This window comes from Streptomyces sp. NPDC051740 (genome assembly GCF_044453165.1).
In the GTDB taxonomy this organism is placed as follows: domain Bacteria; phylum Actinomycetota; class Actinomycetes; order Streptomycetales; family Streptomycetaceae; genus Streptomyces; species Streptomyces atrovirens.
This window is the reverse complement of record NZ_JBITCL010000026.1, coordinates 54,284-96,932: the sequence shown is the minus strand read 5'-3', so window position 1 is coordinate 96,932 and position 42,649 is coordinate 54,284. Positions and strand designations below refer to the sequence as shown.

The 42,649-nt window shown below is 71.3% G+C and carries 37 protein-coding genes and 1 tRNA gene; 27 read left to right on the top strand and 11 right to left on the bottom strand.

Annotated elements, in window-relative coordinates; all coding sequences use genetic code 11:
• Window positions 1–723: 723 nt before the first annotated feature.
• The 4 genes from ACIA6T_RS31260 to ACIA6T_RS31245 all read right to left on the bottom strand — a co-directional run bounded on the left by ACIA6T_RS31260 (window position 724) and on the right by ACIA6T_RS31245 (window position 3,553).
• Window positions 724–1,629: an oxidoreductase gene (locus ACIA6T_RS31260; protein ID WP_399449876.1), complete on the bottom strand. Its 906-nt coding sequence runs from the start codon at window positions 1,627–1,629 to the stop codon at window positions 724–726.
• 165 nt (window positions 1,630–1,794) lie between these two features.
• Window positions 1,795–2,322, bottom strand: a complete 528-nt coding sequence (locus tag ACIA6T_RS31255) for a transposase family protein (RefSeq protein ID WP_399449875.1) — start codon at window positions 2,320–2,322, stop codon at window positions 1,795–1,797.
• A 149-nt stretch (window positions 2,323–2,471) separates the two neighbouring features.
• Window positions 2,472–2,687 (bottom strand): DUF397 domain-containing protein, encoded by a 216-nt coding sequence (locus ACIA6T_RS31250; protein WP_399449874.1) that lies wholly within the window; start codon window positions 2,685–2,687, stop codon window positions 2,472–2,474.
• A gap of 11 nt (window positions 2,688–2,698) precedes the next feature.
• Entirely contained in the window at window positions 2,699–3,553 is an 855-nt protein-coding gene (locus ACIA6T_RS31245; protein ID WP_399449873.1) for a helix-turn-helix domain-containing protein, read from the bottom strand.
• A gap of 226 nt (window positions 3,554–3,779) precedes the next feature.
• On the opposite strand from ACIA6T_RS31245, the gene ACIA6T_RS31240 reads away from it, so the two are divergent.
• The 10 genes from ACIA6T_RS31240 to ACIA6T_RS31195 all read left to right on the top strand — a co-directional run bounded on the left by ACIA6T_RS31240 (window position 3,780) and on the right by ACIA6T_RS31195 (window position 15,450).
• Window positions 3,780–4,250, top strand: a complete 471-nt coding sequence (locus ACIA6T_RS31240) for an ATP-binding protein (RefSeq protein WP_399449872.1) — start codon at window positions 3,780–3,782, stop codon at window positions 4,248–4,250.
• A gap of 26 nt (window positions 4,251–4,276) precedes the next feature.
• The gene (locus ACIA6T_RS31235) at window positions 4,277–5,185 is read left to right on the top strand and encodes a hypothetical protein (protein ID WP_399449871.1); all 909 of its coding nucleotides are present in this window, start codon (window positions 4,277–4,279) and stop codon (window positions 5,183–5,185) included.
• Window positions 5,186–5,337: 152 nt separating this feature from the next.
• Window positions 5,338–6,696 carry a nitrate/nitrite transporter gene (locus ACIA6T_RS31230; protein ID WP_399449870.1) on the top strand — a complete coding sequence of 453 codons (1,359 nt, stop codon included), beginning with the start codon at window positions 5,338–5,340 and terminating at the stop codon, window positions 6,694–6,696.
• Window positions 6,697–6,846: 150 nt separating this feature from the next.
• Window positions 6,847–8,001: a uroporphyrinogen-III synthase gene (locus ACIA6T_RS31225; protein WP_399449869.1), complete on the top strand. Its 1,155-nt coding sequence runs from the start codon at window positions 6,847–6,849 to the stop codon at window positions 7,999–8,001.
• Between the two features lie 388 nt (window positions 8,002–8,389).
• Window positions 8,390–8,986, top strand: coding sequence for a CGNR zinc finger domain-containing protein (locus tag ACIA6T_RS31220; RefSeq protein WP_399449868.1), 597 nt, complete (start codon window positions 8,390–8,392; stop codon window positions 8,984–8,986).
• Window positions 8,987–9,266: 280 nt separating this feature from the next.
• Window positions 9,267–9,851 carry a sigma-70 family RNA polymerase sigma factor gene (locus ACIA6T_RS31215; RefSeq protein WP_004930798.1) on the top strand — a complete coding sequence of 195 codons (585 nt, stop codon included), beginning with the start codon at window positions 9,267–9,269 and terminating at the stop codon, window positions 9,849–9,851.
• 65 nt (window positions 9,852–9,916) lie between these two features.
• Window positions 9,917–10,678 carry an anti-sigma factor family protein gene (locus ACIA6T_RS31210; protein WP_399449866.1) on the top strand — a complete coding sequence of 254 codons (762 nt, stop codon included), beginning with the start codon at window positions 9,917–9,919 and terminating at the stop codon, window positions 10,676–10,678.
• Window positions 10,679–10,738: 60 nt separating this feature from the next.
• On the top strand, window positions 10,739–13,036 hold the full coding sequence (locus tag ACIA6T_RS31205) for a HelD family protein (RefSeq protein ID WP_399449865.1): 2,298 nt from the start codon (window positions 10,739–10,741) through the stop codon (window positions 13,034–13,036).
• Window positions 13,037–13,414: 378 nt separating this feature from the next.
• Entirely contained in the window at window positions 13,415–14,833 is a 1,419-nt protein-coding gene (locus ACIA6T_RS31200; RefSeq protein WP_399449864.1) for an NAD-dependent malic enzyme, read from the top strand.
• Between the two features lie 335 nt (window positions 14,834–15,168).
• Window positions 15,169–15,450 (top strand): HU family DNA-binding protein, encoded by a 282-nt coding sequence (locus tag ACIA6T_RS31195; RefSeq protein ID WP_004987462.1) that lies wholly within the window; start codon window positions 15,169–15,171, stop codon window positions 15,448–15,450.
• Between the two features lie 153 nt (window positions 15,451–15,603).
• Here the strand turns inward: ACIA6T_RS31195 and murA are convergent, their stop codons facing one another.
• Entirely contained in the window at window positions 15,604–16,950 is a 1,347-nt protein-coding gene (gene murA, locus ACIA6T_RS31190; protein ID WP_399449863.1) for a UDP-N-acetylglucosamine 1-carboxyvinyltransferase, read from the bottom strand.
• A gap of 309 nt (window positions 16,951–17,259) precedes the next feature.
• On the opposite strand from murA, the gene ACIA6T_RS31185 reads away from it, so the two are divergent.
• The 10 genes from ACIA6T_RS31185 to ACIA6T_RS31140 all read left to right on the top strand — a co-directional run bounded on the left by ACIA6T_RS31185 (window position 17,260) and on the right by ACIA6T_RS31140 (window position 30,170).
• The gene (locus ACIA6T_RS31185) at window positions 17,260–17,832 is read left to right on the top strand and encodes a YqgE/AlgH family protein (protein ID WP_399449862.1); all 573 of its coding nucleotides are present in this window, start codon (window positions 17,260–17,262) and stop codon (window positions 17,830–17,832) included.
• 30 nt (window positions 17,833–17,862) lie between these two features.
• Window positions 17,863–18,144: a DUF3039 domain-containing protein gene (locus ACIA6T_RS31180; RefSeq protein ID WP_073931595.1), complete on the top strand. Its 282-nt coding sequence runs from the start codon at window positions 17,863–17,865 to the stop codon at window positions 18,142–18,144.
• Window positions 18,145–18,367: 223 nt separating this feature from the next.
• Window positions 18,368–19,660 (top strand): extracellular solute-binding protein, encoded by a 1,293-nt coding sequence (locus tag ACIA6T_RS31175; protein ID WP_399449861.1) that lies wholly within the window; start codon window positions 18,368–18,370, stop codon window positions 19,658–19,660.
• Window positions 19,657–20,646, top strand: a complete 990-nt coding sequence (locus tag ACIA6T_RS31170; RefSeq protein WP_399449860.1) for a carbohydrate ABC transporter permease — start codon at window positions 19,657–19,659, stop codon at window positions 20,644–20,646. The genes ACIA6T_RS31175 and ACIA6T_RS31170 overlap by 4 nt, the downstream gene beginning before the upstream one ends.
• 29 nt (window positions 20,647–20,675) lie before the next feature.
• On the top strand, window positions 20,676–21,521 hold the full coding sequence (locus ACIA6T_RS31165; RefSeq protein WP_399449858.1) for a carbohydrate ABC transporter permease: 846 nt from the start codon (window positions 20,676–20,678) through the stop codon (window positions 21,519–21,521).
• 1 nt (window position 21,522) lies between these two features.
• Complete coding sequence (locus ACIA6T_RS31160) at window positions 21,523–23,181, top strand: beta-N-acetylhexosaminidase (RefSeq protein WP_399449857.1); 1,659 nt, start codon at window positions 21,523–21,525, stop codon at window positions 23,179–23,181.
• A 322-nt stretch (window positions 23,182–23,503) separates the two neighbouring features.
• Window positions 23,504–24,397 (top strand): FAD binding domain-containing protein, encoded by an 894-nt coding sequence (locus ACIA6T_RS31155; protein WP_399449856.1) that lies wholly within the window; start codon window positions 23,504–23,506, stop codon window positions 24,395–24,397.
• Window positions 24,394–26,451, top strand: coding sequence for a 2Fe-2S iron-sulfur cluster-binding protein (locus tag ACIA6T_RS31150; RefSeq protein ID WP_399449855.1), 2,058 nt, complete (start codon window positions 24,394–24,396; stop codon window positions 26,449–26,451). The genes ACIA6T_RS31155 and ACIA6T_RS31150 overlap by 4 nt, the downstream gene beginning before the upstream one ends.
• A complete protein-coding gene (locus tag ACIA6T_RS31145) occupies window positions 26,448–28,766 on the top strand; it encodes a xanthine dehydrogenase family protein molybdopterin-binding subunit (RefSeq protein ID WP_399449854.1) in 2,319 nt (772 codons plus the stop codon). Before ACIA6T_RS31150 ends, ACIA6T_RS31145 begins: the two co-directional genes overlap by 4 nt.
• Before the next feature lie 228 nt (window positions 28,767–28,994).
• Entirely contained in the window at window positions 28,995–30,170 is a 1,176-nt protein-coding gene (locus ACIA6T_RS31140) for an SUKH-4 family immunity protein (RefSeq protein WP_399449853.1), read from the top strand.
• A 158-nt stretch (window positions 30,171–30,328) separates the two neighbouring features.
• Here ACIA6T_RS31140 and ACIA6T_RS31135 read toward each other — a convergent pair.
• Window positions 30,329–30,403 (bottom strand) — tRNA-Cys (locus ACIA6T_RS31135).
• 222 nt (window positions 30,404–30,625) lie between these two features.
• Between ACIA6T_RS31135 and ACIA6T_RS31130 the strand changes: the two genes are divergently transcribed.
• From ACIA6T_RS31130 to ACIA6T_RS31105, 6 genes are all read left to right on the top strand, one after another.
• Window positions 30,626–32,083, top strand: a complete 1,458-nt coding sequence (locus ACIA6T_RS31130; RefSeq protein ID WP_399449852.1) for an MFS transporter — start codon at window positions 30,626–30,628, stop codon at window positions 32,081–32,083.
• Window positions 32,084–32,119: 36 nt separating this feature from the next.
• On the top strand, window positions 32,120–32,320 hold the full coding sequence (locus ACIA6T_RS31125; RefSeq protein WP_384713122.1) for a CopG family transcriptional regulator: 201 nt from the start codon (window positions 32,120–32,122) through the stop codon (window positions 32,318–32,320).
• Entirely contained in the window at window positions 32,317–32,712 is a 396-nt protein-coding gene (locus tag ACIA6T_RS31120) for a type II toxin-antitoxin system death-on-curing family toxin (protein ID WP_399449851.1), read from the top strand. The genes ACIA6T_RS31125 and ACIA6T_RS31120 overlap by 4 nt, the downstream gene beginning before the upstream one ends.
• Before the next feature lie 113 nt (window positions 32,713–32,825).
• Window positions 32,826–34,625 carry a DEAD/DEAH box helicase gene (locus ACIA6T_RS31115; RefSeq protein WP_399449850.1) on the top strand — a complete coding sequence of 600 codons (1,800 nt, stop codon included), beginning with the start codon at window positions 32,826–32,828 and terminating at the stop codon, window positions 34,623–34,625.
• A 276-nt stretch (window positions 34,626–34,901) separates the two neighbouring features.
• Window positions 34,902–35,543 (top strand): IclR family transcriptional regulator, encoded by a 642-nt coding sequence (locus tag ACIA6T_RS31110; protein ID WP_073931606.1) that lies wholly within the window; start codon window positions 34,902–34,904, stop codon window positions 35,541–35,543.
• Window positions 35,544–35,998: 455 nt separating this feature from the next.
• The gene (locus ACIA6T_RS31105) at window positions 35,999–36,790 is read left to right on the top strand and encodes a S16 family serine protease (protein WP_399449849.1); all 792 of its coding nucleotides are present in this window, start codon (window positions 35,999–36,001) and stop codon (window positions 36,788–36,790) included.
• On the opposite strand, the gene ACIA6T_RS31100 is transcribed toward ACIA6T_RS31105, so the two are convergent.
• The 5 genes from ACIA6T_RS31100 to ACIA6T_RS31080 are packed head-to-tail and all read right to left on the bottom strand — an operon-like array spanning window position 36,787 to window position 41,033.
• Window positions 36,787–37,755 carry a glycine betaine ABC transporter substrate-binding protein gene (locus tag ACIA6T_RS31100; protein WP_399449848.1) on the bottom strand — a complete coding sequence of 323 codons (969 nt, stop codon included), beginning with the start codon at window positions 37,753–37,755 and terminating at the stop codon, window positions 36,787–36,789. The genes ACIA6T_RS31105 and ACIA6T_RS31100 overlap by 4 nt on opposite strands.
• Window positions 37,752–38,636: an ABC transporter permease gene (locus ACIA6T_RS31095; RefSeq protein WP_399449847.1), complete on the bottom strand. Its 885-nt coding sequence runs from the start codon at window positions 38,634–38,636 to the stop codon at window positions 37,752–37,754. Before ACIA6T_RS31095 ends, ACIA6T_RS31100 begins: the two co-directional genes overlap by 4 nt.
• Window positions 38,633–39,892 (bottom strand): ABC transporter ATP-binding protein, encoded by a 1,260-nt coding sequence (locus ACIA6T_RS31090; RefSeq protein ID WP_399449846.1) that lies wholly within the window; start codon window positions 39,890–39,892, stop codon window positions 38,633–38,635. The genes ACIA6T_RS31095 and ACIA6T_RS31090 overlap by 4 nt, the downstream gene beginning before the upstream one ends.
• A complete protein-coding gene (locus ACIA6T_RS31085) occupies window positions 39,885–40,532 on the bottom strand; it encodes an ABC transporter permease (RefSeq protein WP_399449845.1) in 648 nt (215 codons plus the stop codon). Before ACIA6T_RS31085 ends, ACIA6T_RS31090 begins: the two co-directional genes overlap by 8 nt.
• Before the next feature lie 30 nt (window positions 40,533–40,562).
• Complete coding sequence (locus ACIA6T_RS31080; RefSeq protein WP_399449844.1) at window positions 40,563–41,033, bottom strand: Lrp/AsnC family transcriptional regulator; 471 nt, start codon at window positions 41,031–41,033, stop codon at window positions 40,563–40,565.
• A gap of 122 nt (window positions 41,034–41,155) precedes the next feature.
• On the opposite strand from ACIA6T_RS31080, the gene hppD reads away from it, so the two are divergent.
• Window positions 41,156–42,304 carry a 4-hydroxyphenylpyruvate dioxygenase gene (gene hppD, locus ACIA6T_RS31075; RefSeq protein WP_399449843.1) on the top strand — a complete coding sequence of 383 codons (1,149 nt, stop codon included), beginning with the start codon at window positions 41,156–41,158 and terminating at the stop codon, window positions 42,302–42,304.
• Window positions 42,305–42,649: the final 345 nt, after the last annotated feature.

Genomic DNA, 42,649 nt, shown 5'->3' with positions numbered 1-42,649 from the left:
TCAGGGCGCACGAGCGGTCCACCAGGGGCAACCCGGTGGCGAGCCGGGGGCGCACATCGGCCAAGAACGGCTACACCACTTCAAGGGACGCCATCTGCCGTCGGAGCGGGTGCCGTTTTGAAAAGCGGGAGCATTTCGGCCTGCGATGTTCACGGTCCGCTCATCTGAGTGCGCGAGTTGCATTCGCCGCCCGGATGCTCACACTTTTCGGCACGACGAGGAAGCACGAGCCCTCGGGGAGATCGTGTCCCGCAGGGTGATGGCCGGTGGCTGTCGGGTGGTGATTGGAGCGTTTCTCCACCCCTCCGCCCTGGCCCACGGCCTCTGCCTCCCACCTTTCCTCCCTCCCTTTGGAGAAAAGGTCCACTCACCACCCGACGGGCAGCAACTGGCGGGTGTGCCCCACCTGCCGCCGCCATCCCGCCTGACAGACCCCCGCCCCGGCCCACCGGAATGCGCCCACACCACCCACCACTCCCCACCAAACCAACCCGGCGCGAGTGCGCACCACTGAGCCTCTGTCAACTTGAAGTCGCAGGTCAAGGGGCTGGTGTGCCGGTCTTCCGGTGTGCTCACGCTGGTCGTGGGGCGCAGCCTGTGGAGTAGTTCGTCTGCCAGTGGCGTTGAGGCTCTTCAAGCGATCAGGATTGCCTCATTTCCCCACCTGCTTGGTCCGGTGTCCAGCGCACTGGGAGAGTTGCGCCGGGCATCGACGGTAAGGGCTCAGGCAGTGCTCTCGTTTGGCTTGTCGAGGACGGCCAACTCCTGCTCGATCAAGCGCAGGCTTCCGGCGGCGACGTTCTCTTCGAGATGTGCCGGGTTCGCGGTGCCGGGAATGGCCAGCACGTGCGGACCGCGGTGGAGGGTCCAGGCGAGCCGTATCTGGGCCGGCGTCGCATCGTGGGCGCGGGCGACGGAGTGGACGCGCGCGTCGTGCTCCTGGTCTGCGGCTGCCTCGCGCCGCAGACCAGAGACCGCGAAGAACGGGACGAAGGCGATGCCCTGCTCCCGACACAGGTCCACCAGCCCACTTTCGTCAGCGCGGCGCCAGCCCAGGCCGTAGGAGTTCTGCACGCAGACCACGGGCGCGATCGTTCGGGCCTCGGCCACGTGCTCAGGCAGGACAGCGGAGAGCCCGAGGTGCCGGATCAGGCCGGCCTCGCGCAGTTCGGCGAGGGCGCCGAAGTGCTCGGCGACCGATGCCGTGCCGGGGCCGTTGGCGCGCAGGTTCACCACGTCCAGGTGGTCTCGGCCGAGTTGGCGCAGGTTTTCCTCGACCGGGCCGCGCAGCTGGTCGGGGCGGGCCATGCCAAGCCACTCACCGGAGGGATGACGTGCCGGGCCGACCTTCGTCACCACGACTACGTCGCCGTGCCAGGAAGCGAGGGCTCGGTTGATGAGCTCGTTCGCGGACCGCAGTGGCGAGAAGTAGAAGGCGGCCGTATCGATGTGGTTGACACCCTGCTCGAACGCGCTGTGTAACAGGCTGACAGCGAAATCGCGGTCGATCGGTGTGCCGTCGGAGTTCCCCATCATGCCGTTGCCCGTCAGCCGCATCGCGCCGTAGCCGATGCGGTTCACCTCCAGGTCCCCCAGCTTCCAGGTCCCTGCTGCCGCTGCTGCGCTCACCGTGCTCCTTCGCCCGTTGGTTCATCAGGTCCTGGAGTATGGGGCTGTCACGGTGCGCTGCGACAGGTCAAAAGGCTGGGCGAAACGTCACATATGCATCGGGAACTCACCTTCGCCGCAAAGCCGTTGAATTTTTCGGGAGAAGGCCAGTCCGTCCCGTGCTAATCAGCGGTTGACTTCGAGGTTCGTTAGAACGAGCAGGGCGCGCAGGAGGCGGGTGGCGCGGACAGGGTCGGCACGGAGCTTGCTGAGGAACCGCCAGTTCTTGAGGTGGGCGGAGCCGTGTTCGACCGGTGCCCGTCCGACGGCGAGGACCCGGTTGGCTCCCTTCTCGCCGGGAGTCAGCTTGTGGGTGCGGCTGGCATGGAAGCCGGTGACGATCACGGGGTCGAGTACGTCGTTGTCCAGGCCGCGAAAGCCGAGATCCGTGAGGGTGCCGAGGCCAGCGGCGCGCAGGTGGGCCAGGATGCGGTCGTGGCGGGCGGCGGTGATGTCGTAAGTGCGGCCGGGCCGGGCGGCTGATATCCAGACCAGGCGGCCCCTCTCGTCGGTGAGGGCGAGAAAGTGCAGACCGTGCCGGTGGTGCTTGCCGGAATAGTTCTTGCGGTCAGCTTTCCCGGTGCGGCGCTGGGTATGGACGAGGGTGCCGTCAATCAGGACGACCTTCCCACCCTGACGGGCGATCTTCTTCAACACACCGGATCGTAGAAGGCCGCTCGCCCGCCGAGAGCGGGAAACCTGCAAGCTGCCCCGTGACGGACGATCTACGGCACAGACTGTCGCCCACGACCAGCACGAGCGCCTCGGAACACGGTCACACCAGCCTTGCTGACCTGGGGCTTTCAGGTTGGCGGAGGCTCACTCACCGGGCGTCTGCCGCTGGACCGGCCCGGTGTGCGGGCGAGGAAGGCGGCCCACGCGGTGGGGGAGAGGGCGAGCCGGGGACCGGACGTCGTCTTCGAGTCGCGTATGAGGACGGCGGCAGGGGTGGTGGCTATCTCCACGCAGTTCGAACTGTCGCCGCTGTGGGACGACTTGCGCCAGCGGATGGTGTGCACGGTGTTCCTTCTCAGGCTTCTCGGATGAGGTTGTGGATGAAGTCGCGGGACTCGGCGGGATCGAGTGCGCAGGACGTCATGTGGTCCAGTACGGCTCGGTACTTGGTCAACTGTGCCTCCGCGTCCAGGAATCCGCAGCCGCCGTGGTGCGTGTCCAGTTGGACCGTGTCGAGCTGCGGCACAGCACCCGTGAGGTAGTCGAAGGACTGGCCGGTGCTCGGGAAGTAGGCCGTGCCGAACGGGATCACCCGGATGGTGACATGGGGCAGCTCGCCCATGTCGAGCAGGTGCGTGAGCTGGCCACGAGTCACGGAAGGGCCGCCGAAGCCCATGCGGAGGGCCGACTCATGAATGATCGCCGAGTAGGACGGCGGATCCTCTCGGTGCAGGATGCCCTGCCGTTTGATGCGGTACGTGAGACGGTGCTCGATCTCGTACTGGCGCATGGGCGGCACCACGGTCCGGAAGAGGGCGCGGGCGTGATCGGTGGTCTGCAACAGCGCCGGAATGTGGATCACCAGCGCGACGCGTAGCGCGGGCGTGTGGTGTTCCAGCTCCGCCAGGTCGACCAGTGCGGCGGGCAGGTGTTCGCGGTACTCCTCCCACCAGCCCCGGTGCCGGCGCCCGGTCATGGCGGCCAGTGCGTCGACCAGAGCCTGGTCGGAGCAGTCGTAGGCGGACGCCATCCCGCGTACGAGATCGGCGCTCACAGGGCTGCGACCGGTCTCGATCATGCTCACGCGCCCTTGGTTGACGCCCAGGTGCTCGGCGGCCCGGGTCACCGTGAACCCCGCCTTCTCACGGAGTTTGCGCAGCTCGGCGCCCAGTCTCCGTTGCCGCAGCGTCGGATTGTTCGTGGGCGGCAAAGCGTGTCCTTCCTGGCCGCGAAGCGGCTCTCATGTCCCTCACACGAGCTAATCAGAGATGAACCTCCCATAGTTGGGAGATTCATCTTCCAGATCGGCTCTACCGTAGCGGTATCGCTCACCCGCCGCGCTCGTAAGCCGGAAGCGCACCGACCAAGGCACTGCCACCGCCCGGCGTGGCCGTGAGTGTGAAACCAAAGTCCCCCTCTGATCCCCGGAGACAACCATGGTCACCGTAGCCCCGTCCCACCCCTGGACGTACGCCCTTCGCCTCCCCTGTGACCCCCGCGCCGTACGCGTCGCACGTATGACGGTGCGGGCCGCGCTCGACGGGCACGGCAGGCAGGACGCTCTCGACGTCGTGGAGTTGCTGACGTCGGAGCTGGTCACCAACGCCTGCCTGCATACCAGGGGGCCCGCCTCCCTGCGGCTCACGGGGCTGGGCGACGGCCGGCTGAGGGTCGGGGTGTGGGACAGCGACCCGTACATCCCCGCTCCGTTCGGCGGGTCCGGCGAGGACTTCGTTCCGCTCGCTCCGGACGACGCCGGGTCCGGGCGCGGACTGCGCCTCGTGCAGGAGTGCGCCGACTCGTGGGGCGGCTGGGCTCTCGATGGCGGTGCGCCGGGGCGAGGGGCCGGGAAGCTGCTCTGGTTCGAAGTGGGTGGGCGTGCCACACTTCCCCTGTTGCGGAAGTGAACAGAGGTGCCAGGGGGCGAGGGCGGATGAGCAAGCGGCAGACGCGGAAGATGCTGCAGCTGATGGCGAGCGGGGAGCCGGTCGAGCTCACCAGCGCGATGGCTTCCGTGAAGAAGCTCGCCCGACTCGCTTTCGTCGCCCAGCAGTTCGGGTACGAGTACGCGGACGTGCGGCAGGGCGGCGGGAACAACAGCCAGCTGAAGATGCTGATCGTGCCCGATCACAGTCCGCAGGCCCGCACCCGCGCCGCACAGAACCGGGCGCAGTACCCGAACGCCGGCGACGGGGTGTCCCTGCCGCCGCTCGTGCCGGACGCCTTCGAACTCCTCAAGGCCCGCATCAACTTCGACCTCACCGGAAAGAGCGCCGAGAAGCGGATGGGGTACGGCGCCCTCGGTGTCTCCATCGGCTGCGTGGTCGTCGCCTTCCGGATGGGCGGCACGTCCTCCGACTTCGCCGTCGCGGCCGTCATCTGGCTCGCCCTCATGGCCGTCTTCGGCATCGGTCTCCTCGTCACCCGCAAGCGCAACGCCAAGTTCGCGGCCCGGTTGCGGGCGGCCGGCTTCGCCCCGGTGGCGGACGAGACGGGCCGGGTGCGCTACCTGCCCCCGGGCGGGCAGATGCCGGGGCAGCACGGCAATCCCTTCGGGGGCGGCCCGTACGGGGCCCAGGGCCCGGGGATGCCGGGCGCGGCGCCCGGAACGCCCGCACCCGGTTACGGTCACCAGCCCCCGACGCCGTACGCCCAGCCCGCCGCCCCGGGGCCTTATGCCCAGCAACCGCCGGCCGCCTACGGCACCCCGCCCGCGCCCGCCCCGTACGACACCCCGCCCCAGGCCCCCGGCCCCTACGCCCAGCCCCAGCCCCCGTACGGTCAGCCCGCCCAGCCCCCCTACCCCCAGCAGAACCCCCACTGGCAGCCCCCGCAGCGCTGAAGCCGCCGTACCTCTCACCTGGTCCCCGCCCCAGGTGAGCGCAACGTTCCCTCCCGGTCACCGCCTGCCACAGCGACGAAACGCCCCCTCCCTACCTTCGGGATCAGCCCCTCGCGGCACCGCCCGCGCCCCCGGAGAGCAGTGGAGGCCTCATGACAGCCCGCAGCGGCCGCTGGATTCACGAGTGGGATCCGGAGGACGAGACCTTCTGGAACCGGACCGGAGAGAAGACCGCCCGTCGGAACCTCTTCTTCTCCGTGCTGTCCGAGCACATCGGGTTCTCCGTCTGGACGATGTGGTCCGTGCTGGTGCTCTTCATGGGCCCGGAGTACGGGCTCACCCCGGCCGACAAGTTCCTGCTGACGTCGGTGGTCACGCTGGTCGGTGCCGTGGTCCGGGTGCCGTACACCTTCGCCGTCGCCCTCTTCGGCGGGCGGAACTGGACGGTGATCAGCGCGGGGCTGCTGCTCGTGCCCACCGTCGCCGCGTTCGCCGTGATGGAGCCGGGGACGTCCTTCTCCACGTTCCTCCTCGTCGGCCTGCTGGCCGGTATCGGCGGCGGCAACTTCGCCTCCTCCATGACCAACATCAACGCCTTCTTCCCGCTCAGGAAGAAGGGCTGGGCGCTCGGGCTGAACGCCGGCGGCGGCAACATCGGCGTCCCGGTGATCCAGCTCGCCGCCCTCGCGATCATCGGCGCGAGCGGCGGGCCGCGCGTGCTGCTCGGCATCTACATCCCGCTGATCGTCGTCGCCGCCGTGCTCGCCGCGCGGTACATGGACAACCTCGCCTCGGTGAAGAACGACACCGGTGCCGCCAAGGACGCCGCCAGGGAAGCGCACACCTGGATCATGTCCTTCCTCTACATCGGCACCTTCGGCTCGTTCATCGGCTACAGCTTCGCCTTCGGGCAGGTGCTGCAGAGCCAGTTCGACCGCACCCCGCTCGAAGCCGCCTACGTCACCTTCATCGGTCCGCTGCTCGGCTCCCTGATCCGCCCGGTGGGCGGCTCGCTCGCCGACCGGTACGGCGGCGCGCGGATCACGCTGTGGAACTTCGTCGCCATGGGCGCGGCGACCTCCGTGCTGATCGTCGCCTCCATGCGGGAGTCGCTGGCGCTGTTCACCGTCGCCTTCGTGGTGCTGTTCGTGCTGACCGGCCTCGGCAACGGGTCGACGTACAAGATGATCCCCGGCATCTTCCAGGCGAAGGCCTTGGCCAAGGGGCTCACGGGTGAGGAGGCGGTGGCGTACGGACGGCGGTTGTCCGGGGCGTCCATGGGGCTGATCGGCGCGGTGGGCGCGCTCGGCGGGGTCGGCATCAACCTGGCCTTCCGCCAGTCCTTCCTCTCCTACGGCTCCGGCACCGGCGCGTTCGTCGCGTTCCTCGCCTGCTACGCGGTCTGCTTCGTGGTCACGTGGGCGGTATACCTTCGCCGTCCGGCGGCCCGGCCGACGGAAACGGATGCCGCTCCGGAGGAGAAGCCGCAGCTCAGCTACGCCAAGGTGTGACGGGAAGTGACGTAACACTGGTGACATGAAGCCGAACCGAGCCTGTCATGGATCGTTGACAGGCTCGATCGGCATGGAGGTGGAGCCGCACTTTCATGCACGCAGGACGCACCTCCCCGCAGTACACCGACTCGAGCCGGGACGAGAGCCATGTACGACGAACAAGAGCAGCCACCGGAGCACGGGCCCCTCGCGGGGTTCACCGTGGGGGTGACCGCGGCGCGACGGGCCGACGAGCTGGGCGCCCTGCTGGAGCGGCGCGGAGCCGCCGTGCTGCACGCCCCTGCCCTGCGGATCGTGCCGCTCGCCGACGACAGCGAGCTGCTGGCCGCCACCAAGGACATCATCGGGCAGGCCCCGGACATCGCGGTCGCCACCACCGCCATCGGGTTCCGGGGCTGGGTGGAGGCCGCCGACGGCTGGGGGCTGGGCGAGGACCTGCTGGCGCGGCTGCGCGGGGTGCGGATCCTGGCGCGCGGGCCGAAGGTGAAGGGCGCGATCCGGGCCGCCGGGCTGACGGAGGAGTGGTCGCCGGCGTCGGAGTCCATGGCGGAGGTGCTCGACCGGCTGCTGGAGGAGGGCGTCGACGGGCTGCGGATCGCCGTACAGCTGCACGGTGAGCCGCTGCCCGGGTTCGTGGAGTCGCTGCGGGCCGGGGGAGCGGAGGTGGTGGGGGTGCCGGTCTACCGGTGGCTGCCGCCGGAGGACCTCGGCCCCGTCGACCGTCTCATCGACGCGAGTGTCGCCCGCACGCTGGACGCGGTCACCTTCACCAGCGCGCCCGCCGCCGTGTCCCTGCTGTCCCGCGCGGAGGAACGCGGACTGCTCGACGACCTGCTCGCCGCACTGGGCCACGACGTGCTGTCCGCCTGCGTCGGCCCGGTCACCGCGCTGCCGTTGCAGGCCCGCGGCATCGACACGGTGCAGCCCGAACGCTTCCGGCTCGGCCCGCTGGTCCAGCTGCTCTGCCGGGAACTGCCCGCGCGGGCCCGCGTGTTGCCCGTCGCCGGGCACCGGGTGGAGATCCGGGGGCACGCGGTCCTGGTGGACGACGCGCTCAGGCCCGTACCGCCGGCCGGGATGTCGCTGCTGCGGGCGCTGTCCCGGCGGCCCGGCTGGGTCGTCTCCCGCGCGGAGCTGCTGCGCGCCCTTCCGGGCGCGGGCCGCGACGAACACGCGGTGGAGACCGCCATGGCCCGCCTCCGCTCCGCCCTCGGCGCCCCGAAGCTGATCCAGACGGTCGTCAAGCGCGGCTACCGTCTCGCCCTGGACCCGTCGGCGGAGTCGAAGTACGGGGAAGGCTGAGCGGACAGCCGAGCGGACAGTCGAACGGACGGCCGTGCGGCTGCCGGTACCGGGCCTTGTCCCGAGCCCTGCCGGCTCCCGCCACCTTGCGACGCCGTGCACACGGCCGGGCCGTGCGGCTGCCGGTACCGGGTCCTGCCACCGACTCCTGCCGACCCCGCCCGTCCCGTGACGCCGCGCACGCTTCCCGGGCTCCGTGAGCAGGGGGCGCCCCGGAGCGCGCACCCGACGCCACGCGGTCCGGCCCTTCGGGGCGGACGACGGGAGTCCGACGACGGGCCCCGGGGGTTCCGGCGGCCGGGACGGGCAGGCACTGTGGGAGGGGAACAGCTTCCCGGATCGCTCACCGGCCCCCTCGCGCGGGGCCAACCTAGGCGGTGGCAGGAACATGGCACTGGGTACGGTCACGGCGGCCTCCTACGAGCTGCGGTTCGACACCGGGCGGGTCTGCCTGGATCTGCTCGCGACCACCCATCCCGTGGAACGGCTCGGCTCCGTGGAGGTGCTGCGCGCCTGGATCACCGGGTCCGGACTCGTGCCCGCGGACACCGCGCTCGCCCACGCCGACGCCTCCTGGCCGGTGGCCTTCCGCGAACTGCGCGGGTGGCTCGCCCCGTTGGTACGTGGCCGGCCGGCGCCCGGTGTCCCCTCGTACGACCTCGCGCTCGCCCGGGTCAACGAGCTGGCCCGTGCCGCGCCGCCGGCGCCCCGCGCGGTGCCCGGTGAGGACGGTGTGCTGGTGTGCCGCCTCGACGGCCCGCCCGGCCGCGCGGCGCTGCTCGCGGCCGTCGCGCGGGACGCGGTGGACCTGCTCACCGACCCCGTCGCGCTCGGGAGCCTGCGCCAGTGCGAGGGCGACAGTTGCCCGATCGTGTACCTCGACACCTCCCGGGGGCGCAGGCGGCGCTGGTGCTCCAGTGAGATCTGCGGCAACCGGGAGCGGGTGGCCCGCCACCGCCGGCGCGCGGCACTCGCGCGGGCCTGAGCGACTCCCGTGCGGTCCGTGGGAGGACGTCGAGGCGCGGTCCGCGAAAGGGCGCCCAAGTGACGTCGGCCACACGGCCGTTCACCACCCTCACGTTGTGATTGGCATCACACCCTTGCCGTTGTGCCGGAAATGTAAAGAAGTGGCGGGGGGATTGTGGGTTCATGTCCCGGTCGTCACCTGACCTCGCGGAAAACTGTCATCTCGCTTTGAACACCCGTCCCCTGACGTCCGTACCGGTTGTCGAGCGACCGACGGGGGGATCCCCCGGACACCGGAGGTGGGCGTGCGCAAGGATGCGGCCGTGGCCAATGAACGTGGAGCGAGGGCCCGACATCGCATGTCCTCACAGCCCTCGGAACCCGACGAGGAGCTGATGCGGGCGCTGTACCGCGAGCACGCCGGACCTCTGCTGGCCTACGTCCTGCGGCTGGTCGCCGGAGACCGGCAGCGCGCCGAGGACGTCGTTCAGGAAACGCTCATCCGTGCCTGGAAGAACGCCGGTCAGCTCAATCGGGCGACCGGTTCGGTACGCCCCTGGCTGGTGACGGTCGCCCGGCGCATCGTCATCGACGGCCACCGCAGCCGGCAGGCCCGGCCGCAGGAGGTCGATCCGTCGCCGCTGGAGGTCATCCCCGCGGAGGACGAGATCGACAAGGCGCTGTGGCTGATGACGCTGTCGGACGCGCTCGACGACCTGACCCCGGCTCACCGGGAGGTACTCGTCGAGACGTACTTCAAGGGGCGTACCGTCAATGAGGCGGCGCAGACACTCGGCATACCCAGCGGCACCGTCCGCTCCCGGGTCTTCTACGCCCTGCGGTCGATGAAGCTGGCTCTGGAGGAGCGGGGGGTGACGGCGTGACGAGGGTCTACGGGGGATACGGAGAGGGCGGTACGGGTATGTCTGGTCCCATGCAGGGATCACCGGTGCCGAACGAACACGAGACCGTCGGCGCCTACGCACTCGGCATCCTCGACGACGCCGAAGCAACCGCTTTCGAGGCGCACCTCGCGACCTGCGAGTGGTGCGCCCAGCAGCTCGACGAACTCGCCGGCATGGAACCGATGCTGGCCGCGCTCGCGGACCTGCCCGGCACCGGGACGCCCGCGCTGGGCGAGTCGCTGTCCGCCAAGCCCTCCCCGCGCGTGGTGGAGAAGCTGGTCGACGAGGTGGCCGAGCGCCGCGCGAGGAAGCGCCGCCGCAACTTCTACATGGTGGCCGCCGCCGGTGCGCTGATCATCAGCGGGCCGTTCGTGGCCGTCGCGGCGAGCGGCGGGGGCGACGAAGGGGGCGGCGGGGGCGGTACCAACCGGACGCTCGCGGCCAACCCCGCGAAGGAGGCCTTCGACAAGAGCTCCGACAAGATCATGGCGACCGATCCCGGCACCCAGGTGACCGCGACGGTGGCCCTGGAGGAGAAGCTCTGGGGCACCGAGATCGTCACGGAGCTGAAGAACGTCAAGGGCGAGCAGAAGTGCTCGCTGATCGCCGTCGGCAAGAACGGCGAGCGCGAGACGGTGAACTCCTGGTCCGTACCCGGAGAGGGATACGGCCTGCCCGACGCCAGGACGGACAAGGCCAAGCAGCCCCTGTACGTCCAGGGCGGCGCCGCCTTCGCACCGAACGAGATCGACCACTTCCAGGTCATGACCTTCGACGGAAAGCTGCTCGTCGAGGTCGACGCGTAGCCGACCGGGGTCCCCTTCGCGTACGGTTGACGGCTGCCCAGCACGTCAGAAGGGGGCCCGGTGGCCGCTCAGGCTCAACAGGAAACCGCGGTCGATCCGGTTCACGACTCCGTTCGCGACCGGGAGATCCGAGTCGAACAGGAACACCTCGACCGGGTGTACCTGCGCCTCGAGGAGAAGATCCACGAGGCCGAGTTCCTCATGCGCGACGCCGCCCGGCGCGGCCAGGTCGGCACGCCCGGCGCCCTCGCCGAGCGGGACGCCCAGGTCTTCCGGGCCGGCATCCACCTCAACCGGCTGAACAACGAGTACGAGGACTTCCTCTTCGGCCGTATCGACCTGCTGCTCGGCAAGGACGGCAAGAAGGGCCCCGACGGCGCGTACACCGCCGTCGAGCCCGCCGAGGGCGCCGTACGGCCCGACAACACCGCCGACATCGCCGAGACCCTGCACATCGGCCGCATCGGCGTCCTCGACGAGGACTACGCCCCGCTGGTCATCGACTGGCGGGCGCCCGCCGCCGCCCCCTTCTACCGGTCCACCCCGGTCGACCCCGGCCGGGTCGTGCGGCGCCGCGTCATCCGTTCCAAGGGCCGCCGGGTCCAGGGCGTCGAGGACGACCTGATGCGCCCCGAGCTGACGGCGTCCCTGGACGGCCGCGAGCTGCCCGTGATCGGCGACGGCGCCCTGATGGCCGCGCTGGGCCAGGCCCGTACGCACACCATGCGGGACATCGTGGCGTCCATCCAGGCCGAGCAGGACCTGGTGATCCGCGCCCCCGCCGCCTCCGTGACCTACGTGGAGGGCGGCCCCGGCACCGGCAAGACCGCCGTCGCCCTGCACCGCGCGGCCTACCTCCTCTACCAGGACCGGCGCCGGTACGCGGGCGGCATCCTCATCGTCTCGCCCACCCCGCTGCTCGTCGCCTACACCGAGGGCGTGCTGCCCTCGCTCGGCGAGGAGGGCCAGGTCGCCATCCGCGCCATCGGCTCGCTGGTCGACGGCGCCGAGGCCACGCTGTACGACTCCCCGTCGGTGGCCCGCGCCAAGGGCTCGTACCGCATGCTGAAGGTGCTGCGGAAGGCCGCGCGCGGAGCGCTGGAGCCGAACGACTCACCGCAGCGGCTGCGGGTCGTCGCCTTCGGCCGCCGCCTGGAGCTGGAGGCGGAGGAACTGGCGGGCGTCCGCCGCACCGCCCTCGGCGGCACCGCCCCGGTCAACCTGCTGCGCCCCCGCGCCCGCAAGCTGCTCCTGGACGCCCTGTGGGAGCGCTCCGGCGCCGGGAACCGGCACACCGACCCGCAGCTCGCCGCCGAACTGCGCTCCTCCTTCGACGAGGACGTCACCACCGAGGACGACTTCATCGCCTTCCTCGACGCCTGGTGGCCCGAGCTGACCCCGGCGGCCGTCCTGGACGCCATGGCGGACGAGCGGCGCCTCGGCCGCTGGGCCCGGCGGATCCTCAACCCGGGCGAGGTCCGCAAGGTCGCCCGCGCGCTGAAGCGCGGCGGCCGCTCCGTGCACGACATCGCGATGCTCGACGAGCTCCAGGCGATCCTCGGGGCCCCGGCCCGCCCCCGCAGGAAGCGCGAGCTCGACCCGCTGGACCAGCTCACCGGCCTGGAGGAGCTGATGCCGGTGCGCGAGGAGACGCAGCGGGAGCGGGCCGAGCGGCTCGCCCAGGAGCGCGTCGAGTACGCGCACGTCATCGTCGACGAGGCCCAGGACCTCACCCCGATGCAGTGGCGCATGGTCGGCCGCCGCGGCCGGCACGCCACCTGGACGGTCGTCGGCGACCCGGCCCAGTCCTCCTGGTCCGACCCCGACGAGGCCGCCCAGGCCCGCGACGAGGCCCTCGGCACCCGCCCGCGCCGCCGCTTCGAGCTGACCGTGAACTACCGCAACCCCGCCGAGATCGCCGAACTGGCGTCGAAGGTGCTCGCCCTCGCCATGCCCGGATCGCAGTCACCGAGGGCGGTGCGCTCCACCGGCGTCGAGCCGCGCTTCGCCGTCGCGGAGGGCGCGCTCGGGGAGACCGTGCGCGCGGAGGCGGCCCGGCTGCTGGAGCGGGTGGACGGCACCGTCGGCGTGGTCGTCGCCATGCAGCGCCGCGAGGAGGCCCGGCGCTGGCTCGACGGGCTCGGCGACCGTGTGGTGGCGCTCGGCAGCCTGGAGGCCAAGGGCCTGGAGTACGACGCGACGATCGTCGTCTCCCCTGCGGAGATCGCCGACGAGTCCCCGGCCGGCCTGCGGGTCCTGTACGTCGCCCTGACAAGGGCCACGCAGCAGCTCACGGTGGTCTCGGCGGACCGCGACGAGCCGGACGCGGCCGGGGTGCCGGATCTGCTGAGGGACTGAGAGGTGCTCGGGGGCGCTCGGGAAAACGGGTTGCGCCGCGGGAATGGCCTTACCGGATCCGTTTGTTAGCCTTGGTGTGGCACCGGCCCGATCCAAGCCCCCGGGCCCAACCTTAGTCGCTTCGAGCGACCACTTGCCGCGAGGCGAGCATGGCGGGTCGGTGTCACTCAGGCGTTCGAGAGGTCCACGTCACGACTTGTGACGTGGACCTCTTTTCTTGTCCGGACACCTCTCGTATGGTGGAAAAAATTTTCCGTCAGACGGCATACGCCGATGAACAAAACGTCCGCAATCCGGGGCGGCTACCGCGTACTCAGGGGTAGGTGCGACGATCGGACGGCACGTTTAGCGACACGGTAAAAGCAGAGGAAGTCGGCCATGGCAACGGCGCCCAGCGTCTCCTACTCGATGACGATCCGGCTGGAGGTGCCCGCGAGCGGAACCGCCGTATCGCAGCTCACCACCGCTGTGGAGTCCTCCGGAGGCTCGGTGACCGGCCTCGACGTCACCGCGTCCGGTCACGAGAAGCTCCGTATCGACGTCACCATCGCGGCCTCCTCCACCGCGCACGCCGACGAGATCGTCGAGCAGCTGCGCGGCATCGAGGGCGTCACCCTGGGCAAGGTCTCCGACCGTACGTTCCTGATGCACCTCGGCGGCAAGATCGAGATGGCGTCGAAGCACCCCATCCGCAACCGTGACGACCTGTCCATGGTCTACACGCCCGGTGTGGCCCGCGTGTGCATGGCGATCGCGGAGAACCCCGAGGACGCCCGCCGTCTGACCATCAAGCGCAACTCCGTTGCGGTCGTGACGGACGGCTCGGCGGTGCTGGGCCTGGGCAACATCGGCCCGAAGGCCGCGCTGCCGGTGATGGAGGGCAAGGCGGCCCTGTTCAAGCGGTTCGCCGGCATCGACGCCTGGCCGATCTGCCTGGACACCCAGGACACCGACGCGATCGTCGAGATCGTCAAGGCCATCGCCCCGGGCTTCGCCGGCATCAACCTGGAGGACATCTCCGCCCCCCGCTGCTTCGAGATCGAGGCGCGGCTGCGCGAGGCCCTCGACATCCCCGTCTTCCACGACGACCAGCACGGCACCGCGATCGTCGTCCTCGCCGCCCTGACCAACGCCCTGCGGGTCACCGGCAAGGCCATCGAGAACATCCGCGTCGTGATGTCCGGCGCCGGCGCCGCCGGTACGGCCATCCTGAAGCTGCTGATCGCCGCCGGGGTGAAGAACGCCGTGGTGGCCGACATCCACGGCGTCGTGCACGCCGGCCGCGAGGACCTGGTCGACGCCGCCCCCGGCTCCGCGCTGCGCTGGATCGCCGACAACACCAACCCCGAGAACCTCACCGGCACCCTGAAGGAGGCCGTGCGCGGCGCGGACGTCTTCATCGGCGTCTCCGCCCCGAACGTCCTCGACGGCACGGACGTGTCCGCGATGGCCGAGGGCGCGATCGTGTTCGCGCTCGCGAACCCCGACCCCGAGGTGGACCCGGCAATCGCCCGCCAGACGGCGGCCGTTGTGGCCACCGGCCGCTCCGACTTCCCCAACCAGATCAACAACGTGCTGGTCTTCCCGGGTGTCTTCCGCGGCCTGCTCGACGCCCAGTCCCGCACCGTCAACACCGAGATGATGCTGGCCGCCGCCAAGGCCCTGGCCGACGTGGTGACCGAGGACGAGCTCAACCCGAACTACATCGTCCCCAGCGTCTTCAACGACAAGGTCGCGGGCGCCGTCGCCGGCGCGGTGCGCGACGCGGCGAAGGCGGCGGGGGCGTCGGCCTCCTAGGGAAACCGGCCGCCGTGGGGGTTGTGAGGATCACCACGACCGGTTTGAACCGGCGCGTCGGGGCACCCGAAGATCCTGGTCGCCCTCTATGGTGGCGGCCGGGCCGTGGCGCTCTTCGTGTGACTCCCCGGGGTGTTCTCACGACTCCTGCGGGTGCCGGATTGGCATTACCGCCGCAGGTAGAGGCAGGATGCGTCCCTGGGCGCGAGGGTCCGACGAGGGACCCGGGTCCGGGGACCCACCGAGGAACCTGGCAGCATCGGCTTGGCCGTGCCCGACATGCGGCTCCGCCGCGTGGCACGCCTCAACGGCAAGAAGAACACGGGAGTAACAACATGAACCGCAGTGAGCTGGTGGCCGCGCTGGCCGACCGCGCCGAGGTGACCCGCAAGGACGCCGACGCCGTGCTGGCCGCGTTCGCCGAGGTCGTCGGCGACATCGTCTCCAAGGGCGACGAGAAGGTCACCGTCCCCGGCTTCCTGACCTTCGAGCGCACCCACCGGGCCGCGCGCACCGCGCGCAACCCGCAGACCGGTGAGCCGATTCAGATTCCGGCGGGGTACAGCGTGAAGGTGTCGGCGGGCTCGAAGCTGAAGGAAGCCGCCAAGGGCAAGTGACCTTGCCTTTTTAAGAGGCCGTGGGTGACTGCGGGCCGGTTGTGGCTGGTCGCGCAGTTCCCCGCGCCCCTTTGGGGCGCCTTCGCTTACGCCGATGGGGCGGTCACCCGAGTCCGGGTGACCGCCCCATCGGCGTTTGTGTGACGGCTTGCGCTATCCCAGGGCCTTGCCCGGGAGCTCGACCTTCGCGCCCAGCTCCATGAGCTTCTCCATGAAGTTCTCGTAGCCGCGGTTGATCAGGCCGATGCCGTGGACGCGGGAGGTGCCCTGGGCGGCGAGGGCGGCGATGAGGTAGGAGAAGCCGCCGCGCAGGTCGGGGATGACCAGGTCCGCGCCCTGGAGCTTCGTCGGGCCCGACACGACCGCCGAGTGGAGGAAGTTGCGCTGGCCGAAGCGGCAGTCGGAGCCGCCCAGGCACTCGCGGTAGAGCTGGATGTGCGCGCCCATCTGGTTGAGCGCGGAGGTGAAGCCCAGCCGGGACTCGTAGACCGTCTCGTGGACGATGGACAGGCCCGTCGCCTGGGTCAGCGCGACCACCAGCGGCTGCTGCCAGTCCGTCTGGAAACCCGGGTGCACGTCCGTCTCCAGCGCGATGGACTTCAACTGCCCGCCGGGGTGCCAGAAGCGGATGCCCTCGTCGTCGATCTCGAAGGCGCCGCCGACCTTCCGGAAGGTGTTCAGGAACGTCATCATCGAGCGCTGCTGGGCGCCGCGGACGTAGATGTTGCCCTCGGTCGCCAGCGCCGCGGACGCCCAGGAGGCGGCCTCCAGGCGGTCGGGCAGGGCACGGTGGGTGTAGCCGCCGAGCTTGTCCACACCGGTGACGCGGATGGTCCGGTCGATGTCCATCGCGATGATGGCGCCCATCTTCTGCAGGACGCAGATCAGGTCCTCGATCTCCGGTTCCACCGCCGCGTTGGACAGCACGGTGACGCCCTCCGCGAGGACCGCCGTCAGCAGCACCTGCTCGGTCGCGCCGACCGAGGGGTACGGCAGCCGGATCTTGGTGCCGCGCAGCCGCTGAGGGGCCTCCAGGTACTGGCCGTCCGCCCGCTTCTCGATCGTCGCGCCGAACTGCCGCAGCACGTCGAAGTGGAAGTCGATGGGCCGGCCGCCGATGTCGCAGCCGCCCAGCCCCGGGATGAACGCGTGCCCGAGCCGGTGCAGCAGCGGGCCGCAGAACAGGATCGGGATCCGCGAGGAACCGGCGTGGGCATCGATGTCAGCGACGTTGGCGCTCTCCACGTGCGTGGGGTCGAGCACCAGTTCGCCGGGCTCCTCGCCCGGACGGACCGTCACACCGTGCAGTTGCAGCAGACCCCGTACGACCCGGACGTCACGGATGTCAGGGACGTTGCCCAGGCGGCTCGGTGCGCTGCCCAGCAGCGCGGCGACCATGGCCTTCGGTACGAGGTTCTTCGCACCGCGGACACGGATCTCGCCCTCCAGCGGGGTCCCGCCGTGGACAAGCAGTACGTCATCGACGTCGTTGACGGTCATGAATCTCGCGTTCCGTGGGGAGTGGGGCAGGGGCCAGAAGGGAAAGGGTAATCGCCCTCGACCCCCCTTCCGTAAGCCCGAGGAGGGCCCTGGAGCGTCATGGGTCTGTCACAACACGGAGGGTTCGCCATCGGGCACAAGGGGTCACCGTCCCCGTCGTGCGCCGGGTGTGCTCCGGTCCGCCCGCCCGTCTCCCGCCACCGCCCTCGAACGAGGCCTTACCAGGCCGCCTCTCCGGATCATGGCCGCGTTCACTCCCGTACCCCGTTGTCTCCCCACGCGGGGGCGAGATGCGGGATCATGTCTGGCATGACCGAGGTGTCCTCGCTCACAGGGCGGCTGCTCGTGGCCACTCCCGCCCTGGCGGACCCGAACTTCGACCGCGCGGTGGTGCTCCTCCTCGACCACGACGAGGAGGGCTCCCTCGGTGTCGTCCTCAACCGTCCGACGCCGGTGGACGTGGGCGACATCCTGGAGGGCTGGGCGGACCTGGCCGGCGAACCGGGTGTCGTCTTCCAGGGCGGCCCGGTGTCGCTGGACTCGGCCCTCGGTGTCGCCGTCGTCCCCGGCGGTACGGCCGCGGAGGCCGCGCCGCTGGGCTGGCGCCGGGTGCACGGCGCGATCGGGCTGGTCGACCTGGAGGCCCCGCCGGAGCTGCTCGCCTCCGTCCTCGGCTCGCTGCGCATCTTCGCCGGATACGCCGGCTGGGGCCCCGGCCAGCTGGAGGACGAACTGGTGGACGGCGCCTGGTACGTCGTGGAGTCGGAGCCCGGGGACGTCTCCTCCCCGTTCCCGGAGCGGCTCTGGCGCGAGGTGCTGCGCCGCCAGCGCAGTGAGCTGGCGATGGTGGCCACGTATCCGGACGACCCTTCGCTCAACTGATGCGTGCCGGCTTCAGTACCCTTGGCAGTTATGAGCACTCTTGAGCCCGAGCGCGGGACTGGTACGGGGACCCTCGTCGAGCCGACGCCGCAGACCTCCCACGGCGACGGTGACCACGAGCGCTTCGCCCACTACGTCCAGAAGGACAAGATCATGGCGAGCGCCCTCGACGGGACCCCCGTCGTGGCGCTGTGCGGCAAGGTGTGGGTGCCCGGCCGCGACCCGAAGAAGTACCCGGTGTGCCCCATGTGCAAGGAGATCTACGAGTCCATGGGTGCCGGCGGCGACGACAAGGGCAAGGGCGACAAGTAGTCCGTCCCTCCCTCCGTCGGTCTGATCCTTCCGAGGCCCCCAGGTGCGCTTTGCGTACCCTGGGGGCCTTTGTGCTGTCCGCGCGTTGCGCAGGGCGCTTCCGCCGGTCACGGAGTGGTTGAGACCTCTTGTGGCGCGGTTCACCCAGTCCCTAACCTCCGGTGTGTTGTGCACAGCGAAACCGCCATTGCGTATGTTGCAACGCATTCGGAGGAACGACTCCATGAAGCTGCCCGCCCGCCTGGTCGCCGTCGCGGCCGTCCTCGCCACCGCCGCCTGCGCGCCCCAGACCTCCGGCACCTCCTCCTCCGACAAGGACGAGAAGACCGGCACCCTGCGCGTCTGGCTCTTCCAGGAGGTCAACAACAAGCCCAAGGAACAGGCCGTCGACTCCGTCCTCGCCGCGTTCGAGAAGGCGCACGAGGACACCGACGTCACCGTCGAGTACATCCCCGTCGAGACCCGCGCCCAGCGCATCAAGGCCGCCTTCAACGACCCGAAGTCCGCCCCCGACCTCATCGAGTACGGCAACACCGACACCGCCGGCTATGTGAAGGACGGCGGACTCGCCGACATCACCGAGGAGTTCGGGGCCTGGGACGAGGCCAAGGACACCGACCCGACCGCCAGACAGTCGGTCACCGTGGACGGCAAGGTCTACGGAGCCCCGTACTTCGTCGGCGTCCGCGCGCTCTACTACCGCACCGACGTCTTCGACGAACTCGGCCTCGACGTCCCGAGGACCCAGGCCGAACTGATCTCCACCGCGAAGGAGATCCACACCGCCAGACCCGAGATGTACGGCATCGCGGTCGGCGGCGCCTACACCTACGGCGCGATGCCCTTCATCTGGGCACACGGCGGCGAACTCGCCACCGGCAAGGAGGGCTCGTACGCCTCCGCCATCGACAGCGCCGAATCCCGCGAGGGCATCGAGGCGTACACCTCCCTCTTCGGCGACGACAACTGCCCGGCCGCCAAGTGCGCCGGGATGGGCGGCAACGACACGGTGACCGCCTTCGCCTCGGGCAAGGCGGCCATGGCGATCGGCGGCGACTTCAGCCACGCGGCCGTCGAGGCCGGGAAGGTCAAGGGCAAGTACGCCGTCGTGCCGCTGCCGGGTGTCGAGGCCGGGTCCATCGCCCCCGCGTTCGCCGGCGGGAACAACCTCGGCGTGCTGAAGTCCACGTCGCACCGGACCCTCGCCGTCGACCTGATGAAGCGGCTCGCGTCGAAGGAGGCGCAGGGTGCGCTCTTCGAGGGCATGGGGTTCCTGCCCACCTTCTCCGACGTGCGGGAGCAGGCGGCCGCGAAGGAGGCCTTCGTGAAGCCGTTCGTGGAGACGCTGGGTGCGGAGACGAAGTTCGTGCCGGCTTCTCCGGCATGGGCGCAGATCGATTCGTCGTTGGTGCTGCCGACGATGTTCCAGGAGGTCGTGAGCGGTAAGAAGAGCGTGGGTGCCGCCTCGGCGGACGCGGCGAAAAAGATGAACGAGGCGTTCGGAACCGTCGGATGACGGTGCCCAATAGCTCGCGGGGCGCGGATCGTCTGCGGCTGCCGGTAGCCGGTGGCTTGTCGCGCCCACGCGGTGGTAGCCGCAAATCCAGTACAGCCCCGCGCCCCTTGCAGGGGCGCTCCACTGCGCCCTGGTTGTATCTGGCGCCGGCGTTGGTCGTTCTCGGGGGGCTGCTCGCCTACCCCGTATATCAGCTCGGGTTGATCTCGCTCTTCCACTACACCCAGGCGCAGGTCAGTGGCGGTGAGCCGACCACCTTCGAAGGGTTCGGGAACTATACCGAGCTCTTCGCCGATGAGCGGTTCTGGCAGGTGTTGCTGGCCACCGTGGTGTTCGCGGGGGCCTGTGTGGTGTGCACGCTGGCCGCGGGGTGTGCGCTCGCCGTGCTGCTGACGCGGGTGCGGGCCGTGCCGCGGCTGGCGTTGATGCTGGCCGCGCTCGGCGCGTGGGCGACACCGGCGATCACCGGGTCCACGGTCTGGCTGTTCCTCTTCGACGCCGACTTCGGGCCGGTCAACCGGGTGCTGGGGCTCGGCGACCACTCGTGGACGTACGGGCGGTTCAGCGCCTTCTTCCTCGTCCTGCTCGAAGTGGTCTGGTGCTCCTTCCCGTTCGTGATGGTGACGGTCTACGCCGGGATCCGCGCCGTACCCTCCGAGGTGCTGGAGGCCGCCTCCCTGGACGGGGCCTCGCAGTGGCGGATCTGGCGCTCGGTGCTCGCGCCGATGCTCCGGCCGATCCTGGTCGTCGTCACCATCCAGTCGGTCATCTGGGACTTCAAGGTCTTCACCCAGATCTACGTCATGACGGGCGGCGGGGGCATCGCCGGCCAGAACCTGGTCCTGAACGTCTACGCCTACCAGCAGGCGTTCGCGTCCTCGCAGTACAGCCTCGGCGCGGCGATCGGCGTGGTGATGCTGCTGATCCTGCTCGCCGTGACGCTGGTGTACCTGCGACTGCTGCGCCGCCAAGGGGAGGAGTTGTGAGCCTTGTGAGCCGGGACGGGAAACCCCGGGTGAATCCTGTGCGCCGGTTCGTACGGCGTCCGGGGCGGCTGGCGGCCGAGTCGGCGGCGCTGCTGACCGCCGCCGTGGTGGCCTTCCCGCTGTACTGGATGGTGCTGAGCGCCTTCAAACCGGCCGGGGAGATCGAGTCGACCGAGCCGCGGCCCTGGACGCTCGCGCCCACGCTGGACTCGTTCCGGCGGGTGTTCGGACAGCAGGAATTCGGCCGGTACTTCCTCAACAGCGTCGTCGTCGCTCTCGCCGTGGTGATCGCCTCCGCGCTGATCGCCTTTCTCGCCGCGACCGCCGTGACACGATTCCGGTTCCGGCTGCGGACCACCTTGCTGATCATGTTTCTGGTGGCCCAGATGGTGCCCGTGGAGGCGCTGACCATCCCGTTGTTCTTCGTCATGCGGGACTTCGGACAGTTGAACACGCTGTGGTCGCTGATCCTGCCGCACATCGCGTTCTCCCTGCCCTTCGCGATCTGGATGCTGCGGGGGTTCGTGAAGGCCGTTCCGGAGGCGCTGGAGGAGGCCGCCTACATCGACGGGGCGAGCCGCGCCCGCTTTCTCTGGCAGATCCTTTTCCCGCTCGTCCTGCCGGGCCTGGTGGCCACCAGCGTGTTTTCGTTCATCTCCACCTGGAACGACTTCCTGTTCGCCAAGTCGTTCATCATCAGCGACATCTCGCAGTCGACCCTGCCGATGGCGCTGCTGGTCTTCTACAAACCCGACGATCCGGACTGGGGCGGGGTCATGGCGGCGTCCACGGTGATGACGATTCCGGTACTGGTCTTCTTCGTACTCGTACAGCGACGTCTGGTCTCCGGACTGGGCGGCGCGGTAAAGGACTGATGTGACTTCACTGACGGAACTGATTCCCGCGCCGCTGAGCGTGCGCACGTGGGGTGAGCGGGTCTTCGTCCTCGACGAGGACACGACGCTGACGGCGGGACCGGGTGTGGGCAGTGCCGAACGCTGGCTGCGCACGACGTTGCAGGCGGCCACCGGCCTACCGCTGAGGGAGGGCGAACCCGGCCCACCCGGACGGGCCGCGGAGAACGCGATCGAGCTGCGGCACGATCACCACCTCCCGCCCGAGGCCTACCGCATCACCGTCCGTGACCACCGCGCGCTGATCGTGAGCGGTGACCCGGCCGGTGCCTTCGCCGGCGCGCAGACGCTCCGGCAACTGCTCGGCCCCGACGCGTTCCGGCGGGCGCGCCTCGGGCGCGCCGCCTGGGAGCTGCCGGAAGCCGAGATCCAGGACAGGCCCCGCTTCCGCTGGCGCGGACTGATGCTCGACGTGGCCCGGCACTTCATGCCCAAGGAAGGCGTGCTGCGCTATCTCGATCTGATGGCGGCGCACAAACTCAACGTCCTCCACTTCCACCTGACGGACGACCAGGGCTGGCGCATCGAGATCCAGCGGTATCCGAAGCTCACCGAGATCGGCTCCTGGCGTGCCAGGACGAAAATCGGACACCGCGCGTCACCGCTGTGGGACGACAGACCGCACGGCGGTCACTACACCCGGGACGACATCCGCGAGATCGTCGCCTACGCCGCCGAGCGGCATATCGGCGTCGTCCCGGAAATCGACATACCCGGCCACTCGCAGGCCGCCGTCTCCGCGTATCCGGAACTCGGCAACTCCGATGTCGTCGACACCGCCTCCCTGACCGTCTGGGACACCTGGGGGATCAATCCGAACGTACTCGCCCCCACTGACAACACCCTGCGGTTCTACGAAGGAGTGCTCGAGGAAGTCCTGGAACTGTTCCCCGCGGACGCCGGCCCGTTCTCGCCGTTCGTGCACATCGGCGGCGACGAATGCCTCAAGGACCAGTGGCGCGCCTCGGACACCGCGCAGAAACAGATCGGCAACCTCGGACTGCCGGACGAGGACGCGCTCCAGTCCTGGTTCATCGGGCACTTCGACAAGTGGCTCGCCGCGCGGGGGCGGCGGCTGATCGGCTGGGACGAGATCCTGGAGGGCGGCCTGGCACCGGGCGCCGCGGTGTCGTCCTGGCGCGGCTACTCCGGCGGGGTGGCCGCCGCCCGCGCGGGGCACGACGTGGTCATGTGCCCCCAGCAGTACGTGTACCTGGACTACCGTCAGGACGCGGGCCCCGACGAGCCGGTGCCGATCGGGTACGTGCGCACCCTGGAGGACGTCTACCGGTTCGAGCCCGTGCCGTCGGAGCTGACGGGCGAGGAGGCCGCGCGGGTGCTGGGCACCCAGGCCAACGTGTGGACCGAGGTGATGGAGGACCAGGGGCGTGTCGACTACCAGACGTTCCCCCGGCTCGCCGCGCTCTCCGAGGTCGCCTGGAGCGATCTGCCCGCCCCCGCCGACCGGGACTTCGCCGGCTTCGAACGGCGGATGACCGCCCACTACCGGCGCCTGGACGCCCTGGGGGTCGCCTACCGGCCGCCCACCGGACCGCTGCCCTGGCAGCGGCGCCCGGGAGTCCTGGGGCGCCCGATCGACGGCCCGCCGCCGCACGGGTAGCCCGCCCGTTCCGGGTTCCCGGCACGGGGCGGCCCGCCCGGCGCCGGGAACCCGGAACGGGGTGTGCGCATCTGTTCGTCCCGTGTCGAACAGGTCATGCGGAACGTGTACGAAAGTCACCGAAGAGTGCCGATGTGAAGCGCATCGGTGATGTGGGGCGAAAACGACCACGTCCGGGGTGAGGTGGGCGAATGCCTCCTAGCGGACCCCCGTCCTCGGCACCTGCCAAGATGTGCCAGAGTTGCCACGTCCGCCCTGTCAGGCCGTACCGTACGGCAGCACAGGTGGGACCAGGTGGGGCAGCGGGAAGGGGCAGCCGGACTTGAGCACGCACGCACCGCAGGCGGCGCAGGCCGTGACGCTGCCCACGACGCTCGACGAGGCCGTGGCGGCCCTCACGGCGATGCCCGCCGCCGTGCCCGTCGCGGGCGGCACCGACCTGATGGCCGCCGTCAACTCCGGGCAGCTCAGGCCCGCCGCGCTGGTCGGCCTCGGCAGGATCAGCGAGATCCGCGGCTGGCAGTACCTGGACGGACACGCGCTGCTCGGCGCCGGTCTCACCCACGCGCGCATGGGCCGCCCCGACTTCGCCGCCCTCATCCCGGCGCTCGCCGCCTCCGCGCGCGCGGCCGGACCGCCGCACATCCGCAACGCGGGCACCCTGGGCGGCAACATCGCCTCCGCCGCCCCCACCGGGGACGCGCTGCCGGTGCTGGCCGCGCTGGAGGCGACGCTGATCATCGCGGGCCCGGGCGGAGTCCGCCGCGAACTCCCGGTGTCGCACCTACTGGCCGGGATGGACCTGTTGCGTCCCGGTGAACTCATCGGCTACGTGCGCGTGCCGCTGCTGCACGCACCCCAGGTCTTCCTGAAGGCGACCGGCCGCACCGGCCCCGGCCGCGCGGTCGCCTCCGTCGCCCTGGTGCTCGACCCGGCCCGCCGCGGGGTGCGCTGCGCGGTGGGCGCCATAGCTCCGATGCCGCTGCGGCCCCTGGACGCCGAGCAGTGGGTCGCGCAGCTCATCGACTGGGACAACAACCGCGCGATCGTGCCCGAGGCACTGACCGCGTTCGGGGAGTACGTCGCCGCGGCCTGCATCCCCGACGCCGCCCCCGGCGAGGACGGCACCGTCCCACCGCTTCCGCCCGCGGTACTGCACCTGCGGCGCACCGTCGCCGCGCTGGCCCGACGAGCACTGGGGAGGGCGCTGTCGTGACCGACGACCAGCACGGACAGGGCACGCCCCCGGGCGGCAGCCGCTGGGACCCGCTGCCCCAGGGCGACTACGACGACGGCGCCACGGCCTTCGTGAATCTCCCCGAGGGCGGCATCGACGCCCTGCTGGACGCCATGGAGAGCCCGCTCGCCGCGCCCGGCCACGGCTATGTGCCGCCGCAGATCACGGTCGACCCGGCGATCACCGCGGGCACCGACCCGGCCGCCCCCGGCTCCTGGGGGGTACCCGGCGCGCCCGTCGACGGCGCCCAGTGGCACGACCCGCAGGCCCCCGAGGCGGGTGCGGCACCGGGGGACCGGTTCACGTACGACCCCGGTGCGACCGGGCAGTGGACCTACGAGGAGCAGGTCCCGGAGAACCCGGCGCCGGGGTACGACGTCACCGGCCAGTGGTCGATCCCCGTGGCCGACGGCGACCTGCCGGACGAGTCGGGCGAGTTCACCGCGTCCGCCCTGGTCGAGCAGTGGGGCGGCACCCCGCCGGCCACCCTGCCGGGCGGCGCCCCCGCCCCCTGGGCGCACGCGGAGGCCATCGGACACCCGTGGGGACCCGGCGTACCCGGCGTCCCGCAGAACGAGGACCAGGAGCCGCAGGGCGCCGAACACGCCCCCGCGGCGGACCCGCGGGAACCCGCCCCCCGGCCCCGCACCGACGGCCCCGCACCCCAGCAGCCGCCCGGCGCGGTCGCGTACGGCGGCCGGCCCCTGCCCGCCGCCGAACCACTCCCGTACGCCGAGCCCGGCGACCGGGACGAGCCCCCCGCAGGTCAGGACGTGTACGGCGGGACGCCGGCCCAGGGCACGCCCGTGCAGCCGGCCGGCGAGCACGTGCCGGGGCGGCCGGACGCCGGTCCCGAGTACGTGCCGGGGCGGCCCGGAGCAGGTGCCGCTCAGGGGCGGCCGGACGCCGGCCCCGTGCCGGAGGCCTCGGGCATGTCCGCTCACGCCGCGGAGTTCCACGGCGAGCCCGGCAGCCAGGGCGACGGTCCCGCGCCTCGGCAGCCGTCCGGGCACGCCGGTGTTCCTCAGCCGTTCGCCGTCGAGGGGCACGCGGAGCCGCAGTGGCAGTCCGGGGCGGAGGCCGCCGAGGGCGCCCCGGCCGGACTCCGGGAGCATCCGCACCCCGACGGCCAGGACGCCCCGGTGCCCGCTTCCGGGGCCGGTGAGGCCCCCGCGGACACCCACGGGGCTCCCGAGGCCGCCGAGGGCCTGTCGGAGCCCTCCGTGACCCCGGCCGAGTCCTCCGCGGCCCCCGCCGAGCCCGCGCCGGACGCGGAACCGGCGACAGGACCCGCCGACGCCGAGTCCCCGGACGCCGACACGGCACCCGGCGCTCCGGACACCCCGGACGCTCCCGACGACCGGGGCGAGCCGGTCGCACCGCACGACGACCACCCCCTCGCCTCCTACGTGCTCCGCGTCAACGGCACCGACCGGCCCGTCACCGACGCCTGGATCGGCGAGTCGCTGCTCTACGTGCTGCGCGAGCGGCTCGGCCTCGCCGGTGCCAAGGACGGCTGCTCGCAGGGCGAGTGCGGGGCCTGCAACGTGCAGGTCGACGGCCGGCTCGTGGCGTCCTGCCTGGTCCCGGCCGTCACCGCGGCCGGCAGCGAGGTCCGTACCGTCGAGGGCCTGGCGCAGGACGGCCGGCCCTCGGACGTGCAGCGGGCGCTCGCGCGGTGCGGCGCCGTGCAGTGCGGCTTCTGCGTGCCGGGCATGGCGATGACCGTGCACGACCTCCTGGAGGGCAACCCGGCGCCCACCGAGCTGGAGACCCGCCAGGCCCTGTGCGGCAACCTCTGCCGCTGCTCCGGCTACCGGGGCGTGGTGAACGCCGTCCAGGAGGTCGTCGCCGAACGCGAGGCGTACGCCGCGTCCGACGAGGACGACTCCGACGGCGAGGCGGAACCGCCCCGCATCCCGCACCAGGCGGGCCCCGGCGCCGGCGGCGTCAACCCCGCCGCGTTCGGCACCCCCGGACCCGATGAGCAGCCCCATGACCAGCCGTACGGCGAGGACGGAGGCCAGGCGTGACCGACGAAGCAGCCACCGCGCAGGCCGTACGGGCCGCGGAGGCCGCCCCCGAACCGGAACCGCTCCCGCACGGACTCGGCGTCTCCCTCCCGGCCGCCGACGCCCGCGCCAAGACCGAGGGCACCTTCCCGTACGCCGCCGACCTGTGGGCCGAGGGCCTGCTGTGGGCGGCCGTGCTGCGCTCACCGCACCCGCACGCGCGCATCGTGTCCATCGACACCACCCACGCGCGTGAGATGCCCGGCGTCCGCGCGGTGGTCACGCACGAGGACGTCCCCGGCGACCCGCTGCACGGCCGCGGCACGGCCGACCGCCCGGTCTTCGCCTCCGAGGTCGTACGCCACCACGGCGAGCCCATCGCGGCCGTCGCCGCCGACCACCCCGACACCGCGCGGATGGCCGCCGCCGCCGTCATCGTCGAGTACGAGGTGCTCGACCCGGTGACCGACCCCGAGCAGGCGTTCGAGGCCGAACCGCTGCACCCCGACGGCAACCTGATCCGGCACATCCCGCTGCGCCACGGCGACCCCGACGCGGCCGGCGACGTCGTCGTCGAGGGCCTGTACCGCATCGGCCGCCAGGACCCCGCCCCCATCGGCGCCGAGGCCGGTCTCGCCGTGCCCCGCCCGGACGGCGGCGTGGAGCTGTACCTGGCCTCCACCGACCCGCACGGCGACCGGGACACCGCCGCCGCCGCGTTCGGCCTGGCACCCGATCGGGTGAAGGTCGTCGTCACCGGGGTGCCCGGCGCCACCGCCGACCGCGAGGACCGCAGCTTCCAGCTCCCGCTCGGCCTGCTGGCGCTGAAGACCGGCTTCCCGGTGAAACTCGCCGCCACGCGCGAGGAGTCCTTCCTCGGCCACACCCACCGCCACCCCACGCTGCTGCGCTACCGCCACCACGCCGACGCCGAGGGCAGGCTGGTGAAGGTCGAGGCGCAGATCCTGCTCGACGCGGGCGCCTACGCCGACACCTCCTCCGAGGCCCTCGCCGCCGCCGTCGCCTTCGCCTGCGGCCCGTACGTCGTGCCCAACGCCTTCATCGAGGGCTGGGCCGTACGCACCAACAACCCCCCCTCCGGCCATGTGCGCGGCGAGGGCGCCATGCAGGTGTGCGCCGCCTACGAGGCGCAGATGGACAAGCTGGCCAAGAAGCTCGGCGTCGACCCGGCGGAGCTGCGCCTGCGCAACGTGATGGCCACCGGCGACGTGCTGCCCACCGGCCAGACGGTGACCTGTCCGGCCCCGGTCGCGGAACTCCTGGAGGCGGTACGGGACTTCCCGCTGCCGCCGCTGCCCAAGGACACCCCCGAGGACGAGTGGCTGCTGCCCGGCGGCCCCGAGGGCGCGGGCGAGCCGGGCGCGGTGCGCCGGGGCGTGGGCTACGGCCTGGGCATGGTGCACATGCTCGGCGCGGAGGGCGCGGACGAGGTGTCCACGGCCACCGTGCGGGTCCAGGGCGGCGTGGCGACGGTGCTGTGCGCGGCCGTGGAGAGCGGCCAGGGCTTCTCGACGCTGGCCCGGCAGATCGTCCAGGAGACCCTCGGCATCGACGAGGTGCACGTGGTGCCCGTCGACACCGACCAGCCCCCGGCCGGCCCCGGCTGCCGGGGCCGGCACACGTGGGTGTCGGGCGGCGCGGTGGAGCGCGCGGCGAAGATGGTCCGCACCCAGCTCCTCCAGCCCCTCGCGCACCAGTTCGGCATGTCCACCGAGCTGCTCCAGATCACCGACGGCAAGATCACCTCGTACGACGGGGTGCTGTCCACGACCGTCACCGAGGCGATGGAGGGCAAGGAGCTGTGGGCCACCGCCCAGTGCCGCCCGCACCCGACGGAGCCGCTGGACGCCTCCGGCCAGGGTGACGCCTTCGTCGGCATGTCCTTCTGCGCGATCCGCGCGGTGGTCGACGTCGACATCGAGCTCGGCTCGGTACGGGTCGTGGAGCTGGCGGTCGCCCAGGACGTGGGCCGGGTGCTGAACCCGGCGCAGCTGGCCGCCCGGATCGAGGCGGGCGTGACCCAGGGCCTGGGCGCCGCGCTCACCGAGAACCTGCGCACGCCGCGCGGGCTGGTCCGCCACCCCGACCTGACCGGGTACGCCCTGCCGACGGCGCTGGACGCGCCGGACATCCACATCGTGAAGCTGGTCGAGGAGCGGGACGTGGTCGCGCCGTTCGGCGCGAAGGCGGTCAGCGCGGTGCCGGTGGTGACCTCGCCGGCGGCGATCGCCTCCGCCGTACGGGCCGCCACGGGCCGCCCGGTGAACCGGCTGCCGATCCGGCCGCAGGCCGCGGTGGTGACGACCGGGGGCTGAGCGTCGTTCCGGATGGTTCCCGCGGGGAGGCAACGCGAACGGTCGCTCAGGCGTCCTGTGTGATGGGGGCGTCGCGTTCGCCGCCCTCGGTCCGGGGCGTTGTCAGTGGTGCCGCGTAGTGTTCCGAGCAGTGGGGGACGGCTGACGGGTCCGGAAGGGTCAGGGCCGTCCTGCCCGGGGCGGGACGTTCGCGGGCCCGGGACCGAGCACACGTATCGCGGGGGAATCATGAGCACGACCGACACCGTTGTCGCGACGGCGATCACACTCACCGGCGCCGACCTCGATCCCTTCATCACGCACGCGTCCACGCGCGACTGGCTGACCGGTCCCGGACTGCCCGCCGGCAGCGGCTTGTTCGGCTTCGCGGAGCTGGCGCGGCCCGGCGGCCCGCGCACGGTGGGCGACTCGACGGACGGCCCCGGCGACCGGCTCTCCGCGGAGCTGCGGGACCAGCTGGTCATCGGCGGACTGCTGGGCCCGGCCGGTCTGGAGACGGAGTCGGTGCTGCTCGACGGGGCGACCGGCGAGGTGTCCACGACGTTCTTCTTCCACGACCGCCCCGACCTGATGGACCGCCGCCCGCTCGCCCCGTCCCTGCCGACGCTGGTGCGGTTCGCGGCGGCGACGGACGAACTGGCGGGCCTGCGCGGCCAGTTCGCCGCCTACGCGGGCCGGTACGGCACCAAGGCGGTCGCGGAGGCCTCCCGGCAGCTGCTGGCGGTCTTCGAGGAGGGCACGGACGGCGAGCCGGCGCCGTTCTGGAAGATGGCCGCGCTGATCAGGCCGCTGGCCCTGGCGGCGGGCCCCGGCACGGCCTCGGGCCTCGCCCTGGACCTCCCCCTCCGCCTGCTGGACGACGAGTTCGGCCGGGGCGGAGTGGTCCGCTTCGAGGAGGTCGACTTCCCCGCGACGCTCACGCACGAGCCGACCCGCCGCTTCCTGCGCGAGACGGGCCTGCCGGAGGACGGCTTCCTCTTCCAGCTGGACACCGACCTGCCGCTGCGCACCCTCGCGGAGTACTACACCGACGAACGCGAACTCCCCGACGCCCATCTCCCCGCCCGCGCCGAGCACCTGATACGCCTGGGGTACCTGATCGAGGACAACAGCCTGGTCGTCGACGGCACCACGGGCGCGGTGCTCAACTGGAGCGAACCGGAAGGCGTCCTCCACCCGCTGAACACGGACGTCTCCACCCTCGCCTTCACCCTCTGGCTGCTCCACCGCGAGCACGCCATCGACGAGGCGTCGGGCCACGCGCTGACCACCGACACCTACGACCAGCTGGCGCTGACGATGATCCAGGTCCTGTCCTCCATCGACCCGACGGGCACCACCACCGACGCGGACTGGCACTACTGGACGGAGCTGTTCCAGGACGAGGCGGGGGGCGTGCTTTAGCGCTCCGCTGGGGTGCGGTTGTTGGGTTTGTTGGTCGGCTGCGGCGCCGTCGTGACGGGTCGCGCCCGCGCGGCGGAGCCGCATATTGACACAGCCCCGCGCCCCTTCGGGGCGCTGACGAAGCGGGCGGGGTGCGCTGGAGAGCACCCCGCCCCATGTGGAGGCCGTGGCGGGAATCGAACCCGCGTACCTCGCTTTGCAGGCGAGTCCCTGGGCCACTCGGGCACACGGCCGTGTCGGGGGGGCGAAGCGCCGTGCGATGCCTCGCCGTTCCGAACCGGTGTGACGACCGTACGGCGGGCCGGAGACGGCGTTCAAGGACATGCCGGGGGCCGCAATACGACTGCCACACGCCGTTCATGAACGGGTGGGCCCGGTCCTACGACCAAGGTCCCGGTGCCGGTCCCGACCCCCGACAGGGGTCAAACCGGGCCGTGGCCCTTACTCTGGCGGTCATGACCGCCCCGAACCCGCGTGACACCGATGTCACCGAGCCCGCCGCCGCCCCCTCCCCGGCCGCCGCCCCCGACGAGACCGTGCTGAGCGGCCCCTACCGGGCGCTGAGCATCGGCATCGTCTCCGTGGTGCTGCTGATCGCCTTCGAGGCGACGGCGGTGGGCACGGCGATGCCGGTGGCGGCGCGGGAGCTGGACGGGGTGCCGCTGTACGCGTTCGCGTTCTCGGGGTACTTCACGACCAGCCTGTTCGGCATGGTGCTGTCCGGCCAGTGGTCCGACCGGCGGGGTCCGCTCGCGCCGCTGGCCTGGGGCATCGTCTCCTTCGCGGCCGGGCTGCTGCTCGCCGGGACGGCCGGGGCGATGTGGCTGTTCATCCTGGGGCGGGCCGTGCAGGGACTCGGCGGCGGACTGGTGATCGTCGCGCTGTACGTCATCGTCGGACGGGCCTACCCGGAGCGGCTGCGGCCGGCGATCATGGCGGCGTTCGCGGCGAGCTGGGTGGTGCCGTCGATCGTCGGCCCGCTGGCCTCCGGCGCGGTGACGGAGCACATCGGCTGGCGCTGGGTGTTCCTCGGCATCCCGGTGCTCGTGGTGTTCCCGCTGGCGCTCGCGCTGCCGCAGATACGACGCCTGGCGTCCGGCCCGGTGAACGGGGACACGGACGCACCGGCCTCCTTCGACGGCCGCCGCATCCGCCTGGCCCTGGCGATCTCCCTCGGCGCGGGCCTGCTCCAGTACGCCGCCCAGGACCTGCGCCGGGTGTCGCTGCTGCCGGGCGCGCTGGGCGTCGCCCTGCTGGTCCCGGCCGTGCTCGGCCTGCTCCCGCGCGGCACCTACCGCGCGGCGCGCGGACTGCCCTCGGTCGTCCTCCTGCGCGGGGTCGCCGCCGGCTCCTTCATCGCGGCGGAGTCCTTCGTCCCGCTGATGCTGGTCACCCAGCGCGGCCTCAGCCCGACCCTGGCCGGCTTCTCCCTCGCGGCGGGCGGCGGAACCTGGGCGCTGGGCTCCTGGTTCCAGTCCCGGCCCCGCCTGGAGCCGTACCGGGAACGCCTGATGGCCCTCGGCATGGTGCTGGTGGCGGCGGCGATCGCGGCGGCCCCCAGTGTGCTGATCGAGGCCGTACCGGCCTGGACGGTCGCGGTCGCCTGGGCCTTCGGCTGCTTCGGCATGGGCCTGGTGATCTCCTCCACCAGCGTCCTGCTGCTCCAGCTCTCCGCCCCCGAGGAGGCCGGCACCAACTCCGCCGCCCTCCAGATCTCCGACGGCCTCTCCAACGTCCTCCTGCTGGCCGCGGGCGGTGCCGCCTTCGCGGCCCTGGGCGGCGGCACGGTCAGTCACGCGGCGACGGAGGCCACCGGCTCCCACCCGGCCGCCTTCGCGGCGGTGTTCCTGCCGATGGCGGCGGTGGCGCTGGCGGGGGTGTGGGTGGCTATGCGGGTGAGAGCGGTTGAGTAGTACCACTTTGATGTCATGGGGTGGTACCGTTTTGGTATGGCTATGAACCTGCGTCTCCGCGACGACCAGACGGAAGCTCTCAAGCTGCGCGCCGACGAGGAGGGTGTCAGTATGCACGCGATACTGCTGCGGGCCGTGGACGACTATCTGGCGCGGACCGCGCACCAGGCGCTGGTGCGCAAGGCCGCCAAGGAGCAGACCGCCAAGTGGGCCGAACTGCTGGAGCGGCTGAAGTGACGTACGTCTACCTTCAGGCCGAGGACGTCCTGGTCATCGCCGAGGACGCCGTCGACGACCAGGTTGTCGTCGTGCGTGATGCGGGTTTGCTGGAGTCCGCCGTGCATCGTCCTTCGGCCTCCATGTTCGGACAGGAGGCATACGCCGACCTGTTCGACAAGGCTGCGGCACTCCTGCAGTCCCTGGTCATCAACCACCCCTTCGTCGACGGGAACAAGCGGACGGCCTGGGTGTCCTGCGTTGTTTTCCTGGCCATGAACGAGGTGCGGTTGCGCCCCGACATCGACGCGGCCGAGCGCCTGGTCATCGCCGTGGCGACCGGCAGCATGGATGAGGTCAAGGCCATCTCCGAAGCGCTGAGGGACTTGGCTGAGCAGGGCGATGTGACCTGAGTCCCATCCCGGGCGGTCTCGGCCCCGTACCGGCGTCGACAGCTCCGGGCCATCGGTAGGGTGGCCCGGTTGTCATACGCAGATGCGCCGCCCGAACCACCCCCTCGGAGATCGTGACTACCACCGCCAGCTCCGCGTCCCACTCGCACCACCTGTCCCCGGCCTTTCCCGGACGTGCCCCCTGGGGTACCGCCGGCAAGCTGCGCGCATGGCAGCAGGGGGCGATGGAGAAGTACATCCAGACGCAGCCCCGGGACTTCCTGGCGGTCGCCACGCCCGGCGCCGGCAAGACGACGTTCGCGCTGACGCTGGCGTCCTGGCTGCTGCACCACCACGTGGTGCAGCAGGTGACCGTCGTCGCGCCCACCGAGCACCTGAAGAAGCAGTGGGCCGAGGCCGCCGCGCGGATAGGCATCAAGCTCGACCCGGAGTACAGCGCGGGCCCGCTCGGCAAGGAGTACGACGGCGTCGCCGTGACGTACGCCGGTGTCGGCGTGCGCCCCATGCTGCACCGCAACCGCGTCGAGCAGCGCAAGACCCTGGTCATCCTCGACGAGATCCACCACGCCGGTGACTCCAAGTCCTGGGGCGAGGCCTGCCTGGAGGCGTTCGAGCCGGCCACGCGGCGGCTCGCGCTCACCGGTACGCCGTTCCGCTCCGACACCAACCCCATCCCCTTCGTGACGTACGAGGAGGGCGACGACGGTATCCGGCGCTCGTCCGCCGACTACACCTACGGGTACGGCTCCGCCCTCGCCGACAACGTCGTCCGTCCGGTCATCTTCATGTCGTACAGCGGCAACATGCGCTGGCGCACCAAGGCGGGCGACGAGATCGCCGCCCGCCTCGGCGAGCCCATGACCAAGGACGCCGTCAGCCAGGCCTGGCGCACCGCGCTGGACCCGCGCGGCGAGTGGATGCCGGCCGTGCTGCGCGCCGCCGACCAGCGGCTCACCGAGGTCCGCAAGGCCATCCCGGACGCCGGCGCCCTCGTCATCGCCGCCGACCAGGACTCCGCGCGGGCGTACGCCAAGCTGATCCGCGAGATCACCGGCAGCAAGGCCACCGTCGTCCTGTCCGACGACACCGGCGCGTCGAAGAACATCGACACGTTCAGCAGCGGTACCGACCGCTGGATGGTCGCCGTCCGCATGGTGTCCGAGGGCGTCGACGTCCCGCGCCTCGCGGTCGGCGTGTACGCCACCACCATCTCCACCCCGCTGTTCTTCGCCCAGGCCGTCGGCCGTTTCGTACGGTCCCGGCGGCGCGGCGAGACCGCGTCCGTCTTCCTGCCGACCATCCCGGACCTGCTCGGCTTCGCCAACGAGATGGAGCGCGAGCGCGACCACGTCCTCGACAAGCCCAAGAAGGAGGGCGAGGAGGACCCGTACGCCGAGTCCGAGAAGGAGATGGAGGAGGCGAACCGGGAGCAGGACGAGGACACCGGCGAGCAGGACATGCTGCCTTTCGAGGCGCTGGAGTCCGACGCCGTCTTCGACCGGGTGATGTACAACGGCGCCGAGTTCGGCATGCAGGCCCACCCCGGCAGCGAGGAGGAGCAGGACTACCTCGGCATCCCCGGACTCCTCGAACCCGACCAGGTGCAGCTGCTGCTCCAGAAGCGGCAGGCCCGGCAGATCGCGCACAGCCGCAAGAAGCCGGACAGCGAGGCCGACCTGGTCGAACTGCCCGCCGAGCGGCGGCCCGTGGTCTCCCACAAGGAGATGATGGAGCTGCGCAAGCGGCTCAACAACCTCGTCGGCGCGTACGTCCACCAGAGCGGCAAACCGCACGGCGTGATCCACACCGAGCTGCGCCGGACCTGCGGCGGCCCGCCCTCGGCGGAGGCCACGGCGGGACAGCTGCGCCAGCGGATCGAAAAGGTGCAGGAGTGGGCCACGCGCATGCGGTGACAGCGTGTGTACGTATGAGGACAAACGACACCACTTCCCTGTGAGAGTGCCCGGATTCTGGACGGAGCCTTCCGCTGACCGAACCGGCTCGCTACTGTCCCGCTACGCACACGCCCCGTGGCAGCGCCGCCGCGGAGCGCAGCCGTGAAGCGACTGTGCCCGGGTCAGGACCGGGCCGCCGGCCGATCGGCGGCCTCTGAAGCGCGTGACCGACGGGACTCGGTGACGCATCTGCCGCGAGGGGGCCGTCGACCTCACCACTAAGGAGTGGGCGTCGTGACCGCGGAGACCTCTCAGACGCTCGACAGGGGACTGCGTGTCCTCAAGCTGCTGGCCGATACGGACCATGGGCTGACCGTCACCGAGCTTTCCCACAAACTGGGCGTGAACCGGACTGTTGTCTACCGGTTGCTCGCCACGCTGGAGCAGCACGCTCTCGTACGCCGTGATCTGGGCGGACGGGCCCGGGTCGGGCTGGGTGTGCTGAGGCTGGGCCGACAGGTGCACCCGCTGGTGCGGGAGGCGGCGATGCCGGCCCTGCGGTCACTGGCGGAGGACATCGGCGCGACCGCGCACCTGACGCTGGTCGACGGCGCGGAGGCGCTGGCGGTGGCCGTGGTGGAGCCGTCGTGGACGGACTACCACGTGGCGTACCGGGCCGGCTTCCGGCATCCGCTGGACCGGGGGGCCGCGGGCAAGGCGATCCTCGCCGCCCGGCAGCGGGCGGCGGACGAGCCGGGGTACACGCTGACGCACGGGGAGCTGGAGGCGGGCGCGTGCGGGGCGGCCGCGCCGCTGCTGGGGGTGACGGGGGTCGAGGGCAGCGTGGGCGTGGTGATGCTGGCGGAGGTCGTCCCGGAACGGGTCGGCACGCGGGTGATGGACGCGGCCAGGGAGGTCGCGGAGGCCTTGCGCTGAACCCCTGTCCCGCGCCCCTCGCACCCCGCGCCGCGTGCCCGCGCCCCTCGCCTGCCGCGCCGCGTGCCCGCGCCCCTCGCCTGCCGCGCCGCGTGCCCGCGCCTCCGCCCACTGCGGGCAGGCGTGCCGCAGGGCGGCACGGGTGGGCGCGACGGCACCCCGTCAGCGCCGGGCTGCGCGACTCCCCCCGTCCCGCGCCGACGCCGCTGACCGGTGCAGGCCGGGGGCGATTCACTCACCGGCGCTGGCCGGGTGCCGCTGCGCCCACCCGTGCCGCCCCAGCGGCACGACTGCCCGCGGCTGCGTAGGTCCAAGCGGCACGACTGCCCGCGGCTGCGTAGGTCCAGGCGGCACGACTGCCCGCGGCTGCGTAGGTCCAGGCGGCACGACTGCCCGCGGCCGCGTAGGTCCAGGCGGCACGACTGCCCGCGGCCGCGGCACGTTAGATTGACTTCGTGTTCTCCCGCCTCACGCGTCCCCAAGCCCTCGCCGCCCTGGCCGCCCCCGTCGTCGCGCTGCTGGCCACAGCCGCGTTCGCCCCGCTCCCCTTCTCCGTCGCACAGCCCGGCATGACCGCGGACGTGCTCGGCGAGAACAAGGGCACCCAGGTCATCACGATCACCGGCGCCCCCGTACGGGAGACCAGCGGGCAGCTGCGGATGACCACCATCGAGGCGACCTCCCCGGACACCCGCGTCGACCTCCCGGACGTCGTCGACAGCTGGTTCGGCACCGACCGGGCGGTCATGCCCCGCGACTCCGTCTACCCCAGCGGCGACAGCGTCAAGGAGATCGAGCAGTACAACCGCGAGCAGATGAAGGAGTCCCAGGACGAGGCCACCCAGGCCGCCCTGAACCACCTGAACCGCGAGGACGACGGCATCGAGGTCACCCTGGAGCTCGCCGACGTCGGCGGCCCCAGTGCCGGCCTGCTGTTCTCCCTCGGCATCGTCGACAAGCTGAACGGCGACGGCAGCGGCGGCGACCTCACCGGCGGCCGGGTCATCGCCGGTACGGGCACGATCGACGCGGACGGCACCGTCGGCGCGGTCGGCGGCGTACCCCTGAAGACGCAGGCGGCCGAGCGGGACGGCGCCACCGTCTTCCTGGTCCCGAAGGACGAGTGCTCCGACGCGCAGGCGGAACTCCCCGAGGGCCTGCGCCTGATCCCGGTCACCACCCTCAAGAGCGCCGTGGACGCCCTGATCGCCCTGGAGAAGGGCACCGGCGGGGTCCCCGCCTGCTAGCCCTCCTTGACGAACCCCTCCTCCACCATCCAGTCCAGCGCCACCTGGTGCGGGTCCTCCCCGTCGACGTCCACCTTCGCGTTGAGGTCCTGCGCCACGGTGTTGTCCAGCTTCGCCGTCACCGGGGCGAGGACGTCGGCGATGGCCGGCCACTTCTCGAACGTGCCGGAGTTGACCGTCGGCGCCGCGTTGTAGTTGGGGAAGAACTTCCTGTCGTCCTCCATCACCACCAGGTTCATGGACTTGATCCGCCCGTCGGTGGTGAAGACCTCGCCGTACGTGCAGGCTCCCTCGGCCGTCTGGGTGTAGATGATCCCGGTGTCCATCTGCGTGACGTCGCGCGCCGGGATGTTCATGCCGTACGCCTTCTCCATGCCAGGCAGCCCGTCCGCGCGGTTGGCGAACTCGCCCTCCACGCACAGCGTCACCGCACCCGGATCGGACTTCGCCAGCTCCGCCACCTCGGAGAGGGTCCGCGTACGGTACTTCTCGTAGTTGGCCTGGTTCATGGCGAGGGCGTAGGTGTTGTTCAGCTCCGACGGCGCCAGCCAGGTCACCCCGTTCCTCACGTCCGCGTCCCGCACCGCCTCCCACTGCTCGCGCGGATCGGGGATCGGCCTGCTGTTGCCCTGGTACGTGATCCACGCCGTGCCCGTGTACTCGAACCCGGCGTCCGCCTCGCCGTTGACGACCGCCTCCCGCGAGCCGACCGAGCCCTGGATGCCGGTCCGGTCGACGACCTCCGCGCCGGCCGCCTGGAAGGCGATGCCCATGATCGCGCCGAGGATGAGCTGCTCGGTGAACTCCTTCGACGTGACGGTGAGTTCCGCGCCCTCCAGCGGCCTGCCCTTGCCGATCGAGCCCGGTTCCACGTCGTCGACCATGGGGGAGCCGCTGGTCAGCCCGCAGCCCGAGGCCACCGCGAGCAGCGCCCCGGCCAGGAACAGACGGAGACGTCGGCTCATGAGCCCGCCTCCAGACCCCGCGGCCGCAGCAGCAGCTCCGCCAGGGAGGCCAGCCAGTCCACCAGCAGCGCGAGGACGACGGTGAGGACCGAGCCCACCACCAGCACCGGCATCCGCTGGCTGGTGATCCCGGTGGTGATCAGTACGCCGAGTCCTCCTCCGCCGCCGAAGGTGGCCAGCGTCGCCGTGCCGACGTTCAGCACGAGCGCCGTCCGCACACCCGCCAGGATGAGCGGGACGGCCAGCGGCAGCTCCACCCGCGTGAGCACGCCCAGCGGGGACATGCCGATGCCGCGCGCCGCCTCCAGCAGCGTCGGGTCGTTGGCCCTCAGCCCGGCGATGGTGTTGGACAGCACCGGCAGCACGGCGTAGGCGATGATGCCGATCAGGGCCGCCCTGCGGCCGATGCCCAGCCAGATCACCAGCAGCGCCAGCAGACCGATCGCCGGGGTCGCCTGGCCCATGTTGGCCAGCGCCATCGCCACCGGGGTGGCTCCGCGGAACATGCGGCGGGTCAGCAGGACGCCCAGCGGGATCGCGATGATCAGCACGAAGAACGTCGAGATCACGGTGAGCTGGATGTGCTGCCACAGCGCCTTGGTCACCTGCCCGTTCGACAGGGCGTTCCGGGTGAGCGCGTCGAGGTCGGCCTGCTCGAACCAGAGCCAGGTCGCGAGCAGGACGGCGATCAGCACCACCGGCAGGAACGTCAGCTTCCGCCAGGTCACCCGGGGCGGCTTCACGGCCGGGGGCGGGGGAGGGGCCTCCGCCTCGTCGGACGGCCCGCCGCCCTCGTCCCGGAACGCGTGCCCCCGTACGTCGTGCTCGCCCTCGGGCCGCCGCCCGGAAGAGCCGGAGGAGTCGGAAGCGGGGGCTCTCACGCCTTCGCCTCCCCGCCGAAACCCTCCTGGTCGGCGTGCGTCTGCGCGGACCGCTGCTCCTCGAGCTCGTGCTGGGCGTCCATCGCCTCGAGGCGGTCCGCCTCCAGCAGTTCGTGCACGGAGTTCATCAGCGTCTCCACGTCCACGACACCCTCGTACGCGCCACGCCGCCCGGTGACCGCGACCCGCCCCGTGTTGTCGGTGAGCACCGCCTCCAGCGCGTCCCGCAGCGTCGCGTCCCGGGTCACCGTGTCGTGCACCAGCGTGCCCGCGCGGGCCAGCGACCCCTTGGCGAGCGTCATGTCGCCGCGCCGGAGCCACTTGTAGGGGCGGCCCCGCTTGTCGAGCAGCAGGATCTCGTTGAAGCCGCTGGAGCGGAGCCGGTCGAAGACGTGCTGGAGCGGGTCGTCGACGGTCGCCGTCGGATAGTCGGTGATCTCCACGTCCCGCACCCGGGTGAGGTTGAGCCGCTTCAGTGCGGCCCCGGCGCCGACGAACCCCGACACGAAGTCGTCGGCGGGGTTGGTGAGGATCGCCTCCGGGGTGTCGAACTGGGCGATGTGGGAGCGTTCGCGCAGCACCGCGATCCGGTCGCCGATCTTGATCGCCTCGTCGAAGTCGTGGGTGACGAAGACGATCGTCTTGTGCAGCTCCCGCTGGAGCCGGATCAGCTCGTCCTGGAGGTGGTCCCGGGTGATCGGGTCGACCGCGCCGAACGGCTCGTCCATCAGCAGCACCGGCGGGTCCGCCGCCAGCGCCCGCGCCACGCCCACCCGCTGCTGCTGACCGCCGGACAGCTGGCGCGGGTAACGGCCGTGGAACTCGCCGGGGTCCAGACCGACCAGGTCCAGCATCTCCTCCACCCGCGCCCGCACCCGGGACGCGGGCCAGCGCAGCATCCTCGGCACCAGTGCGATGTTCTGCGCCACCGTCATGTGCGGGAACAGCCCGCTCGCCTGGATCGCGTACCCGATCGTGCGGCGCAGCCGCACCGGGTCCATGTCGGTGACGTCCTCGCCGCCGATGCGGATCCGGCCGCCCGTCGGCTCGATCAGCCGGTTGATCATCTTCAGGAGGGTGGACTTCCCGCAGCCGGACGGGCCGACGAGGATCACGGTCTCGCCCTCCCTGATGTCCATGCTGACGTTGTCGACGGCCGGCAGCGCACCGCCCGGGTACCGCTTGGTCAGGTTCTCCAGCTCGATGGTCGCCCCGACCGACCCGGACTCCGTCCCGGATGTCTCAGCGTCAGGCACGGATCCCCCTGGAAATGGTCAGCCGTCCGATCAGCACGTACGCGGCGTCGAACAGCAGGGCGAGGACGATGATCCCCAGGGTGCCCGCGAGCACCTGGTTCAGCGCGTTCTTGCTGCCCAGCGAGGCGATCCCGCGGAAGATCAGGTTGCCGAGGCCGGGACCGGAGGCGTACGCGGCGATGGCGGCGATGCCCATCAGCATCTGCGTGGAGACCCGGATCCCGGTCAGGATCGGCGGCCAGGCCAGCGGCAGCTCCACCCGGGCCAGCCGCGCCGCGCGCGACATGCCGATGCCCTTGGCCGCGTCCACCAGCGACGGGTCGACCCCGCGCAGCCCCACGATCGCGTTCCGCACGATCGGCAGCAGCCCGTACAGCGTCAGCGCGATCACCGTCGGCGGCACCCCGAGCCCCACCACCGGGATCAGCAGACCGATCATGGCCAGCGCCGGGATGGTCAGCAGGGTGGCGGTGGTGGTCGTGGCGAGATTGCCGGCCCACTCGCTGCGGTAGGTGGCCACCCCGATCAGCACACCGAGCAGGGTCGCCACCACCATGCACTGGAAGACGACACTGGCGTGCTGGTAGGCGTCGACGAGCAGCTGCTGATGCCGGCTCCCCACGTACTCCCAGAAGTCCACCTCTGCTCACCCCAGCTCGGCCAGGTCGGTTCACTCGCCGAGCGCGGCCTGCTCCACCAGCGGGATGATCCGCAGCGGAACGGGGTTCTCCATGACGATCGCCGTGGAGGCCCGGACGATGCCATCAAAACCGACGACGCGGTCGATCACCCGCTGGAGATCGGCGTTGGAGCGCGCCACGAGGCGGCACATCATGTCCCCGGTGCCGGTCGTGGTGTGCAGCTCCAGCACCTCCGGGACGGTCGTCAAGTGGGCCCGTACGTCGGCTCCTTGACCCTGCCGGATCTGCAGCGTGGCGAACGCCGTGACCGGGTAGCCCAGGGCCGCCGGATCCACCTCGGGGCCGAATCCGCGGATGACTCCGTTCGACTGAAGCCGGTCCAGACGGGCCTGCGCGGTCCCGCGCGCCACCCCCAGCCGCCGGGACATCTCCAGCACCCCGATGCGCGGCTCCCGCGCCAGCAGCAGGATGATCCGCCCGTCCAGATGATCGATCGCCATACGGTCCTCCCCGGTGGTCATCCTGTACGGAAAGCCCGTAGCCGGGCGCGTACGGCTGAACACATTGCCCAGTGAAAAGGCAAACTATTGCGCACCTTGCGGAGCTGGCCCACGCTGCCCCTATGACGCAGACCACACACCACACTCCCGACGTGACCGCCCGGCAGGCCGATCCCTTCCCGGTCAAGGGAATGGACGCGGTCGTCTTCGCCGTGGGCAACGCCAAGCAGGCGGCGCACTACTACTCCACCGCCTTCGGCATGAAACTGGTCGCCTACTCCGGACCGGAGAACGGCAGCCGCGAGACCGCCGCCTACGTCCTGGAGAGCGGCTCGGCCCGCTTCGTGTTCACCTCGGTGATCAAGCAGTCCACCGAGTGGGGCGCCTTCCTCGCCGACCACGTGGCCGCGCACGGCGACGGCGTCGTCGACCTCGCCATCGAGGTCCCGGACGCCCGCGCCGCGTACGCGTACGCCGTCGAGCACGGCGCCCGCTCCGTCGCCGAGCCGTACGAGCTGAAGGACGAGCACGGCACCGTCGTCCTCGCGGCGATCGCCACGTACGGCAGGACCCGCCACACGCTGGTCGAGCGGAGCGGCTACGACGGCCCCTACCTGCCCGGGTACGTCGCCGCCGACCCGATCGTCGAGCCGCCGGCCCGGCGCTCCTTCCAGGCGATCGACCACTGCGTCGGCAACGTCGAGCTCGGCCGGATGAACGAGTGGGTGGAGTTCTACAACAAGGTCATGGGCTTCACGAACATGAAGGAGTTCGTGGGCGACGACATCGCCACCGAGTACAGCGCGCTGATGTCGAAGGTGGTCGCCGACGGCACGTTCAAGGTCAAGTTCCCGATCAACGAGCCCGCCATCGCCAAGAAGAAGTCCCAGATCGACGAGTACCTGGAGTTCTACGGCGGTGCCGGTGTCCAGCACATCGCGCTGAACACCAACGACATCGTGCAGACGGTGCGCCAGATGCGCGCGTCCGGGGTCCGGTTCCTGGACACTCCCGACTCGTACTACGACACCCTCGGCGAGTGGGCGGGCGAGACGCGGGTGCCGGTGGAGACGCTGCGCGAGCTGAAGATCCTCGTCGACCGGGACGAGGACGGCTACCTGCTCCAGATCTTCACCAAGCCGGTCCAGGACCGCCCGACGGTCTTCTTCGAACTCATCGAACGCCACGGCTCCATGGGCTTCGGCAAGGGCAACTTCAAGGCCCTCTTCGAGGCCATCGAACGAGAGCAGGAGAAGCGCGGCAACCTGTGACCGCACAGCTGCGGGCAGCCGCGCCGCCTGACGTGCCGCCGCTGCGGGCAGTCGTGCCGCTGGGGCGATGGGGGAGGGTGGGCGCAGCGGCACCCGGCAAGCGCCGGCACAGCAACCCACCCCCGGCAAGCGCAACGGTGCGGGTGCCTGCCGGGGGGGCGTCGCGCAGCCCGGCGCTCACGGGGTGCCTCCCCCACTCTCGGCTTCGCTCGAGCGGGAGGTACCCCCACCGCCCACCCGTGCCGCCCTGCGGCACGACTGCCCGCGGGAGGGGCGGCAGGTCTGCGGTGCGGCTGTCCGGGGGAGGGGCGGCAGGTCTGCGGTGCGGCTGTCCGGGGGAGGGGC

What these genes read in the sequence shown, in the direction of transcription:
- ACIA6T_RS31240 (WP_399449872.1), top strand. Translation starts at nt 3,780, where the DNA reads ATGGTCACCGTAGCCCCGTCCCACCCCTGGACGTACGCCCTTCGCCTC.
- ACIA6T_RS31235 (WP_399449871.1), top strand. Translation starts at nt 4,277, where the DNA reads ATGAGCAAGCGGCAGACGCGGAAGATGCTGCAGCTGATGGCGAGCGGG.
- ACIA6T_RS31230 (WP_399449870.1), top strand. Translation starts at nt 5,338, where the DNA reads ATGACAGCCCGCAGCGGCCGCTGGATTCACGAGTGGGATCCGGAGGAC.
- ACIA6T_RS31225 (WP_399449869.1), top strand. Translation starts at nt 6,847, where the DNA reads ATGTACGACGAACAAGAGCAGCCACCGGAGCACGGGCCCCTCGCGGGG.
- ACIA6T_RS31220 (WP_399449868.1), top strand. Translation starts at nt 8,390, where the DNA reads ATGGCACTGGGTACGGTCACGGCGGCCTCCTACGAGCTGCGGTTCGAC.
- ACIA6T_RS31200 (WP_399449864.1), top strand. Translation starts at nt 13,415, where the DNA reads ATGGCAACGGCGCCCAGCGTCTCCTACTCGATGACGATCCGGCTGGAG.
- ACIA6T_RS31195 (WP_004987462.1), top strand. Translation starts at nt 15,169, where the DNA reads ATGAACCGCAGTGAGCTGGTGGCCGCGCTGGCCGACCGCGCCGAGGTG.
- murA (WP_399449863.1), bottom strand. Translation starts at nt 16,950, where the DNA reads ATGACCGTCAACGACGTCGATGACGTACTGCTTGTCCACGGCGGGACC.
- ACIA6T_RS31185 (WP_399449862.1), top strand. Translation starts at nt 17,260, where the DNA reads ATGACCGAGGTGTCCTCGCTCACAGGGCGGCTGCTCGTGGCCACTCCC.
- ACIA6T_RS31180 (WP_073931595.1), top strand. Translation starts at nt 17,863, where the DNA reads ATGAGCACTCTTGAGCCCGAGCGCGGGACTGGTACGGGGACCCTCGTC.
- ACIA6T_RS31175 (WP_399449861.1), top strand. Translation starts at nt 18,368, where the DNA reads ATGAAGCTGCCCGCCCGCCTGGTCGCCGTCGCGGCCGTCCTCGCCACC.
- ACIA6T_RS31170 (WP_399449860.1), top strand. Translation starts at nt 19,657, where the DNA reads ATGACGGTGCCCAATAGCTCGCGGGGCGCGGATCGTCTGCGGCTGCCG.
- ACIA6T_RS31140 (WP_399449853.1), top strand. Translation starts at nt 28,995, where the DNA reads ATGAGCACGACCGACACCGTTGTCGCGACGGCGATCACACTCACCGGC.
- ACIA6T_RS31130 (WP_399449852.1), top strand. Translation starts at nt 30,626, where the DNA reads ATGACCGCCCCGAACCCGCGTGACACCGATGTCACCGAGCCCGCCGCC.
- ACIA6T_RS31125 (WP_384713122.1), top strand. Translation starts at nt 32,120, where the DNA reads ATGGCTATGAACCTGCGTCTCCGCGACGACCAGACGGAAGCTCTCAAG.
- ACIA6T_RS31100 (WP_399449848.1), bottom strand. Translation starts at nt 37,755, where the DNA reads ATGAGCCGACGTCTCCGTCTGTTCCTGGCCGGGGCGCTGCTCGCGGTG.
- ACIA6T_RS31080 (WP_399449844.1), bottom strand. Translation starts at nt 41,033, where the DNA reads ATGGCGATCGATCATCTGGACGGGCGGATCATCCTGCTGCTGGCGCGG.
- hppD (WP_399449843.1), top strand. Translation starts at nt 41,156, where the DNA reads ATGACGCAGACCACACACCACACTCCCGACGTGACCGCCCGGCAGGCC.